We start from the raw sequence: 56,760 nt of genomic DNA, 5'->3' as shown, positions 1-56,760 counted from the left end.
GCCGCGTGAAATGCCGCTGAGCACCATTCATCTGGAGAACATGCTGGCGCTGTCGCGCATGGGCGTGGCGATGGTGCCGCCGATGCCTGCCTACTACAACCACCCGGAAACGGTGGAGGATATTACCAACCATATCGTGACCCGGGTGTTGGATCAGTTCGGTCTCGAATACCGCAAAGCGCGCCGCTGGAACGGCTTACGCGCGGTCGAGAATTTATCACAGGAGAATTAGTCATGGCTTTTGATGATTTACGCAGCTTTTTGCAGGCGCTGGATGAGCAGGGGCAACTGCTAAAAATTAGCGAAGAGGTGAATGCCGAGCCGGATCTCGCCGCTGCCGCTAACGCCACAGGGCGCATCGGCGACGGCGCGCCAGCGCTGTGGTTCGATAACATTCGCGGCTTTACCGATGCCCGTGTCGCCATGAACACCATCGGTTCCTGGCAAAACCACGCGATTTCGCTGGGGCTGCCGCCAAACACGCCGGTGAAAAAACAGATTGATGAATTTATTCGCCGCTGGGATAAATTCCCGGTAACGCCGGAGCGTCGCGCTAATCCAGCGTGGGCGGAAAACACCGTTGATGGCGACGATATCAACCTGTTCGATATTCTGCCGTTGTTCCGCCTGAACGATGGCGACGGTGGTTTCTATCTCGACAAAGCCTGCGTGGTTTCTCGCGATCCGCTTGACCCGGACAACTTCGGTAAACAGAACGTCGGCATTTACCGGATGGAAGTGAAAGGCAAGCGCAAGCTGGGCCTGCAGCCGGTACCGATGCACGATATCGCGCTGCATCTGCATAAAGCGGAAGAGCGCGGTGAGGATCTGCCCATTGCCATCACTCTGGGTAACGATCCGATTATTACCCTGATGGGCGCCACGCCGCTGAAATATGACCAGTCAGAATATGAGATGGCGGGCGCGCTGCGCGAAAGCCCGTATCCCATCGCCACCGCACCGCTGACCGGCTTTGACGTACCCTGGGGCTCGGAAGTGATCCTTGAAGGGGTGATTGAAGGGCGCAAGCGTGAAATTGAAGGGCCGTTCGGCGAGTTCACCGGCCACTACTCAGGCGGCCGCAATATGACGGTGGTGCGTATCGATAAAGTCTCTTATCGCACAAAACCGATTTTTGAATCGTTGTATCTCGGAATGCCGTGGACCGAAATCGACTATCTGATGGGCCCGGCGACCTGCGTGCCGCTGTACCAGCAGCTGAAAGCCGAGTTCCCGGAAGTGCAGGCGGTCAACGCCATGTACACCCATGGCCTGCTGGCGATTATCTCCACCAAAAAACGCTACGGCGGTTTTGCCCGCGCGGTGGGATTACGGGCGATGACTACCCCGCATGGCCTCGGTTACGTGAAAATGGTCATTATGGTTGATGAAGATGTCGACCCGTTCAACCTGCCGCAGGTGATGTGGGCACTCTCCTCGAAGGTCAACCCGGCGGGCGACCTGGTGCAGTTGCCGAACATGTCGGTACTGGAGCTCGACCCTGGTTCCAGCCCGGCGGGGATCACCGACAAACTGATTATCGACGCCACCACCCCGGTTGCGCCGGACCTTCGCGGTCACTACAGCCAGCCGGTGCAGGATTTACCGGAAACCAAAGCCTGGGCTGAAAAACTGACCGCCATGTTGGCCAACCGTAAATAAGGAGAAGAAGATGATTTGTCCACGTTGCGCTGATGAACAGATTGAAGTGATGGCGACGTCGCCGGTAAAAGGGGTATGGATCGTTTATCAGTGCCAGCACTGCCTCTATACCTGGCGTAATACCGAACCGCTGCGTCGTACCAGCCGCCAACATTATCCGCAAGCGTTTCGCATGACGCAGAAAGATATTGATGAGGCGCCGCAGGTGCCGCATATTCCACCGCTGTTGGCGGAAGATAAGCGTTAAATGACTGGCCCGGATATTCCGGGCCTTTTTATGTAGAATTAAAGGGCGTGACAAGTATTTTTAATTAGATTATAACTAATGACGTAATCATTAATGGTTATAATTCACATCTTGTCAGCTATCATTACTCATTTTTTCTTCTCCCTGGTCGTTTTTTCAAACAGTCAACCCTCCGTAAGTTTTTAATTAAATACATCCAGTTTGAATCAATCTGTAAATATCTTGTAGTCTAAATATGGACTCGAACGAGTATTTAGAAATACATATTAACGCCCATTTTTTTCGAAGCGAGTTAATAAGCATTATCACTGAACGTGCATTATTTAATGGGCGTTTGGTGATAATGCTTTTCGATTGTCATGATGACAGCGTTAATAATTGCGATGTTTATTATTTTTATTGGGATATTAAAGAATGAAACTTACTAAAATCGGCGCAGCTCTGGTTCTGACTTTTGGCATGAGCGCGGCAGCGATGGCATCTAACACCATTACCTTTAACGGTGAAGTGCTGGAGACGGGTTGCAATATCACTGTTGATGGCGGTACTCCGGATGCAACCGTTGAACTGGGCAGCGTGGCAGCAACTGATTTGGTAGCAAAAGGTGACCTCGGCGCGCCGAAACAGTTCGTTTTTAATCTGGACCAGTGCCCGACTGCGTCCAATGTCAATATTGTCTTCTCTGCGCCGGTTGACCCGGTGGCTGGTGATGACTCGTACTTCGCGAATACTGCCAGTGGGGTTGGCGTCACTGCTGCACAAAACGTTGCCGTTCAACTGAAGCAAGGCGGTTCTAATGGCACCATCGTGAAGAACAATGCAGACAACGATCCTATTACCCTGGACTCTGGTTCTGCTACCGAGACCTACACCGCATCGATGATTGCTGTTGATCAGGCTGTTGCTGGTACGGTTCAGTCCGTCGTGACCTATAACGTCCGTTATAACTAATCCTGAAGGAGGGGAAACCCTCCTTATATTTTTGTGAGTGCATAATGAAACCCATCGCAGCTTTTGTTTTTTGTGTGGCCGCCGTTGCCAGCCTGAATGCGTCTGCCAGTATCGTTACCGGCGGAACGCGGGTGATTTTTGACGGCTCCCATCAGGCCGCCTCGTTATCCGTGGAAAACTCGGACAAAGTTACCAATCTTGTGCAATCCTGGGTCAGTCCCGCCGAAGGTAGCGCGCTGAAAAAAGAAACTATGATTATTACGCCGCCGCTGTTTCGCCTCGAAGCCGGGAAAAAAGCGTCGATCCGTATTGTTCGTTCAGGGATGCCGGTTCCGGAAGATCGCGAATCATTATTGTGGCTAAACGTAAAAGGTATTCCCGCTACGGATGATAGTTCTGCTGGCAAAAATACCATGCAGATTGCCATCAATTCGAAAATTAAGCTGATCTATCGCCCGGTTGCGCTCAAAGGCCAGTCGCCGGAAAGCAGTGCAAATAAAGTGGTATGGAAGCCGGCTGCCGGCGGTGTGCAGGTCAATAACCCGACGCCGTTTTATATGAACTTCTCCCGCATAGAAATTAATAATCATGCGCTCAGCGGCCAATATTTTGTCGCACCGTTCTCCACGCTGAATATTTCCGAAGGGAAGATCCCCTCCCACGGCAAAGTGACCTGGTCGCTGATTAATGATTACGGCGTGAAAGGTCAGGACAAAGTCTCTTCATATTAATCGGCACGGTACGTATCCCGTACGGATACAGGGTAATAATGGAAAAAGTTAAGCATACCTATGTCCTTTCTTTAGGGCTGGGGCTCAGTATTGCCTTCAGTTCTTTCAGCGCCATTGCTCAGGAACATTTTAACCCTCGTCTTTTGGAAACGGATAGTACAGAGAGGCCAATGATGGATCTCAGTCTGTTTGCCAAAGATGAGGTACCGCCTGGTGACTATAACGTCGATATTTATATCAACGGTAGCCTGGTGGATACTAAAACCATTTCCTTTCGCAAGCTGTCGGACGACAAAAACACCACCGCCGGGCAGGTTGTTGGAGCGTGCCTGAGCGTGTCTGAGCTGAAAGCCTGGAATGTGCGGGTCGATAACTACTTTAGCGAACAGGACAAAGCCAGAGAGTGCGCCAGCCTGCAGGCTATTCCGGGTCTGGAACAGAAAATGGATCTGGCGAATCAGCGCTTTGATCTCACTATCCCGCAGGTTGCCCTGCTCAACACCGCCCGTGGCTACGTTTCGCCAGAACGATGGGATGAAGGTATTGCCGCCGGTTTGCTTAACTACAGCGTCTCTGGTCAGCAGGATTTGCACCACCGTAATGGCGTGGACAGTAGCAACCAGTTCGTCAGCCTACAGCCGGGGCTGAACCTGGGGGCGTGGCGTTTGCGTAACTATTCCACCTACAGCCACTCTGAATCCGAAAGTGAGTGGGATTCGGTGTACACCTACGCTTCCCGCGATATTAAATCTCTGAAAAGCCAACTGGTTCTCGGGCAGGGCACCACCCGCGGCGGCGTGTTCGATAGCGTGGGTTTTACCGGGGTACAGATGTATTCCGATAATGATATGAAGCCGGACAGCATGCAGGGCTTCGCGCCGGTGATCCGCGGTATCGCCCGCAGCAACGCCGAGGTCACGGTGTACCAGAACGGACACAGCATCTATAAGGCTACGGTGCCGCCGGGGCCATTCGAATTCAGCGATATGTACCCGACCGGTAGCTCCGGCGACCTGAAAGTGGTGATCAAGGAGTCTGATGGTTCGCAAAGTAGCTTCATCGTCCCTTACGCCACATTGCCGGTGCTACAGCGCGAAGGACAGGTGCAGTATGGCCTGGTGGCGGGTAAAACCCGCCAGGACGGCTCGGATTCGCGGGCGGAAGACTTTAACTTTGTCCAGGGATCGGCGGCCTGGGGCGTCGGCAAAGGCGTGACGCTGTATGGCGGCTATATTCAGGCGGAAGACAAATACTCTAACCTGATTGCCGGTACCGGTTTTAACCTCGGCAGCGCCGGGGCGCTCTCTTTTGATATTTCACAGTCGTGGGCGGATGTCCCGCAGCCGGACAATATACGGCAGATGGAACACCATAGCGGCCAGTCGTACCGCGTGCGCTACAGCAAGACGCTGCAGCAGACCAACACCGATATTGCGGTGGCTGGCTACAAATTCTCAACCCGCGGTTATCTGTCGTTCCAGGATTTCCTCAATGATTGGGACCCGGGCAACAGCGCCATCGATAACGGTCGCGAACGTAACCGTTTCGACGTGACTATCTCGCAGACGCTGCCTTTCGGTACGTTATCCCTGACCATGTATGACGCCTCCTACTGGAACAGCCAGCACGCCGACTCGCTGAACCTCGGCTTCAGCAGCACGCTGGGGCCGGTATCGTACTCGCTGAACTATGCGCACACGAAAAACGTTGATGGCGGTTATGGCAACGATTCTGATGAATACGATGACGATAACGTCTTCTCGCTTAACTTTAGCGTACCGTTCAGCGCCTTCAGCAATAGTGAAGCGGCGCAGTCGATTTCGGCTAACTACTCGATGAACAGCAGCAAACACGGCGATACCACGCATAACATCGGTATTTCCGGCACCGCAATGCAGCAAAACCAGCTCAACTGGCAGGTATCGGAAGGCTATAACGCCGATTCAGAAGCGACCAACGGCAACGTTACCGTCGGCTACCAGAGCTCGTATGCCGATGTGTCCGCCGGCTACAGCTACGACGACTACAGCCGTCGTCTGAACTATAGCCTGCGCGGCGGAATGGTGGTTCACAGCGGCGGTATTACCCTGGCCCGTCAGTTGAATGACAGCGTAGCGCTGGTGGAAACGCCGGGCGTCTCCGGGGTGCCGATCAATGGCCAGACTAACGTCCATACCGACTACTTTGGTAATGCGATTGTGCCGTACGTGCGTCCGTACCACAGTAACCAGATTTCCCTCAATACCGTGGAGGCCAGCGATGCCACTGCGGCCATTGATAACGTCGCCAAAACCGTGGTGCCGACCAAAGGCGCGGTGGTCCGCGTGAAGTACAACACCTGGATTGGCCGGAAGGCGATGATGACGTTGATCTTCAACGGTAAGCCGGTGCCGTTCGGCGCGGTAGTCACGCAAACCAGTGATGATTCGGACGACACCCGCAGCAGCATCGTCGGCGACAGTGGCGAAGTGTACCTGGTTGGTCTCGCCGATAAAGGGCAACTGATGGTCAAGTGGGGCGACGGGGCGAACAAACAGTGTGCCGTTGACTACTCACTGGCGGGTGCGAAGTCGCAGGCCGATATTCTGTTTATCAACGGGATATGTCATCCCGTCCCGGGGGCTCACTGATGTCACGCTTTCATTTTGCTACCGTCCGACGCATGGCGGCGACGGGCCTGCTCTTCGTTGCCGGGCTGCCGTCTGCGCTGGCGTACAACACACAGGATGTCATTAACTTCAGCGTCACGGGGAATATTGTGGCAGGCAGCTGTAATGTTAGCTATCCCGCGACCGTTGAACTGGGAACCTATCTGCCAACGGATTTTATTAATGAGGGCGATAGCACGGACAATGTCCCGTTCACCGTCTCTTTCACTAACTGTTCTCCCTCGCTGACTAAAGCGACGGTAGCGTTTACCGGTGCCGTAGATGGAACCCAGCCATTCTATTTTGCCAACGGGATTACGGCAGAGGGGGGCGGGGCAACCGATGTTGCACTGGAATTATTAACCGATGCGGATCACTGGCAAATGTCTAACGGGCAGAGTCATGACGTCACTCTCGAGTCAGACAGTCATGCCGGTGAGATAATTTTTGTCGCAAGAATGGCAACCCCAGGCCACAACCCCGGTACCGGGGAGTTCCAGAGCGTCGTCACCCTGAACGTTGTTTATAACTAGTTACCTGATAAAAGGCAGGAGAGATGTCAAAATTTTTATATGCTGTTCTGTTTTTAACGGGGATGCTGGTTAGCGCAATGCCAGCTCTGGCTCGGGATAATAATCTCCAGCAGACACGTGATATTACCTTTCACGGCAGGATTGCCGCAGGGACCTGTAATGTCACCACTCCTGAAACCGTAGATCTGGGGAAATACTATAAAGGAGACTTTTCTGTTGCCGGCGGTAACACCGGCAACGTTCCAGTCACCATCAGTTTTGACAGCTGTACTGCTGAAATCAGCCAGGCCACCGTCACTTTCACCGGCACACCCTATTCCGAAGACCCGACCTATGGCTCGGTCATTTATGCCAATCAGGTGACGCCTGATGCCGATGGCGCTACCGATGTTGGATTGCAGTTGTTCGATTATCCAGCTATCCACGTGGCGCTGGCCAATGGGGTGAGTTATCCGGTACCCATTGAAAATGGCGCGGGCGCATTGAAATTTATTGCCCGCATGTACACCCCTCATGGCGCCCCAACGGCGGGTAAATTCAGCTCCGCGGTCACGTTGAACGTGACCTATAACTAACCCCGATTTAAGGCAAACAACGTGTTAAAATTTTTATATTCCACCCTGTTATTGCTGGGGCTGTTTCCGCTGGCGGCCCAGGCGGTTTGTCATCGTACCGACGACACACCGTCGCAATCTTATGTTGCGATGCCGCAGCAGCTACTGGTCTCCAGTAAAAATTATGCGCCGGGCGAGATCCTTTATGACTCCGGATATATGTCCGGCGGCACGACAACCATCAAGAACTGTGCGGGGACCTATTACGTCGGCTTTCACTACGCCGGCGCGTTAACCACCGCCAGCCCGCTGCAGGATAATGTTTATCCGCTGAGTAATGGCTCAACCGCTACCGGGCTCGGTATTCGCGTCTATACCATTAATCAGGCGGGTCCGTTTGATGACGAACGGGCGATCGATAACAGCTGGCAGGAACACGATGCCGGGGCGGGCTCCGACCACACCCTCAACAATTCCGCTTATCGGGTGCAAATTATCGCCACCGGCGGGCCGATAACCAGCGGCACGTTTAACGTTCCGAGCCCGCTGGCGCGGGTCGACTATCGCGAAACGCAGAGTATTGATAGCAGTGATGGCGACATCGCCTCCACGCTGACGCTGTCGACCACCACGGTTGAAGTACATGCGATGGGCTGTACGGCGGATGTGGCGAGTCTCAACTTCCCAATGGGGGATGTCGAAGTGTCGGCATTTGATAGTACCGGCTACGTCTATTCCGGTCCGGAAAAAAACGTCAATCTGACCTGCGAGCCGGGAACCAATGTCTCGATGACCATGAATGCGGCGACGGTGTCCGGCGATAACTCAACTATTGCGCTATCCGATAATGGCGACGGGAGTACGGCGACGGGGGTGGGGGTACAGCTGGAAAGAAAACTTCCCAATGGCGGATTCTATGTGTTGATGAGCTCAGGCCAGACGGTACCGATCTTTTACTCAAAGCGCAGCGACACTTCAACCTGGTCTGCGGGGACCGACGCTGATGGCGCTACTCCCTTTTCCGGAGATACCGGCACGGCTAGTACCTATGCTGACGCGACCAACCCTGGCGGCGCTTCCGCCAATGAAACTCTGACCTTCCGGGCTAACTACCATAAAATAGGGGAAACCATTACCCCCGGTACCGCCAATGCCACCGGGACGATCACCCTGCAATATAACTGATGCTAAAAACAAAAAGCCTGACGATGACGCCAGGCTTTTTGCTATTTAGCGGCTAATTACACCAGGCTTTTCAGGCGGTAAATCCACTCCAGCGCCTGACGCGGGCTCAGTGAATCCGGGTCAAGATTCTCCAGCGCTTCCAGCGCCGGTGAGGTCTCTTCCGGCGCGGAGAGCAGCGACATCTGCGTACCATCAACCTGCGTGGCGGCGGCATTTGGCGAAATGCTCTCCAGCTCGCGCAGTTTCTGTCGCGCGCGTTTGATCACTTCTTTCGGCACCCCTGCCAGCGCGGCGACCGCCAGGCCATAGCTCTTGCTGGCCGCGCCGTCCTGCACGCTGTGCATAAAGGCGATGGTATCGCCGTGCTCCAGCGCATCGAGGTGCACGTTGGCCACGCCTTCCATTTTTTCCGGCAACTGGGTGAGCTCGAAGTAGTGGGTAGCGAACAGGGTCAACGCTTTGATTTTATTTGCCAGATTCTCCGCGCAGGCCCACGCCAGCGACAGACCGTCGTAGGTAGACGTACCGCGGCCGATCTCGTCCATCAGCACCAGGCTGTGTTCGGTGGCGTTGTGCAGAATATTGGCGGTTTCGGTCATCTCCACCATGAAGGTGGAACGGCCGCTCGCCAGGTCATCCGCCGCGCCGACGCGGGTAAAGATGCGGTCGATCGGGCCAATTTCTACCTTCTGCGCCGGCACGTAGCTGCCGATATAGGCCAGCAGCGCAATCAGCGCGGTCTGGCGCATATAGGTACTTTTACCGCCCATGTTGGGCCCGGTGATGATCAGCATGCGGCGCTGCGGCGCCAGCTGCAGCGGGTTGGCGATAAACGGCTCTTTCAGTACCTGTTCCACTACCGGGTGACGGCCTTCGGTAATGCGAATGCCGGGTTTATCGATAAAGGTCGGGCAGCAGTAGTTGAGGGTTTCCGCGCGTTCCGCGAGGTTCACCAGTACGTCCAGCTCGGCCAGCGCGCTGGCGCTGATTTGTAAGTCGGCCAGATGCGGCAGCAGCTTTTCGAACAGGTCGTCATAGAGCTGTTTTTCCAGCGCCAGCGCCTTGCCTTTTGAAGTCAGGACCTTATCTTCGTATTCCTTCAGTTCCGGAATAATGTAGCGCTCGGCGTTTTTCAGCGTCTGGCGGCGCACGTAGTGAATCGGCGCATGCTGGCTCTGGCCGCGGCTGATCTGGATGTAGTAACCGTGAACGGCATTGTAGCCGACCTTCAGGGTATCAAGGCCCAGGCGCTCACGTTCGCGGATTTCCAGTTTGTCGAGATAATCGGTCGCGCCATCGGCCAGCGCTCGCCACTCATCCAGCTCTTCATTATAACCCGGAGCGATAACGCCGCCGTCACGCACCAGTACCGGCGGCGCGTCGATGATCGCGCGTTCCAGCAATTCGCGTAGCTCGGCGAATTCGCCCATTTTCTCGCGCAGCTGTTGCACCGGCTGACAGTCAACGTCGGCCAGCAGCTCGCGCAGCAGCGGCAGCTGCTGGAAGGCATGACGCATACGGGCTAAATCGCGCGGGCGGGCGGTACGCAGCGCCAGACGCGCCAGAATACGTTCGAGATCGCCGACCTGACGCAGCACCGGCTGCAGCTCGGTATAGCGTTCCTGTAAGGCGCCAATCGTTTGTTGGCGTTCAACCAGCACCGCGGTATCGCGTACCGGCATATGCAGCCAGCGTTTGAGCATGCGGCTGCCCATCGGCGTGACCGTGCAGTCGAGTACCGAGGCAAGGGTGTTATCAACGCCGCCGGCGAGATTCTGGGTGATCTCCAGATTGCGACGGGTGGCGGCATCCATAATGATGCTGTCCTGCTGGCGTTCCATGGTGATGGAACGAATGTGCGGCAGCGAGGTGCGCTGGGTATCTTTGACGTACTGCAACAGGCAGCCGGCGGCGCACAGCCCGCGCGGGGCGTTTTCAACGCCGAAGCCCACCAGATCGCGGGTGCCGAACTGCAGGTTGAGCTGCTGGCGCGCGGTGTCGATTTCGAACTCCCATAGCGGGCGACGGCGCAGGCCGCGGCGGCCTTCAATCAGTGAAGATTCGGCAAAATCTTCCGCATACAGCAGTTCCGCCGGATTGGTACGTTGTAGTTCCGCCGCCATGGTCTCGCGGTCGGCCGGTTCGCTCAGGCGAAAGCGCCCGGAGCTGATATCCAGCGTCGCGTAGCCGAAGCCCTTGCTGTCCTGCCAGATGGCGGCCAGCAGGTTGTCCTGACGCTCCTGCAGCAGCGCTTCATCGCTGATGGTGCCCGGCGTGACGATGCGTACCACTTTGCGTTCTACCGGCCCTTTGGTGGTAGCCGGATCGCCAATCTGTTCGCAAATCGCGACCGACTCGCCCTGATTCACCAGTTTAGCCAGATAGTTTTCCACCGCGTGGTGGGGGATGCCGGCCATGGGAATCGGTTCGCCCGCGGAAGCGCCGCGTTTGGTCAGCGAGATATCGAGCAGCTGCGAGGCGCGTTTGGCGTCGTCATAAAACAGCTCGTAAAAGTCGCCCATCCGGTAAAACAGCAGGATCTCCGGATGCTGAGCCTTCAGCTTCAGGTACTGCTGCATCATTGGGGTATGGGCGTCTAAATTGTCGATTGTGCTCATAGGGTGTTATCCAGGTCCCTGATTTTTAATGGATTGCGATTTTATTATTGTCGTCGTTATCGCATGAGGAAGACATGATAACGGAGATAGGCATTTGAGGGAAAGTGACGAAGTGGACGCAGCGATCCTGATTCCACTTCTAGAACGCGCGGCCATCGCTAAGCTGGCCGCGCGTGACGTTCAGGGCGCCAGATAAACCTGTGGAATCGCTTTTTCCGGATGCTGGCCGAGGCGCACATCCGCGCCGTACCAGCGGCTAATGATTTCCTGCTGGATAACCTGACGCGGCGTGCCCTGCGCGACCACCTGTCCCTGGTGTAGCAGCAGAATCTGGTCGGCCCACAGGGCGGCGAGGTTGAGATCGTGCAGCACCACGCAGACATGCAGCTGGCCGCTCGCGGTCAGACGCTTGAGCAGGCGCAGCAGATGCTGTTGATAGTAGAGATCCAGCGCCGAGGTGGGTTCGTCCAAAAACAGCCAGCCCTGCGGCGCGCCGTTTTGCCACAGCTGCGCGAGGCAGCGGGCCAGCTGTACCCGCTGCTGCTCGCCGCCGGAAAGCGACGGATAGCGCCTGCCGCGCAAATGATCGCAGCCGGTTTCCGCCATAATATCGCGCAGAGTCTGAGGACTGGCGGTCGCTTCCCATGGCGAGCGCCCCATGGCGATAACCGTTTCCACCGTCCAGTCGGCCTGGAGTGGAGTGCGCTGCAACATCACCGCCCGGCGGCGCGATAGCGCCTGCGGCGACCAACGCTCCAGCGCTTTGCCGTCCATCATGCGTTCGCCGCTGTCCGGGGTAAGGAAGCCGGTTAGCAGCCGCAGCAGGGTGGATTTGCCCGCGCCGTTCGGGCCGATCAGCGCGGTCATCTCGCCGCCGCGAAGCGTCAGCGAAACCTGGTCAATCACCTGTCGTTGGCCGAGCCGCAGCGACAGCCCTTGCGCCCGATAGTCTTTATCCATGGATTGGTTTCTCCCGACGAAATATCAACCACAGGAACCACGGCGCGCCCAACAGGCTGGTCAGCAGCCCCACCGGCATCTCCGCCGGCGCGGCGACGGTGCGCGCCAGGGTATCGGCAATCAGCAGCAGAATCGCGCCCGCCAGCAGCGAGCCGGGGATGAGACCGCGGTGGTCCGCCCCCAGCCACAGTCGCATCAGATGCGGCACCACCAGGCCGATAAAACCGATGACGCCGCTTATCGCCACCGCCGCGGCAACCAGCACCGCGCTACATAACAACAGCAGCCGCTGCAGCGCCCGCACGTTAACGCCGAGGTAGTGCGCCTCTTCATCACCGAGTTGCAGCAGGTTAAGGCGTGACGCCATCAACCACACCGCTATTGACGCCGGAATAATCAAGCTAGCCGCCACCAGCAGCGTCGGCCATTCGGCCTGGCCGAGGCTTCCCATCCCCCACAGCGACAGCTGACGTAGCTGAGCATCGTTGCTTAGCCAGGCCAGCACGCCGACCAGCGCGCCGCATAAGGCGTTGATGGCGATCCCCACCAGCAGCAGCCGCGACAGCGAACCGTCACCTGCGCGGCTGAGGATAAAAATCACTGCCATCACCGCCAGGCTGCCGATAAACGCCGCCAGCATCGGCATATACAGGGCTAACAGCGCCGGCACGCTGAGCGGCAGCACCAGCCAGCAGGCCACCGCCAGCGCCGCGCCGCTGCTGATGCCCAGAAGCCCCGGGTCGGCGAGCGGGTTGCGAAACAGCCCCTGCATCACGCAGCCGGACAGGGCCAGCGCGGCGCCGACCAGCAGCGCCAGCAGCACCCGCGGCAGACGGATCGTCAGCCAGATATGGCGCAGGATTTCATCGCCGGAGGGCAGCAGGTTGACCAATGGCAATCGCATTGCGCCGAGGGTGGTGGCGTAGAGCGTCAAGACGACCAGCAGCAGCGCCATTAACAGCAAATGGCGAACGAGGGCAGGGCGCATCAGGGCAGCTGCTCCGCTTTTTTCCGCAGTTCGAGGATCGCCTGCGGCGTACGCGGGCCGAAGCCGAGCAGGGCCATATCGTCGATCGCCAGTAGCTGTTTATGGCGGCCAGCGGGCGTTTGCGCCAGACCGGGCAATTTCCATAACCCGCTTTCGCCGCCCATCCCTTTGAGGCCATCGGCGGAAATTACCACCAGATCCGCCTGGCTTGCGGCCACGCCTTCCTGCGACATCGCGCGATAATGGTCAAAGCCCTGCATCGCGTTTTGCAGCCCGGCGGCGCGGATCGCGCCATCGGCGGCGGTGTGCTGCCCGGCCACCATGGTATTCATCCCGCCGTGGCTGAGGATAAACAGTACCCGTTTGGCGATAGGCTGTGTGGGAAGGGCGGCTATCTGCTGCCGGATCTGCTGGCGCAGTATGTCGCCCGCCGGTTTTTTGCCTAATGCTTTGGCGATAACGGCGATTTTGTTATCGATGGCGGCAAGGTTATCGCCGCCCGGCACGTTGACGACCGTCACCTTACTGTCCTGCACTTTCTGCAGCACCAGCGACGGCTGCGCCTGCGCGCTGGCCAGTACCAGCTGCGGGCGTAAGGAGAGGATCCCCTCGGCGTTTAACTGCCGTAGATAGCCGACGTCCGGCAGCTTCTGCGCGGCGGCAGGCCAGGTGCTGGTGCTGTCCTTCGCCACCAGTTGCTGCCCAGAGTTCAGCGCATAGACAATTTCGGTGACGTCGCCGCCGAGGGAGATTACCCTGTCGGCGGCCGCGCTGGCGAACAGCGGCAGTGCGGCAAGCAGTATTCCCCAACGTTTCATGCCGGCTGCCCTTCCGCGCACAGACGCGCCACCTGCGCGCGCCACTGTTCTTGCTCCGGGTGGCCTTCGCTGCGCTGGCCGTACAGCTGGACGATTTGCGTACCGTCTTTGGCAAACAGTTCGACGCTGGTGACGTGGCCATCGGAGGTCGGTTTACGGGTGACCCAGATTTCATCCACGCTGTCTTCGCGCAGATGTAGGGTGAAGGCGCTGTTGAAGATGTTGATCCAGCCGCGCATCGGCGCCAGTTTTTCCAGCGCGCCGGTGAAGATCTGAACGCAGCCGCGGTTGCCGACGAAGATCATGATTTCATTGCCGTCCTGGCGCACCGTTTCCAGCAGTCCCGGCAGCGCATTATTGTCGATGCGGCAGGCCAGATCGTCGCTCACCAGGCGGAAGGCCTGCTGACGGGAAAGGTTGTGTTTACGCAACAGGCCGAAGAACTGATGCACATCGGTCATCGCGCGCCACTCCTTTTCCAGCGCCGCGGCGTCGGCGGAGTCGGCGTACTTTACGCGGTCGGCCGGGCGAATCGTCAGCGCGCCGGGCGCCGTCTCGCTGAATTTGGCTACCAGCGTTTGCCATGCCGCCATATCGGTTTGCCCGGTGGCGTAAACCTTTAGCAGCGCGTCGCCGTGCGGGTCAAAGAACTGGATGCTCTGGCGGCCGTTATCGTTGAGGTGGAACACGCTCGACCACTGGCTGAGGAACAGGCGCAGGTCGAGCGCCCGCGGGTTGAGCACCAGCCCGGCGTGGCCGCTCAGGTGCTGATGGGTAAATTCGCCGACCTGCTCATGCACCGCGTATTCGTTGCGGCAGATGCATTTGGTTTCGCCGACGCTCTCCAGGGCGGCGATAATCGCCCGTACGTCGTCGTGCAGACGCACGGCATCGTGACCGACGCGCGCGGCGGTTAATTCGGCTTCGCTAATTCCCATCTCTGCGGCGATGTCGCGGGCATATTTGGCGGTGGAGCGGGCTTTGGTGGCCTGGTAGCGCTGCCACAGATCGTCGTGTGCGTTTTGCATAATTCACATCCTTCTCTACGATGAATTTCCCCGGCCCGCGGGCCGGGGGGCAGGTTTGTTATTATTCGGGCGATCAGAAATCGATATTCACGCCCAGTTGCCAGGTCCTTCCGGGCATCACAGCCAGCGCTTTATCGTTGGCATCCTGATTGGTACTGGTCTCGATGTTGCGGCTGCTCAGGTAGTCCCAGTATTTACGGTCGGTAATGTTGTAAACCCCGCCGTTGAGGCGAACGTTCTTCGCCACCTGCCAGTAAGCGGTCCAGTCCAGCATGCCGTAGCCCGGCACGCGCATATATTCGGTGCTGGAATCGGCAATGGCGGAGCCGGTATTGTTATAGCTCTCGCGGCTGGTGGCGGTGGCCTGTTTGCCCTTAACAAAGGTGGCGGTCAGCGCCGTACCGTAGCGCTTAGCCGGATCGTCCCACGCCACGCCGACGATCGTTTTCATCGGCGCGACGCTGTCGAGGTCGACGTATTTATCGCCGTAGTAGCTGGATTTCGATTTCCCTTCGCTATAGCCCCAGGCGAGGGTGGCGCTCAGGCCATCTACCTGCTCAAACCAGGTGCCGAAGTTAAATTTAGTGCTGATCTCGCCGCCGTAGATATAGGCCTTATCGCGGTTTTCCGCTTGATAAATGGTGTAAATATTCGACGGGACGTTAGTGAATTTGCCCGGATTGTTGGCGCGCGAATAGCGCGTATAGGCGATAAAGTTCTTATAGCTGTTGTAGAACAGCGCGGTACGTACGGTGATGCCTTCGGTGACTTCACCCTTGATACCCCATTCGATATTGTCGCTGGTCTCGGTTTTCAGATCGTTGTTGCCGATAAGCGCGTACTGCTGGCTGCCGGCATAGCTGGAACCCAGGTTCCACGAACCATACAGCTGGCTGGCATTCGGGAACTGCGCGCCGCGCTGGTACTGCAGATAGGTCATCAGCCGCGGCGTAATGTCGTACTGGAACGTCAATGACGGCAGCACCTGGGTGTCGCTGTTTTTACCATACAGATTCGCCACCGACGATTCGGTGAGCACGCTGCTGTTGGCGCTAAGATCGGACAGATCTTCCGGTTTAGTGGACTGATGCGTCACGCGTACGCCGGGAATAATCGCGAAGTTGTGGCTATCGAGATCGAAGTTGATCTTATCCTGCACGTAGCCGCCGAGGGTGTAGCTGCGGCTGTCCGCTTCCGGCTGCATAATTTCGCTGTAAACGCTGGGGATCGGCGACTGGCTAAACGGCCGCTGGGTTTTGGTCGTGCTGGCGTTAAAACCGGCGCTCAGATCGTGGCGGCCGATGCTTTTCGCGAGCATAGTCTGCAGGCCCCAGGTATCGGTATCGTAGTCGGAATTGACCGTCTGCATTTTGCGGGTGACGCTATCCGGCATCCAGGTCCAGTCGTGAGCCTCGGTATGCTGGTAATACACCTTGGTCGAGACGCTGTCGATGTAATCGTTCAGCGGCGTCCAGTCATCTTTCAGACTCAGCCCCCAGCGCCGCGTCTGGTTGGTTTGGTTGGCGGTACCGATCACGCTGTTACCGCTGGAGTCCCATGAGTCGAAGTGGCTGTGATTGGTCTTGTGATAGTAGTCGAAGGTGCTGGTGAACTTATGTTCATCGTTCGGCTGCCAGATGCCGGAGGCCATAAACGCGTCAGAGTGCCAGTTTGCCGGGTAAGCGTCGACGCTGCCGCTGTTGTTCTCGGTTTCCTGGCCATCGCGGCGGCTGTAGACGAAAATGCCGCGCAGCGTTTCATCGCCGCCGGCGACGGTGACGCCGTTATGCCAACTGCGGTCGGAAGAGTCGTAGCCGCTCTGGTAGCCAAAGGCGCTGGTTTTGCCCGGGCGCAGATAGTCATCCGCCGATTTCGGGCGGAAGGAGACGTTGCCGCCGATTGAGCTGTTAGCGGTCTCCGTTGAGGTGGCGCCGGACTGAATATCCACGCTGCCGTACATATAGGGATCGATATAATCGCGGCCAATGCCAAAGGTGTTGAGGCCGGAACGGCCGACGTAGCCGCGGCCGGTGGCGTTCGGCTGGGCAATGCCGTCAACATCGATGCCGACGCGGTTGCTTTCGAGGCCGCGGATGTTGTAGCCGGTATAGCCGCCGCGATCGAAACCGCTTTTACCGTTGCCGGAACCGCCGCTGGCGCCGGTGGCGCTGATGAGGGGTTCATAACGCATGATTGAGCCGAAGTCGTTGGCGCCTTTGTCCTGCAGTTCCTGCGCGCTCACGGAGTGCTCGCTGCCGGCTTTCAGCTGTGGGGCCGGGGCGGTCACCACCATCTGTTCCGCGCTATCCGTCGTGTTATCCTGGGTCACGGCCGCGATAGCGGCATTCTGCGCGATTGCTGCGAGCAGAGAAGTCGCCAGCAGGCTTTTCTTACACCATGCTGCTGATTGAGTCGATTTGTACATTTGTAGCCACGCCTTGATAATTATTAGTATCGGCTCACGCGTTACTTCCAGAGTGCAGGTTGGTCCGTGTTTTCCCTGGCGGACAGTGGTATTCCTGATTTAGTAATTGCGAATGGTAATGATAGGTATTATCGTTTGCAACAAAATATTTACCTATACCCTAAATAATTCGAGTTGCAGGCAGGCGGCGACGCAGAGAATCCCCAGGAGTTTACTCAAGTAAGTGACTGGGGTGAGCGAGGAAGCCAACGCACATGCAACTTGAAGTATGACGGGTATATTCTGCATTTTGTTTACATTCCTTCGGACGAGAGCAACACAACATGAGTCATAAAGCGGCGATTACCATTCACTATTGTTCCCAATGCAACTGGATGCTGCGCGCCAGCTGGATGGCCCAGGAGCTGCTGCATACCTTTAGTACCGATATCGCTTCGGTCACGCTGGTGCCCGGTACCGGCGGCATTTTTACGGTGAGCGTCGATGAGGCGCTCATTTGGGAGCGCAAACGGGACGGCGGTTTCCCGGACGCGGCCGAACTGAAACGGCGGGTGAGGGACGTCTGCTTCCCGGAAAAAGCGTTGGGACACGTGGATAATGCCGGGAAGCAGATCTAAAACGGCTGGTTGCGATTAACGTCCTAGTTCAACGTTGACCAGTACGCTTTGTCGGCGAGTGCGAATAATAGCGACTGCCTCTTCCAGTACCCCGGGGAGATCTTCCGCCAGCGAAACCGTCAGCGCAGCCGCGCGGCTGGAGGCGGCGAGCGCGGCGAAATCTGGCGACGACGAAAACGCGGTGGCCGGAATAGCTTCCATTTTGGCGGCATAGCCGTCGGGATAGAGCGCTTTGGTGCCGCCCGCTACCGCTCCCCAGCCGCCATTGTTGCCAACCACCACCAGTACGGGAAGCTTCATCACTTCCGCGATGTGATGACATACCGCCGGATTGGCAAAGAGATAGGAGCCGTCGCCCACGGCGGCGATGATTAGCTCGCCTCGCCGGGCGAGCTGCAGCCCTAAGGCGATGGGCAACGCTTCACCCAGACCACCCGCCAGCGCTTCCTGGTAATAACTGTCCGCCTGAGTCAGGCCGGCGAACTGCGGCATTGTTGTCAGTTCGGAGACGATCTTCCCCTGATGTTGATTGGCAAGCTGACCCAGACAGTAGCTCAGCCAGGGTTTGCCAATCGCCCCTTTTTGACCGGCGTGGAGGAGGGCTTCCCGTTGGCTCTTCGCGTGTTGTATCAGGCTAAGCACATGCTTTTCACGTTCAGCCACCTGCTGTTGCTTCGCTGCCACAAGCGGCTGGAGCGCCTCTTGTAAAAGTTCGAATACCTCGTCGGTTTCTCCGGCCAGATTGATATCGGCGCGATAACCGCGGACGGGGTAGCGGGAAAAAAGCGGATCGGGGCCGATCTGGATAAGCTTACAGCCGTCGTTGCAGCGGCTTTCTTCGATGATCCACGGGGCCTGTGAGTCGATAACGATGATGACGTCGGCGGCGGAAAGCCAGCCTTCGGGATCGCTGCCGGCCAGCATAGGATTGTCGCTGCTAAGGGTGACTTCAGTACCCCAGTATTCCACCACCGGAATAGCCCACTCCTTAACCAGGGTATTGAGCCGCGCAAAACCCCCGGACGTTCTTGCGCCGCGCTGGGCGAAGATGACCGGCTGTCTGGCATTGGCTATCGCATCGGCGGCGCTGGCAATATCCGCCCGCGTTGGCGCATAGCGGACCGGCTGTTGAGTTGGTGCGGCATGCAGGACTTGTTCATCGATCGTGAATGTTTCGCATAGCGGCTCGCGGGGCAGGCTTAAATACACCGGCCCCTTTGGCAATGAACGGGCTATCGCCCATGCTCTATCAACATGCTCGCCGACCTGATCGGCAATGCGTAATTCGAAGTCCCATTTCACCGACTCGCGAATGAGCGCCGCCTGATCGCGCATCTCCTGGCCGTAGCCAATCGGTGTGTTGCGACAACCAAAGTGTGAATGCTCACTAATCGGCGTACGTCCGCCAAAAATCAGCACCGGAATATTGCTGTTGGCCAGATTGATGACGCCGCAGGCGGCATTGGCCAAGCCTACGTTAGTGTGAACCATGACGGCCTGCACTTTCCCGCTCCCGAGATAATAGCCGTGGGCCATGCCGATGGCGGCGTTTTCGTGGGGACATATCACCAGCTTCGGTACCTTTTGTCCCGTGGCGCGCATTTTGGCCCACGCTTCAATAACCGGGGGATAATCGGTACCCGAATTAATAAAAATATAGGCCACGTCGAGGGCCTGAAGCCGGTGCAGTAATAATTCAGCGGCCGATACAGTGATAGAAGTCATATTCTCTCCGGATTAACGCGATGTTATCGCCGTGATTAAAAGGTCAGGAAAATAAATGCGCCCATCGTAATGATGGAAGTAATAATACTTAGCGCCATGGTCGAGGCCATTTCTTGCTCGCCGGACTTATATTGCATGGCAATAATAATGGCGATCGAGCCCACAGGAATCGCCATCGTTAATACCACTTGTTTTATTTGCTCCATGCTGAAACCCATTTTTAACAAAATGAGGTAGCAGGCGCCGGGCACCAGAATATTACGAGCGATGACGGTAATAATGGTGGCTGAGGTGATGACAATGCTGCGAGTATAGAGCACGATGCCTGCGGCAAACAGCGCCAGTCCACCGGAGGCCTTACCCAGCAGGCCTAGCGACATTGATACGGTTTCAGGAATATGAATATCCATTAATACTAATATCAGCGCGACAACCGGCGACCATACCACCGGCTGCTTGATGGCGTTGATCACCCGCGTGGTAAAAGAGATATTCTGGCTTTTATCCCCCGTTGCAACGGACATCAGAATCATCACCAGCGGGAGCTGGAAGACATTTTGCGTAATACTGGAAACAGTTATTAATGAGGCGCTGACGGTGCCGAATAAAAAAGCCAGTACCGAGGTGCCAATGAAGGGAACGGCCGGCGAGCCGATGGCCAGAGCCTGTAAAGTACTGAGCGCCAGGGAACGTTTGCAGATATAACGGGCAATAACTAAAGGAATAACAAAACTCAGAATTAGCGCCAGGATAATGGCGATGGCGACAGGGCCCATGCTCATCACGATATGCCGCGGCGTCATGACCATATTACTGAAAATACTCAGTGGTAAAGCATACAGCATTACAATTTTATTAATATCACCAGCCTGTTGCCAATTGAAGTCTTTACGTTTACCGCTGATATAGCCAATGAGAACGGTAATGATAACAGGTAATATAGCGCCAAGAATTAATAGAATGTTGTTCTGTGTCATAGTGATTTATTCTCATTATAAATTATCGTTAGGGGCAGGGTGTTGAACTATAAATATTGAGAGTGTTCACCCCGGAAATGCGCCGCTGTTGCACTATTCTTTTTTTTCGTTGCTTACTGCATTCTTGACCCAAAAAGAAGCGTGAGGGAAATGTAAAAATAATTCGTTCAATGAGTAATTGTCATGGCTATGAAAATTAAACAAATACAAGCCTTTCTTACCGTCGCCAGCGAAGGGAATTTAACTCTGGCAGCGGAGAAAATGGGGATTACGCAATCCGGGCTAAGCCGATTGTTGCTGACCCTGGAGGAGGATCTGAATGCTACCTTATTTGAACGGCATAAGCATGGAATGGCGTTAAGCGAGTACGGCAGCGCGTTTTTACCCTATGCCATGACAATGTTGAACACGGAGAACAAAGCCAGAGAGGAAATGGCGCTGATCCGCGGGGCGGGCAAGGGGATTTTGAGAATCGGCTGCGTATCCAGTCTGTTAACCAGCCATTTTATTGATAAATTAGCCGCCTTTCATAAACGCCATCCCCAGATACACATCAAAATATTCGACCGCATTGACTCAGAGTTGTTTAAGTTGCTGCTGATGCATGAAATAGACATCGCCCTCTGCGGGCCTTTACCTCATGACGATAAAATCGTGGTGCGTGGAAAGATTAACTGGCAGGACCGTATTTGCATCATCTCGAGGCCAGATCATCCATTGCAAAAGGCCAGGCATTTGTCGCTGGCGGCGATGCTGGATTATCCGTGGATCATGCCGCCGCCGTTAAGCACGCCGATGCTTATCCTTGAAGATATTTTTCGCTCGCATCAGTTACCCTGTCCGGTTCCCATTATCGAGTGCGCTTCATCCGCGGCGATAAAATCCTTTATTGCTGAGAGCGATCTTTTAACGTCAATGCCTGCCCCCGTCTATCGACTGGAAGAGAAGCTTGGATTGTTGCGACCGCTGGAAGCGGAGGGCAGCGTGTTTGTCAGAGATTTCTATGCCTGGAGCCATTTTGGCGTGTTATCCGGAGCCGCGCTGCAGTTAATCCAGCATCTGAAGCAGTGAGATGCCCTGACAGATACAAAGGTGTATAATCAATGCATCTTATTGGCTTGAGGCTGTGATATGGGCAAACGCATCGAACGTGAAAAAAAGACTATCAGCTGTATGATTCGGCTGTATCAACGCCGCTGCCCGGACGCCCGTGACGAAGGTGAGCATTACCGGGCGCTCAATACCTACGCCGACAAGCGGCTGGATAAGTGCGTATTTGGCGAAGAGAAGCCGGCCTGTAAACAGTGTCCGGTACACTGCTATCAGCCGGCGAAGCGGGAAGAGATGAAGCGGATCATGCGCTGGGCCGGGCCGCGGATGCTCTGGCGGCATCCGATTCTGACCATTCGTCACCTGATTGACGACAGGCGGCCGGTGCCGGAGCTGCCGGAAAAATACCGGCCGAAAAAATAGCGGCCTTTCCACGGTTTGCGCTGCGCTTCGCCGCCACCGGGATCGCGGTTGAAGGATCGTAGGTCGGATAAGCGTAGCGCCATCCGACAATTCTCCCTGCTCGCGCTGCGCTTAGCAGGGCTACAGCTCCTGGCATTCGCGTTTTTTGTCGCCCCGCTAAGGCGTTAACCGCCATCGGAGATCGTTGCTGACGCCCTCTGTTTTTGGGCGTCACGAATAGTACTGGCGACAAAGGCCAGCACGAACAGCGCGGTAAATAGAACCACGATGGTTGGCGCCGGGGCGCTATCGAGATAAAACGACAGCCAGACGCCCGCCAGCGAACAGCCCACGGCGATTACCGTTGCCAGCAATAATGCGCTGACAAAGCGCCGCGTCAGCAGCAGAGCGATAGCGCCGGGCGCTATCAGCAGCGAAATCGACAGAATAATCCCCACCGACTTTAACGTCGCGACGATAGTCAGCGCGATCATGCACAGCAGACCATAATGCAGCAGCCCGCAGCGCAGGCCGCTGGCTTTGGCCTGATTGGGATCAAAGGCGTGCAGTAAAAAATCGCGCCACTTTAGCCCGATAATCAGCGCAATCGCCAGCGCAATCACCGCCGTTTGCCCGATATCGCTAACGGATATTCCCAGCATATCGCCAAACAGAATGTGGTCGAGATGAACGTCGGATTGAATCGCCACGTACAGCACCAGCCCGGCGCCGAACATCCCCGAAAAGACGATCCCCATAATGGTATCGCGCTTGATGCGGCTGTTATCGTCGAGAAAACCGGTGGCGACGGCGCAAAATAAGCCGGCAATAAACGCGCCGATGGCGAAGGGGATGCCAATAATGTAGGCCACCACCACGCCGGGAAACACCGCGTGGCTCATGGCATCGCCCATCAGCGCCCAGCCTTTTAACACCAGAAATACCGACAGCAGCGCACAGGGGACGGCGACGATCGTCGCCACCAGCATCGCGTTGACCATAAACGGAAACTGTAATGGTTCAAGGAGCATCGTTAGCATGAGGCCTCCCTGGCGCGACGGCGGTTGGCCAGCAGGCCGTGCTTCGGCGCAAAGACAAAGGTAGCTAAGAACAGCAGCGTCTGCGCCACCACGATGATGCCGCCGGTGGCGCCATCAAGATAGTAGCTCAGCCACGCGCCGAAGAAGCTGGTCAGGCTGCCGATAGCGACGGCAATGGCCAGCAGACGCGGGAAGCGGTCGGTTAACAGCCAGGCGGTGGCACCGGGCGTCACGACCAGACAGATGACCAGAAACGCGCCGACGGTTTGCAGCGCCGCCACGGTGCAGGCGGCCAACAGAGTGAAGAACAGCAGCTTCAGGCCGCTGGTGTTAAGGCCAATCGAGCGGGCGTGGTTTTCGTCGAAGAAGGTGACCATCAGGTCTTTCCACTTCAGCAACAGGATCGCCATCGAAATAAAGCCAATCGCCGCCAGTTGGATAATATCCTCCGGAGCGATGGCGAGGATATTGCCGAGAATAATGGTCTGAATGTTCACCGAGGTCGGATTCAGCGACACCATAAACAGGCCGATGCCGAAAAACGAGGAGAAAATCAGCCCGATGATGGCGTCCTCTTTTAGTCGCGAACGCTGGTTAAGAAACAGCATGCTGCCTGCCGCCAGGCCGCCGGAGAGAAACGCGCCGAGCGCAAAGGGCAGGCCGAGCATATAAGCGCCGGCGACGCCGGGAACGATCGAGTGGGAGAGGGCGTCGCCAATCAGCGACCAGCCTTTGAGCATCAGGTAGCAGGAGAGAAAGGCGCAGACGCCGCCGACTAATGCCGAGACCCACATCGCGTTGAGCATGTATTGATAGCCAAACGGCTCCAGCAGCCAGCTCATCGTTGCCCCCCCGCCGCGCGATGGCTGATAAACGGTCGCTCATCGTCGGTGATAATGCGCTCTTCCGCGCCGGTGAGCGTGACGTGACGCAATACGCCGCTGAAGGCCAGCTCCAGATTCTCGGCGGTGAAGGTGGTTTCCGTCGGGCCGCTGGCCAGCACGGTGCCTTTCACCATCACCGTATAATCGCAAAATTCGCTGACTGAACCGAGGTTATGGGTAGAGACCAGCATGGTACAGCCTTCGTCGCGCAGTTCTCGCAGCAGGGTGATGATCCGCGCCTCGGTCTGCACATCGACGCCGGTAAAAGGCTCATCGAGCAGGATGACTTTGCCTTCCTGAGCAATGGCGCGGGCGAGGAACACGCGCTTTTTCTGCCCGCCGGAGAGCTCGCCAATCTGTCTTTTGCGGTATTCGCTCATCCCTACGCGGGCCAGCGCGGCATCGACAATCTGCCGGTCGCGGGGCTTCGCCCGCCGCAGCCAGCCCATATGACCATAGCGGCCCATCATCACTACATCTTCCACCAGCACCGGAAAAGACCAGTCCACCTCTTCCGATTGCGGTACGTAGGCAACAAGATTTTGCCGTAGCGCGCGGTTGACCGGCTGGCCGAGAATGGCGATATCGCCGTGGCCGACGCGCACGAAACCCATCAGCGCTTTGAACAACGTGGATTTACCGGAGCCGTTGACCCCCACCAGCGCGGCAATCGATCCGCGCGGTACGCTGAACGAGGCATCGCGCAGGGCGGTGTGGCCGTTGCGATAGGTCACCGTGACCTGGTCGACGATAAGTCCCGCTTGCGGCGCAATCATGACTGTTTCCTCAGGCCATCGTTGATCCCTTTGACGATGGTTTCGGTGGTGACGCGCAGCAGGTCAAGATAAGTCGGCACCGGGCCGTCGGCGGCGCTTAGCGAGTCAACATACAGTACGCCGCCATAGTGGGCGCCGGCTTCACGGGCGACCTGTCGCGCCGGTTTGTCGGAGATGGTGCTTTCACTGAAGATGGTCGGGATATGCTCCTTCTTCATGGTGTCGATGGTTTTACGCACCTGCTGCGGCGTGCCCTGCTGGTCGGCGTTAATCGGCCACAGATAACGCTCCTGCAGGCCGTTATCGCGCGCCAGATAGGAGAATGCGCCTTCGCTGGTAACCAGCCAGCGTTTGTCCGCCGGCAGTTTCGCCAGTTCGGCCTTCAGCGGCGCCATGGTCTGGCGGATTTTATCTTTGTAGGCGTCGGCGTTGCGGCGATAGGTGTCGGCATTGACGGGATCGTATTTCACCAGCGCATCGCGAATGTTATCGACGTAGATCAGCGCATTATCCGCCGACATCCACGCGTGCGGGTTAGGTTTGCCGTTGTAGGGGCCATCGCTGATGCCCATCGGCTGAATACCGTTACTGACCACGACTTCCGGTACGCCGTTCAGGTGCTGATAAAAACGGGCGAACCACAGTTCGAGGTTGAGGCCGTTGGCGAGAATAAGCTTCGCCCCCTGCGCGCGTTTGATATCGCCCGGCGTCGGTTGATATTCGTGAATTTCCGCGCCCGGCTTGGTGATTGAGCTGACGTCGGCGGCGTCGCCGGCGACGTTCTGCGCCATATCGGCGATCACGGTGAAGGTGGTAATGACTTTGAATTTTTCTTGCGCCTGAGCGGGGGCGATGGCAAGCAGCGCTAATGCGGCGGAGAACAACAGGTGCTTGAACGGCGGCAGATGCGTCATAGGATCCCTCACGGTATTGCGATTATTTAATCATCGTTTATAGCCTTTGCTATGTTATATAGCACAAGCTATTTATAAATGAAAATAATTCTTATTTAGATGTTGAGGTAATGATTAGGTTGAGAAGGATTGTGAAGGGGATTAAATCAGGGGCGGCACGGTATTCGATGGGTCGCCGCGTTATTTTGTCGGATGGCCCTACGCTTATCCGACCTACGGTCCTGTGCGATTTGGTAGCCCGGAGAAGGCGCAATGCGCCGCCTCCGGGAAAATCCCTACGCCATGAGAGACATATCGTCGGGCTAGACTAACCGATCCTTATTAATGCCTAAACGTTTCATGCGCGACAGCAGCGTCGTGCGCTTGAGCCCCAAGCGCTGGGCGGCGCCTTTTGGCCCGGCCACCACGCCGTTGCTCTCTTTCAATACCCGGACGATGAGCTGATATTCATCTTCGCCTTCCTCCGGCAGCACTTCCGGCGCCAGCGTCTCCTGTTCAATATGCATTTCCGGCAGCGACAGTTGCAGTACGTTGCCGCGGGTCAACAACACCGCGCGCTCGACGACGTTTTCCAGCTCGCGCACGTTGCCCGGCCACTCCATGCGCGAAAGGGTGCGCAGGGTCTCCGCGGGAATACTGTCGATGTTGCGCCCCAGACGGCGGGCGATTTTGAAGGTGAACGCTTTCACCAGCAGCGGAATATCGTCCGGCCGTTCGCGCAGCGGCGGCAGGTGGATCGGGAACACATTGAGCCGATAGTAAAGATCGCTGCGGAATTCACGATCGATAACCATCTGTTTGAGATCGCGGTTGGTGGCGGCGATCAACCGTACATCGGTCTGAATCAGTTTATTACTGCCCAGGCGTTCGAATTCCTGCTCCTGGAGAACGCGCAGCAGCTTCGGCTGCAGCTCCAGCGGCATATCGCCGACTTCATCGAGGAACAGCGAGCTTTTGTCCGCCAGTTCGAAACGGCCGATACGCTGGGCGCTGGCGCCGGTAAAAGCGCCGCGCTCGTGGCCGAACAGATCGCTTTCCAGCAGGCCAGCGGGCATCGCCGCGCAGTTCATTTTCACCATCCGTCGGCCGTTGCGCCCGCTCAGGTTATGAATAGCGCGAGCGATCAGTTCCTTACCGGTGCCGGTTTCACCGAGGATCAGCACCGTACTGTCGCTCTGCGCTACCATTTCCACCTGCTTGAGCACGCTGTGCATCGCTTCGCTGCGACCAATGATTTCGCCGAACTCGCTTTCGACGTTGTTGAGCTGTTCAGTGAGCGCCAGGTTTTCATCCACCAGCCGTTCTTTCAGCCGCTGGATCTCGCGATAGGCGAGGGCGTTATCGATAGCTATCGATACGCGTTCGGCGATTTGCCGCAGCAGTTTAAGGTTGGTAGTGGTAAATACTTGCTCATCGCACTGTGCCAGCTTCAGCACCCCGAGCAGCGTATTGCCGGACATGAGCGGTAACAGGCACAGGGTCTGGATCTGGTTATCCCACATCTCGAAGAGCATTTTCTCATACGGCGCCAACGAGTCGTGCTCATGCAGATTGAGCAACAGCATCTCTTTGCTCTTAAACACCCGCTCGGTTAGCGTGCCGGCTTCATCGACTTCGCTTTGGTCGTGGACCGGATGGCTGGCGTCGAGATAGTGGGTGGAGTAAATGTTGAGCTTGCCTTTGCGGTTGCTGCGCAGCACCACGCTTATCGCGTCGATGCGGAAATAGCGGTGGATCTCTTTTGCCACCTCGCTGACCAGTTCGTCAATATCGAGGCGCGACAGGACGGCGTTGGTAATGGCCACCAGGATGCGGAAATTATCGCGCTCGTGGCACAGCAGATCGTAATCGACGTTGTTGCTGACCCGGTTTTGGATCTGCTCGGTCACGACGGCGACAATCTGCGCGAAAGTATGCAGGCGCTGGTACTCTTTTTCGCTCCATGGCCGGTTGTCGTCGCGGATGAACTCACAACCGCCGAAGATGCGGCCTTCCGCCGCCAGCGGCAGCAGGCAGTAGTAGCCGAATTCCGGGTAAATGCCGCTGGCGGCCAGCTGCGGCCAGGTTTCGGCGAAGGTCGCGTTGTCGCAATGTAGCGCGTCGGGGCGCGACAGCAGGCGGCGTACCGGGCCATGTGCCAGTACGGTTTCATCTTCGTAGCTTGCCGGCTGTCCGGCGTCGTCGCAGGCGTACCTGGCGGCGCGATGGTTGCCGTGGTTCCACAAGATAATCGCCGCCCGGTCGGCAAGCGAGGATTGCTGCACCAGACGGGTTAGCGTTTCGCTCAGCGCGGCCAGATCGGGCTGCTGTAATAAAATACGGGTGATATCAAACAGACCCTGCTGCCCGAGATCGCCCATTGGTGTATACGACATTGCTTAAGTCCAAAAAGCGCCGCAGCGCGGCGCAGAATAAAGAGATGAATCAAATAATAGTCTGTTAATAAAACAATTGTTGCCGTCGTTGAGGTCGACCTGATAAGGCGACCTCCGCCCTCCGGGCCGGTTCAGTGGTTAGCAAATTCTCGGTAGCGGCTCGGCGTGGGGAAGATCGAGCGTCCGTTTAACGCCATATAACCCTACGGAGCGCACGCCGGCGCGCTCGACAACGTCGCCAATTATCGCGGCATTCTGTCCGAGCGGGTGAGACCGTAAATGCTCAAGTACGCGCGGCGCGGCTTCTCTGGCGACGGCAATTACCAGTTTACCTTCGTTGGCGAAATTCAGCGCGTCCAGGCCCAGCAGTTCGCAGACGCCTCGTACCGTATCGTTGACCGGCAGCTTCGCTTCATGCAGTTCGATACCGCAGCCGCTGGTAGCGGCGAACTCGTGCGCCACCGCGTTGACGCCGCCGCGAGTGGCGTCGCGTAGCGCTTTGATGCCCGGAATCTCGCGCAGGGTTTGGATAAGCGGCGTCAGCACCGCGCAGTCGCTGGATAACGCGCCGTCCAGCCCCAACTGTTCGCGCAGGTTAAGAATGGTGGCGCCGTGATCGCCTAATGTGCCGCTGACCAGCAGCACATCGCCGGCGCTAATCTGCTGCGCTCCCCAGTGAATATCGCCGGGGATGGCGCCAATACCGGCGGTATTGATGAATAATTTATCCGCGGCGCCGCGCGGCACCACTTTGGTATCGCCGGTCACAATGGCAATCCCGGCTTGCTGCGCGGTAGTTGCCATGCTGCGCACCACCGCTTCCAGCGTCGCCATCTCCAGCCCCTCTTCGAGGATAAACCCACAGGAGAGATAGCGCGGCAGGGCGCCGCTGACCGCCACGTCGTTGGCGGTGCCGCAGACCGCCAGCTTGCCGATATCGCCGCCGGGGAAAAATAACGGATCAATGACGTAGCTGTCCGTTGAGAAGGCCAGCCGATCGCCCTGGGCGGCAAGCCCGGCGAGATCTAAACGCGCCTGATCTTCCTGTTCGGCCAGCCAGGGATTGGCGAAGGCCTGCATAAACAGCTCGCCAATGAGTTGCTGCATCGCCTGACCGCCGCTACCGTGAGCTAACTGAATGCTTTTCATGCTTTATTTTCCTGACTGCGATATTGATACCAGGCGGCGCAGGCGCCCTCTGAGGAGACCATCAGCGCGCCAAAGGCGCTCTGTGGATTGCAGACGCGGCCAAACAGCGGGCACTGGTGTGGTTTACAACGCCCGGTCAGCACTTCACCGCAGCGGGCGCGCGGGTCGTCGCAAACGCGCTGCGGCGCCGGGCGGAAATGGGCCTCGGCGTCAAAGCGTTGATAATCTGGCGTCAGGCAAACGCCGGAATCGTTGATCGTCCCCAGGCCGCGCCATTCGCTATCGCCGCTCAGGCAAAAGACCTCGGCGATTGCCGCCTGCGCCAGCGCGTTACCGGCATCCGGCACCACGCGACGGTACTGATTCTCTACCTGACTGCGCTGCGCTATTTTCTGCTCAACCAGCATGATCACGCCTTGCAGTAGATCAACTGGTTCAAATCCAGCAACGACTAATGGCCGATGATAGTCGCTGGCGATGAAACCGTAGGCGTCGGTGCCAATCACCATACTGACGTGGCCGGGGGCGAGAAACGCATCGATACCGTTTTCCGGCTGGTCCAGCAGGCTGCGTAGCGTCGGCAGCAAGGTGATGTGCTGACAGAAAAAGTAGAAGTTGTCGACGTTGCGCTCGCGAGCCTGACGCAGCGTCAGCGCGGTAGCGGGCATGGTGGTTTCGAAACCGAGACCAAAAAAAACTACCTCGCGCTGCGGATTCTGCTGCGCCAGCCGCAGGGCGTCCATCGGCGAGTAAACGATTCGCACATCGGCGCCGCGACTCTTCGCCTGCAGCAGCGACCCGTTTTTTCCCGGCACGCGCATCGCATCGCCAAAGGTGCAGAAAATCACTCCCGGACGGCTGGCTATCTCGATACACGCATCAATGCGGCCCATCGGCAGAACGCACACCGGGCAGCCGGGGCCGTGAATAAATTCAATATTGTTCGGTAATAGCTGGTCGAGGCCGAATTTGAAGATGGCGTGGGTATGGCCGCCGCAGACCTCCATCATCCGCAGCGGGCGGGCTTCACTGTAGTCCAGCAGCCGGGCGCGCTGCTGCAGATGTTCGACCAGCTGCAGCACCTGCTCCGGCGCGCGGTATTCATCAACAAAACGCATTATCGCTCCTCGCCGTATAGCAACGCGCCGACGTCCGGTTCAACCTCGAACATGTTTTGCAGCGCGTCGAGGGTATCGCGCGCTTCGGCTTCGTTAATCACGCTCATGGCGAACCCGACGTGGACCAGCACCCACTGGCCGATGCGCGGCTGGCCCTGTTCATCGACGGCGCCGACCAGGGTCAGATCGACTTCGCGCTGAATGCCGCACACTTCCACCTTCGCCATCACGCCGTCAATCGTGCGAATTTGCCCCGGAATGCCTATGCACATCGCTGCGCCTCCAGCCAGTTAAGCCACTGATCCATGCCTTCGCCGCTGGTGGCGGAGAGCAAAATAATCTCGATATGTGGATTCACTTCCCGCGCGCAGGCGAGGCATTTCTCAACGTCAAAGTTGAGGTACGGCAGCAGGTCGACTTTGTTGAGCAGCATCAGGCTGGCGGCGGCAAACATATGCGGATACTTCAGCGGTTTATCTTCTCCTTCGGTGACCGACAGCACCGCCACTTTATGACGTTCGCCAAGATCGAAGCTGGCCGGGCAGACCAGGTTACCGACGTTTTCGATAAACAGAATGCCGTTATCGCCAGCCGGCAGGCGCGCAGAGGCGTCGGCAATCATTTGCGCATCGAGATGGCAGCCCTTGCCGGTATTGACCTGAATCGCCGGCGTGCCGGTGGCGCGGATGCGCGCGGCATCGTTGACCGTCTGCTGATCGCCTTCAATGACCGCGCAGTCGACGATGCCTTTCAGGCGGGTCAGGGTTTCGGTGAGCAGGGTGGTTTTACCGGAGCCGGGACTGGAGACCAGATTTAGCACCAGTTGGTTATTCGCCGCGAAGCGCGCGCGGTTGCGCGCCGCCAGGCGGTTGTTTTTATCCAGCACGTCGATTTCGACTTCCAGCATCCGCCGCTGGCTCTGGCCCGGCGCGTGGGTACCGGCTTCGCCGTGGCCGTAATGCAGATCGCCTTGCGCGCTGCGGGTCGGGGAGAAGTTATCGGTTTTCACGCCGGTGATGGTCATGGTCTGGCGCGGGGCGGGGGCGAAGGGGGCGCTGCGAAACGCCGAGTGCGGGTTATGTTCATCGCCTTCGATATAAAGGTTGCCTTCTCCGCACCCGCATGTCGTACACATAATCTTTTACTCCAATTCTAAACGCTGAATCTGTAAGCCATCATCCGCCACGATCTGCAACTGGTCGTTATCGCAGTGCGGGCAGCGGCGGACGTGCTGAGAGACAAGATGCACATACTGCTGACAGCGTTCACACCAGCATTCGGCCTGTTGCTCGGCAATGTGCAGCGCGCAGCCTTCCGCCAGCGTGCCGCGGCACACCAGTTCAAAACAGAAGGTGAGGGCGCTGGCCTCCACGCAGGAAAACGCGCCGACCTTCAGCCACACGCCGGTGACCCGGCGCGCGCCGTTTTGCCGCGCCTGTTGCTCAATAATTTCCAGCGCCCGCTGGCTTAGCGTGATTTCGTGCATGTTGGCCTCCGTTAATACTATGGCGGCTATATGCAATAACGATGCCAGGAGACCATAAACGGCGGGGGAACTGTCGATGACGACGACGGATGGCTGTCATCGACATGTCGCGATGGCGCCAGTATTTTTAATAATTCCTTTAAATTCATATAAATAAATTTTGGCATGGAAAATGCTTAACCGGTGCATCTCATGTAACGGGAGGATCCGGGATGACAATTTGGGAATTAAGTGAAAAGGCGGACTACATCGCCGATCGTCACCGCCAGCATCAGGAGCAGTGGCACACCTACTGCAACTCGCTGGTTCAGGGCATCACCCTGTCGAAAGCGCGTCTGCATCACGCGATGAGCTGCGCGCCGGACAAAGAGCTGTGCTTCGTGCTGTTCGGCCACTTTCAGGTATATGTCGCGCTGGCGGAAGGCTTTAACAGCCACACCATCGAATACTACGTAGAAAGCAAAAATGGCGATGACAAACGGCTGATCGCCCAGGCGACGCTGGATGCGGAAGGCGTAATTGACGGTCGCATCAGTAACCGTTCCCGCGAAGCGGTGCTGGAACACTACCTGGCGATTATCGCCACCGTCTATGACCGTCTGTATGAGGCCATGGAGCGCGACCAGCCGGTGGATTTAAGCCATCTGGCGCAGGTCCATTAATTGTGAAGTGTCGACAAGTGTCGAAACCGACACCTGCGCGGCCTGATTTCGTCAAAAGTGACTTTCACCCGAGGATGACCCGGTGAACCGTTTTGTAATTGCTGATTCCAGCGTCTGTATTGGCTGCCGCACCTGCGAAGCCGCCTGTTCCGAGACGCACCGCCAGTATGGCCTGCAAAGTATGCCGCGCCTGCAGGTCATGCGTAATGAAAAAGAGTCTGCGCCGCAGATGTGCCACCACTGCGAAGACGCGCCTTGCGCCGCGGTGTGCCCGGTCAACGCCATTACTCGCGTTGACGGCGCGGTACAGCTGAATGAAAGCCTGTGCGTTAGCTGCAAACTGTGCGGCATCGCCTGCCCGTTCGGCGCGATTGAATTCTCCGGCAGCCGTCCGTTGGATATTCCCGCCAACGCTAACACGCCGATGGCGCCCGCCGCGCCGCCGGCTCCGGCTCGCGTCAGCTCGCTGCTCGACTGGGTGCCGGGCGTTCGCGCTATCGCCGTGAAATGCGACCTCTGCCACTTTGATGAGCAGGGCCCGGCCTGCGTGCGCACCTGCCCGACCAAAGCCTTAGTGCTGGTGGATATTCGCGATATTGCTAAGTCCAGCAAGCGTAAGCGCGAACTGACCTTTAATACCGACCTCGGCGATTTGTCGCTGTTTCAGGCGCAACAAGGGGGCGTGAAATGAGCGTGGTTGCATTAGTGAATCAGGCGGTTGCCTGGTATGCCGCCAGCGCGGTGCTGGCGTTTTTATTTAGTTTGCGTAAACCGCTGAGCGGCGCGATTGCCGGGATCGGCGGCGCGGTCGCCAGCGCGATGTTAATCGTCGCCGGCTTCTCGGCGCTGATCGCGCCGGAGCGGATCAACGGCGGCATGCTGCAGTATCTGCATCTGGCGATGCGGGTGGGCGGGATTAACGCTCTGTGGCTGTTGGCTATCGGCCTGTCGGCGCTGCCGATTTCGCTGTTTAACATTTCCTGGCATCGTCATCCGCAGGTCAAATCCAACGGCCTGCTGGTTAACCTGCTGCTGGCTGCCGCCACCTGCGCGGTGGTGGTGACTAACTTCGGCAGCCTGGTGGTGATGGCGGAAATCATGGCGCTGTGCGCCGCGTTCCTTACCGGCTGCGCGCAGTCCGGCAAACTGTGGTTTGCGCTGGGGCGTCTCGGTACCCTGCTGCTGGCGTGGACCTGCTGGCTGGTGTGGTCGTTCTACGGCACTCTCGATCTGGCGGCGATTAGCCAGTTGGCCGCCGGCGCGCCGCAGAACATGGCGCTGTGGCTGCCGGGTCTGCTCGGTTTTGCCCTGCTCGCCGGGGTGATCCCGCTGCACGGCTGGGCGCCGCAGGCGCATGCGGGCGCCAGTGCCCCAGCCGCCGCGCTGTTTTCTACGGTGGTGATGAAGGTCGGTCTGTACGGCATCCTGACCGTGTCGCTGGCCGGTAGCGTGCCACCGCTGTGGTGGGGCGTGCTGCTGCTGGTGTTGGGGATGATTACCGCCTTTATCGGCGGGCTGTACGCGCTGATGGAACATAATATCCAGCGCCTGCTGGCTTACCACACCCTGGAAAACATCGGCATTATTCTGCTTGGCCTCGGCGCGTTCGTCACCGGTATTGCTACCGGCAATAATGCGCTGATGGTGCTGGGCTTTATCGGCGGCATGTACCATCTGATCAACCACAGCCTGTTCAAAACCACGCTGTTCCTTGGCGCGGGGGCGGTGTGGTTCCGTACCGGCCATCGCGATATCGAGAAGCTGGGCGGCATCGGTAAAAAAATGCCGCTGATTTCACTCGCCATGCTGGTGGGGCTGATGGCGATGGCCGCGCTGCCGCCGCTGAACGGCTTTGCCGGCGAATGGGTTATCTATCAATCCTTCTTCAAGCTGAGCACCGGCGAGGTGTTTATCGGCCGTCTGCTGGGGCCGCTGCTGGCGGTTGGCCTGGCGATTACCGGGGCGCTGGCGGTGATGTGTATGGCCAAAGTCTACGGCGTCACCTTCCTCGGCGCGCCGCGCAGTAAAGAGGCGGAAAACGCCACCTGCGCGCCCTGGCTGATGACCTTAAGCGTGGTGCTGGCCGCCGCGTCCTGCGTCATCGGCGGCGTGGCGTCGCCGTGGCTGTTGCCGCTGGTCGGCCACGTCATTCCGGTTCCAGCGCAGGCCACTAGCGTCGTATCGCAGCCGCTGATCGCCATTCTGCTGATTGCCTGTCCGCTGCTGCCGTTCCTGCTGATGATCTTCTTCAAAGGCGACCGCCTGCCGGCGCGCTCGCGCGGCGCGGCGTGGGTCTGCGGCTACGACCATGAACAAGCAATGGTGGTCACCGCCCACGGCTTCGCCATGCCGGTGAAAGAAGCCTTTGCGCCGCTGCTGAAGCTGCGTCACTGGTTGAATCCGGTACGGCTGGTGCCCGGCTGGCAGAACGCCTCCGCGCCCGCCTTGCTGCGTGGCGTGGCGCTGATCGAACTGGCGGTACTGGTGGTGATTGTGATTTCGCGAGGAGCCTGAGAGTGAACCTATTCGTTGCATTAATACAGGCGCTGGTACTTTTTGCCGTCGCGCCGCTGCTGTCCGGCCTGACCCGCGTTGCCCGCGCGCGCCTGCATAACCGCCGCGGGCCGGGGGTACTGCAGGAGTATCGGGATATCCTGAAACTGCTGGGTCGCCAGAGCGTGGGCCCGGACGCTTCCGGCTGGGTATTCCGCCTGACGCCGTTTGTGATGGTTGGCGTGATGCTGACCATCGCCGCCGCGCTGCCGGTGGTGACCATAGATTCACCGCTGCCGGGGCTGGGCGACCTGATTACGCTTATCTACCTGTTCGCCATCGCCCGCTTCTTCTTCGCCATTTCCGGCCTGGATACCGGCAGTCCGTTCACCGCCATCGGCAGCAGTCGTGAAGCGATGCTCGGCGTGCTGGTCGAACCGATCCTGCTGCTTGGGCTGTGGGTCGCGGCGCAGGTTGCCGGCTCCACCCATATTAGCGCGATTACCGATACCGTTTACCACTGGCCCGCCGCGCGCAGCATCCCGCTGATCCTGGCGCTGTGCGCCTGCGCTTTCGCCACCTTTATCGAAATGGGCAAGCTGCCGTTCGATTTAGCCGAGGCCGAACAGGAACTGCAGGAAGGGCCGCTTTCCGAGTACAGCGGCAGCGGTTTCGCGGTGCTGAAGTGGGGCATCAGCCTGAAACAGTTGGTGGTGCTGCAGATGTTCGTCGGCGTATTTATCCCGTGGGGACAGATGACCAGTTTTAGCGCGCCAGGCCTGCTGCTGGCGCTGGTGGTCGCCGTCGTCAAGCTGGTGGCGGGGGTGCTGATTATCGCGCTATTCGAAAACAGCATGGCGCGTCTGCGCTTTTGTGCCACCTCCCGCGTTACCTGGGCCGGGTTTGGTTTCGCCTTTTTAGCTTTCGTCTCCTTGCTGGTGGCGTGATTAAGAGAATTTGAGCATGTCTGAAGAAAAAATCGGTCAACACTATCTTGCGGCGCTGCACCAGGCCTTCCCTGGCGTGGTGCTGGACGAAGCCTGGCAGACCAAAGATCAGCTAACCGTCACCGTGAAGGTTAACTACCTGCCGGAAGTGGTCGAGTTCCTGTACTACAAGCAGGGCGGCTGGCTGTCGGTACTGTTCGGCAACGACGAACGTAAGCTGAACGGCCACTATGCGGTTTACTATGTGCTGTCGATGGAGCAGGGCACTAAGTACTGGATCACCGTGCGCGTGGAAGTCGACGCTAATAAACCGGAATATCCGTCGGTGACCCCGCGCGTGCCGGCGGCGGTATGGGGCGAGCGCGAAGTACGCGATATGTACGGTCTGGTGCCGGTGGGCCTGCCGGACGAGCGCCGCCTGGTGCTGCCGGACGACTGGCCGGATGAACTCTATCCGCTGCGTAAGGACAGCATGGACTACCGCCAACGCCCGGCGCCGACCACCGACGCGGAGACCTACGAGTTCATTAACGAGCTCGGCAGTAAGAAAAACAACGTGGTGCCGATTGGCCCACTGCACGTCACCTCCGATGAGCCAGGCCATTTCCGTCTGTTTGTCGACGGCGAGAACATTATCGACGCCGATTACCGCCTGTTCTATGTCCATCGCGGCATGGAAAAGCTGGCGGAAACCCGCATGGGCTACAACGAAGTAACGTTCCTGTCGGACCGGGTATGCGGCATCTGCGGCTTCGCCCACAGTACCGCCTATACCACCTCGGTGGAAAACGCGATGGGCATCGTGGTGCCGGAGCGCGCGCAGATGATCCGCGCCATTCTGCTGGAAGTGGAACGCCTGCACTCGCACCTGCTGAACCTTGGTCTGGCATGCCACTTCACCGGCTTTGACTCCGGCTTTATGCAGTTCTTCCGCGTGCGCGAAACCTCAATGAAGATGGCGGAGATCCTCACCGGCGCGCGTAAAACCTACGGTATGAACCTGATCGGCGGGATTCGCCGCGATCTGCTGAAAGAGGACATGATCCAGACCCGCCAGCTGGCGCAGCAGATGCGCCGCGATGTGCAGGAGCTGGTGGATATGTTGCTCAGCACGCCGAACATGGAACAGCGCACCGTCGGTATTGGCCGTCTGGATCCAGAAATCGCCCGCGACTTCAGTAACGTCGGCCCGATGGTCCGCGCCAGCGGCCACGCCCGCGATACTCGCGCCGATCACCCGTTCGTTGGTTACGGTCTGCTGCCGATGGAAGTTCACAGCGAGCAGGGCTGCGACGTGATTTCCCGCCTCAAGGTGCGTATCAACGAAGTTTATACCGCGCTGAATATGATTGATTTCGGTCTCGACAATCTGCCCGGCGGCCCGCTGATGGTGGATGGCTTCACCTATATTCCGCACCGCTTCGCGCTGGGCTTCTCGGAAGCGCCGCGCGGCGACGATATCCACTGGAGCATGACCGGCGACAACCAAAAACTGTACCGCTGGCGCTGCCGTGCGGCGACCTACGCCAACTGGCCGACCCTGCGCTATATGCTGCGCGGCAACACCGTCTCCGACGCGCCACTGATTATTGGCAGCCTCGACCCTTGCTACTCCTGTACCGACCGTATGACGGTGGTCGATGTGCGTAAGAAAAAGAGCAAAGTGGTGCCGTACAAAGAGCTGGAGCGCTACAGCATCGAGCGTAAAAACTCGCCGCTGAAATAATTGAGCCATTGCGTGGGGCCCCTCACCCCGACCCTCTCCCCGCAGGGGAGAGGGGGAAGGGCAGATCGAGCGCGAATTCACTGACCGTGCACAACTGTCCCCTCTCCCTTTTAGGGAGAGGGCTAGGGTGAGGGTAAAAGGCCACACACAACCTGGGAGCAACAATGTTTACCTTTATCAAAAAAGTCATCAAGACCGGCACCGCGACCCACTCCTATCCGCTGGAGCCGATGCCGGTGGATAAAAACTTCCGCGGCAAACCGGAACACAATCCGCAGCAGTGCATCGGCTGCGCGGCCTGCGTGAATGCGTGTCCGTCTAACGCCCTGACGGTAGAGACCGACCTGGCGACTAACCAGCTGGCGTGGCAGTTCAACCTCGGGCGCTGCATTTTCTGCGGCCGCTGTGAAGAAGTTTGCCCGACGGCGGCGATTAAGCTGTCGCAGGAGTATGAACTGGCGGTGTGGAAAAAAGAGGATTTCCTCCAGCAATCGCGCTTTGCCATCTGCCACTGTCGGGTCTGCGAACGGCCTTTCGCGGTACAAAAAGAGATCGACTACGCTATCGCGCTGCTTAAGCACAACGGCGATACCCGCGCCGAATTGCACCGCGAAAGCTTTGAGACCTGCCCGGAATGCAAGCGTCAGAAATGCCTGGTGCCATCCGATCGTATTGAACTGACTCGCCACATGAGGGAGGCCAGCTGATGAGCAATTTATTAGGCCCGCGCGATGAAAACGGCATTCCGCTGCCGATGACGGTGGATGAATCCATCGCCAGCATGAAGGCCTCGCTGCTGAAAAAAATCAAACGTTCCGCCTACGTTTATCGCGTCGACTGCGGCGGCTGTAACGGCTGTGAAATCGAGATTTTCGCCACCCTTTCGCCGCTTTTCGATGCCGAACGCTTCGGAATTAAAGTAGTGCCGTCGCCGCGCCATGCCGATATTCTGCTGTTCACCGGCGCGGTGACCCGCGCGATGCGTTCGCCGGCGCTGCGCGCCTGGCAATCGGCGCCGGATCCGAAAATCTGCATCTCTTACGGCGCCTGCGGCAACAGCGGCGGTATCTTCCACGATCTGTACTGCGTATGGGGCGGCACCGACAAAATCGTGCCGGTCGACGTCTATATTCCGGGTTGTCCGCCGACGCCTGCCGCCACGCTGTACGGTTTTGCGATGGCGCTTGGTCTGCTGGAGCAAAAAATCCATGCCCGCCAGCCGGGCGAGCTTGACGAACAGCCAACCGAATTGCTGCATCCCAACATGGTGCAGCCGCTGCGGGTGCGTATCGATCGCGAAGCGCGCCGTCTGGCCGGCTATCGCTATGGTCGCCAGATTGCCGACGACTATATGCGTCTACTGGGGCAGGGCGATAACCAGGTACTACGCTGGCTGGAGGCGGAGAAAGATCCGCGTCTGACCGAGATCGTCACGCACCTGAATCAGGTGGTCGAGGGGGCGCGTATCCGATGAGCGAGACGGTGGTGTTCAGTCAGCTGAGCCGTAAATTTATTGATGAGAACGACGCGACGCCGGATCAGGCGCAGCAGGTGGTCTATTACAGCCTGGCGATTGGCCACCACCTCGGCGTCATTGACTGCCTGGAAGCGGCGTTAAGCTGCCCGTGGGAGGACTATCTGGCGTGGATTGGTACGCTGGAGGCGGGCAGCGCCGCGCGGCGTAAAATGGAAGGCGTGCCGAAGTATGGCGAGATTGTTATCGACAGCAATCACGTGGCGATGCTGGCTAACGCCTTTGATAAAGCGCAGTCCGCGCAGACCCCGCAGCAGCAGGCGTGGAGTAAAACCCTGCTCAGCATGCTGCACGATATTCACCAGGAAAGCGCCATCTATCTGATGGTGAGGAGACTACGTGACTGACGTTTTACTGTGTGTCGGCAACAGCATGATGGGCGATGACGGCGCAGGCCCGCTGCTGGCGGAAATGTGCGCGGCCAATCCGGTCGGCGGCTGGGTGGTGATTGACGGCGGCAGCGCGCCGGAAAACGATATCGTCGCCATCCGCGAACTGCGCCCGACGCGGCTGCTGATCGTCGATGCAACCGATATGGGGCTCAACCCTGGCGAAATTCGCATTGTCGACCCGGACGATATCGCCGACATGTTTATGATGACCACCCACAATATGCCGCTTAACTATCTTATCGATCAGTTAAAAGAGGATATTGGCGAGGTGATTTTTGTGGGCATTCAGCCCGATATAGTCGGTTTCTATTACCCGATGACTCAGCCTGTTAAGGATGCCGTCGCGACGGTATACGCGCGGCTTGATGGCTGGCAGGGGCAGGGCGGTTTTGCCGCGCTGGAAGCGGCCGAGGAACAGGCGTTCCCCGGCTTGCGCTAATGCTTCGCCGGGGGACCGTATGCCGGGTAAGGCGTAAGCCGCCACCCGGCAATACCGACTACTCCAGATCCGCCCCGTTGCTGGCGATGACCTTCTTATACCACCAGAACGATTTCTTGCGCTTGCGCGCAAGCGTGCCGTTACCGGCATCGTCGCGATCGACATACACGAAACCGTAGCGCTTGCTCATCTCGCCGGTGGAGGCGGATACCAAATCGATACAGCCCCAGCTGGTATAGCCGATGACCGGAATGCCATCATCGATGGCGTCGCGCATCGCCTTGATGTGCTCGCGCAGATAACTAATGCGGTAGTCGTCGTTGATTTCGCCGTTGGCGTCAATTTCATCGCGCGCGCCGAGCCCGTTTTCCACGAGGAATAGCGGTTTCTGATAGCGGTCATACATCATGTTCATGGTGATGCGCAGGCCGAGCGGATCGATGCCCCATCCCCATTCGCTGGCCGCAATGTACGGATTCTTCAGCGACTTGACGATATTGGCGGCGTTGGTATTGCTGGCGTTCATCTCCGCTGACGCGCAGCGCGAGGCGTAATAGCTAAAGGAGACAAAATCAACGGTGTTTTTGAGGATTTCGTCGTCGCCCGGCTGTTTGGCAATAGTGACGCCTTTCTCGCGGAATACCCGCGCGGCCCACACCGGATACGCGCCGCGTGCCTGCACATCGATAAAGAACAGGTTTTCACGATCTTTTTCCAGCGCCATCCAGACATCTTCCGGCTTACAGGAATACGGGTAGAAATTACCGCCCGCCAGCATGCAGCCGACCTGGTTTTGCGGGTTAACCTGATGGGCGATTTTTGTCGCCAGCGCGCTGGCCACCAGCTCGTGATGCGCGGCCTGGTATTTCACCTGTTCCTGATTTTCTCCTTCCTCAAACACCAGACCGGCGCCGGAGTAGGGACTATGCAGCATAATGTTGATTTCATTGAAGGTGAGCCAGTATTTCACCAGTCCGTCAAACGCTTCAAAACAGGTGCGCGCATAGTGGCTGAAAAAATCGACCATCTTCCGGTTACGCCAGGAGCCATATTCCGTCACCAGATGCATCGGGACATCAAAGTGGCACAGGGTGACCAGCGGTTCGATCCCGTACTTTCTGCACTCTTCAAACATCGCACGATAGAAGGCGATACCTTCCGGGTTTGGCTGTTGTTCATCGCCGCGCGGGAACAGTCGGCTCCAGGCGATAGAGGTGCGGAAGACGCTAAACCCCATCTCCGCCATCAGGGCGATATCCTCTTTATAGCGATGGTAAAAATCAATCGCCACGTGGCTTGGGTAGAATTCATCTTCGCGAAGCGTAAAGCGCTTCTCCTGGCCCAGCTTCACCGCCAGGCGATGGGCGCCGTGCGGAATAGTATCAACGGTTGTCAGCCCTTTGCCGCCCTCAAGATAAGCGCCTTCAGACTGGTTAGCGGCCAGAGCGCCGCCCCATAAAAATCCGTGTGGAAAACTCGACATGCGTTACCTCGCGTTCAAAAAAGTGTTCAGGCGTGAGTGGCCGCGCCCTGGCGCTGTCTGGCGTCGGCGGCGGCATTTTCTACCGGGATATCTTCAAAACCGAGCAGCAGCGTCAGCGCAAAGGAGAGCACCACCGACAGCGCCATCACGCCAAAGACCCAAACGATAGTCATCGGATTGGCCGGATCGAAAAACTGGACGCTGGTGAACAGCCCCGGCGCCGCCATCGAATGGCTGGCCAGCCCGGCGATCCCCGCCACCGCCCCGCAAATAAAGCCGCTGATTAAGCTGGCGACCAGCGGGCGTTTCAGACGTACCGCCACGCCGTACAGCGCCGGTTCGGAAATCCCGGCCAGAATCGCCGATGCCGCCGCCGCTAATGCGGTCTGGCGCAGCTCCGGGTTTTTGGTTTTCCACGCCACCGCCAGCGACGAGCCGCCCAGCGACAGGTTGGCGCCGATTTCCGATGGCATCACCATGCCCTCTTTGCCGGTTTCGGCGATGGTCTGAATGATGGTTGGCGTAAAGACGCGGTGCATCCCGGTCATCACCAGCAGCGGCCAGAGTCCGCCCATGATCGCCACCGACAGCCAGCCGAGATAGCTATGGATCGTGTACACCAGCGCGGAGATCGCGCTGCCGATCCAGATGCCGAGCGGGCCAATCAGCAGGATCGCCAGCGGCGCGGCAATCAGCACGATCAGCATCGGTTTAAGGAAGTTTTTTGTCACCGCCGGGGTGATGCGATCGACCCAGCGCTCGATATAAGAGAGACACCAGGTCATCACCAGCGCCGGGATCACCGTGTAGGTGTATTTCACGGCGGTAACCGGAATGAAGGCGAACTCAACGTGCTCACCCTGCGCGGCTTTGGCCATTAATTCGATGAACCCCGGATGCACCAGCACCCCGGCGATGGCGATAGCCAGCGACATATTGGTTTTGAATTTTACCGCCGCGGAAGCGGCAACCATCAGCGGCAGGAAGAAGAACGCGCCGTCGCCGATAAGCGTCAGAATGGTCAGCGTCGGCGAGCCTTTTGGCAACGCGCCGCTCATTTCCAGGATCATCGCCAGCAGTTTGACCATCGATCCGCCAATAATCGCCGGGATCAGCGGCGACATGGTGCCGATCAGCGCATCAAGGATCCCGGCGCCGATGCGTTTTAAGGTCAGCGGCGGTTTCCCCTGCGGCTCAGCCGGGCGCAACTCGCCGGGCAGCAGATTCAGCACTTCGCGATACGCCTGCGATACGGTATTGCCGATGATCACCTGGCACTGGTTATCGCTACGCACGACGCCAAGTACCCCTTGCAGCGCTTTCAGCGCCGGGGCGTCCACGCGTTGGTTATCTTTCACCACAAAGCGCAGGCGGGTCATGCAGTGGGTTACGGCAACGACGTTGTCTGCGCCGCCGATCGCCGTCAGGATCTGGTTCGCCAGGGCTGCATAATTTTTAGACATCGGATTTTATCCTGTTTTATCAATAGGGTACTGATTACACGCCAGCGCCTGACGGCGGCTATGCGCGGTATATGCATAGGAAACCGGTTCCACAAAATCATGATTAGTTTCATTGAGCCATACAAGAATTAAAAAAATCACTTTTCAAATTTGTGATTTTGATCGCTTTGTAGGCAGGGGCAGAGCAACATCAGGGCGATGCCGACTGCTGAAAAACGGCGAGACGTGCAGTACACTGCAGGCAACTTAAGTTACAGGAAGAACCCCATGGCAACGATGCTGGAGGTTGCGAAGCGCGCGGGAGTATCAAAGGCGACCGTTTCGCGGGTGCTGTCGGGCAATGGCTATGTTAGCCAGGAGACCAAAGACCGGGTGTTTCAGGCAATTGCCGAAAGCGGCTATCGGCCGAATCTGCTGGCGCGCAATCTGGCGACCAAAAAAAGCCAGACCATCGGGCTGGTGGTAACCAACACCCTTTATCACGGCGTCTATTTCAGCGAGCTGCTGTTTCACGTGGCGCGGCTGACGGAAGATCAGGGGCGGCAGCTGATCCTTGCCGACGGCAAACACAGCGCGCAAGAGGAGCGCGAGGCGATTCAGTATCTGCTCGATATGCGCTGTGATGCGATCATCATCTATCCGCGCTTTCTTAGCGTCGATGAAATGGATGAGATCATCGACAATCATGAGCAGCCGATTGTGGTGCTGAACCGTCGCCTGCGCCGCCATGCCAGCCACTGCGTATGGTCCGATCACAAAGCCTCGGCGCGGATGGCGGTTGAAAAGTTAATTGCCAGCGGACATCGCGACATTGCTTTTATCACCGGTTCGCTGGATTCGCCTACCGGGGTTGAGCGTCTCTCTGGTTATAAAGACGCGCTGGCAGGCCTGGGGCTTCCCGTGCGGCAAGAACTGATCGTCGAAGGGCGCTGGACGCCACAAACCGGAGCCGCCGCTGTCGAAGCGCTCTGCCAACGCGGCGTCAGTTTCAGCGCGCTGGTCGCCAGTAATGACGACATGGCGATCGGCGCGATTAAGCAACTGCACCAGCAGGGGATCGCGGTGCCGCAGCAGGTATCGGTGATCGGTTTCGATGACATCGCGCTGGCGCCGTATGTGATCCCTTCGCTCTCCAGCGTTAAAATTCCGGTCACCGAAATGATGAAAGAGAGCATCAACAGGCTGATATTTATGCTCGATGGCGGGGAATTTAAATATCAGCAAACTTTCCCCGGCGAGCTGATTGAACGCGAGTCGTTGGCGCGCGGCCCGCATGTCTGATGTCGTCAGCTGTCATCGTCAGTTGTGACGATGACAGCGACTGTTAATTTAATTCCCTTAAATTTCAATGAAATAAAAGTTGGAACGTATTATGCATAATCCGGCGCGTTAACTTCTTTCCGCTGGAGAAATGGATGAACCGTTTCATTATCGCCGATGCGAGCAAATGCATCGGCTGCCGCACCTGTGAAGTGGCCTGCGTGGTCTCTCATCAGGAAAATCAGGATTGCGCCGCGCTGACGCCGCAGTCGTTCCTGCCGCGTATTCACGTGATCAAAGGCGTCAATGTGTCGACGGCGACGGCCTGTCGTCAATGTGAAGACGCGCCATGCGCCAACGTCTGCCCGAACGGCGCCATCAGCCGCGATAAAGGCTTTGTCCACGTGATGCAGGAGCGCTGCATCGGCTGTAAAACCTGCGTTGTCGCCTGCCCGTATGGGGCGATGGAAGTGGTGGTGCGCCCGGTCGTTCGCCACAGCGGCGCCGGGTTGAACGTCATGGCGGAAAAAGCCGAAGCCAACAAGTGCGACCTGTGCCACCAGCGCGATAGCGGTCCGGCCTGCATTGAAGCCTGCCCGACGCACGCGCTGGTTTGCGTCGACCGCAACAAGCTTGAGCAGATGAACCTCGAAAAACGTCGCCGTACGGCGCTGGCCTGGTAATACGCCGCATGAACGGGGTGCAAATCCGCATTCGCGGTAAAGTGCAGGGGGTGGGTTTCCGCCCCTTCGTCTGGCAATTGGCGCGACAAATGGCGCGCGGCGGCGATGTCTGTAACGACGGCGACGGCGTGCTGGTCAGGCTGATCGGCGACGACGGTGGTTTTACCGCCGCGTTGGCCCGTCACTGTCCGCCGCTGGCGCGTATTGACAGCACCGACTGCACCCCGTTTCACTGGCATAAGCTTCCTCAGGATTTCACCATTCGCCACAGCGGCGGCGGCAGTATGCGCACGCAGATTGTTCCCGATGCCGCAACCTGCCCGGCGTGCCTGGCGGAGATGAACGATCCGCAAGAACGCCGTTACCGTTACCCCTTTATCAACTGTACCCACTGCGGGCCGCGCTTCACCATTATTCGCGCCATGCCATACGATCGTCCCTTTACGGCGATGGCGCCGTTCCCGCTGTGTCCGCGCTGCGCTGCCGAGTACCGGGAGCCTGCCGATCGCCGTTTTCACGCCCAGCCGGTGGCCTGTGCCGATTGCGGCCCACAGCTGGAGTGGCGGGCGGGAACCCTAACGCTATTCGCTGAAGCGGCGCTGCAGGCGGCCATCGCGCGGCTGGCTGCGGGCGATATTGTGGCGATAAAAGGGATTGGCGGTTTTCATCTGGCCTGCGATGCCGGCAATAGCGTGGCGGTGGCAGCGCTGCGCGCGCGAAAACGGCGCCCGGCAAAACCGCTGGCGGTAATGCTGCCGACGGCCACGGGATTACCCGCCGCGGCGGCAACGCTGCTGCGCTCGCCCGCCGCGCCGATTGTATTGCTGGCTAAAGCGCAGGTTCCCGGCCTGTGTGACGAGATTGCGCCAGGGCTTGCGGAAGTTGGGGTGATGCTGCCGTCTAATCCGCTGCAGCATTTACTTCTGCAGGCGCTGGCGCGCCCGATAGTGATGACCTCCGGCAACCTCAGCGGCCGCCCTCCGGCATTGAGTAATCGCGAAGCGCTCACCGACTTAGCCGATATCGCCGACGGTTTTCTGCTACATAATCGCGATATCGTGCAGCGTATGGACGATTCGCTGGTGCGCTCAAGCGGTGAGATGCTGCGCCGCGCCCGTGGCTATGTGCCGGATGCGCTGCCGCTGCCGCCGGGCCTGGATAATATTCCGCCGTTGCTGGCGCTGGGGGCGGATATGAAAAATACCTTCTGTCTGGCGCGCGGCGACGAGGCGGTGCTGAGCCAGCATTTTGGCGATCTCGGCGAGGAGGGCGTCGAGCAACAGTGGCGCAGTGCGCTGCAGTTAATGCAGAGCATTTATGCATTTGCGCCGCAGCGGGTGGCGGTTGACGCCCATCCCGGCTATCGCTCGACACAGTGGGCGGCGTCAATGTCGTTACCGGTCGAGCCGGTACTGCATCACCATGCCCACGCGGCGGCTTGCCTGGCAGAACACCGCTGGCCGCTCGACGGCGGCGATGTGATTGCCCTGACCCTTGATGGCATTGGCATGGGGGAAAACGGCGCGCTGTGGGGCGGCGAATGCCTGCGGGTGAACTACCGCGAATGCGAACATCTTGGCGGCCTCCCGGCCGTGGCTCTGCCGGGCGGCGATCTGGCGGCGCGCCAGCCGTGGCGAAATTTGTTGGCCCAGTGCCTGGCATTTATTCCCGACTGGCAGTCATACCCGCAAACCGCCGCGCTGGGGCAGCGAAACTGGCCGCTGTTGGCGCAGGCCATCGAACGCGGTATTAATTCGCCGCGCGCCTCTTCCTGCGGACGGCTGTTTGATGCCGTCGCCTACGCGCTGGATTGCGCGCCGGAGAGCCTGAGCTACGAAGGCGAGGCGGCCTGTCGGCTGGAGGCGCTGGCCGCCAGCTGTCCGGGCGTCAGCCATCCGGTCACGCTGCCCTGGCGCGGCGGCGAGCTGGATTTAGCCACCTTCTGGCGACAGTGGTTGCGCTGGCAGGCGACGCCCGCGCAGAAAGCCTGGGCCTTTCATGATGCGCTGGCCTGCGGGCTGGCGGCGCTGGCGCGCGACCGCGCCGCTTCCCGCGGGATAGCGACGATCGTTTGTAGCGGCGGCGTACTGCATAATCAGCTGCTCGCCGCCCGCCTCAGCGATTACCTCTCTGATTTTACTTTGCTTTTTCCGCAGCAGCTTCCTGCTGGCGATGGCGCGATCGCCTACGGTCAGGCGGTGGTGGCCGCCGCCCGCTGGCAGTCTCAAAGGATTTAAGATGATAACGATGATTTTACGCCAACAGCCGCGTGCGGCGGCGCTGGTATTGGGACTTATCGCCGCGAACGCCCTGGCCTGGCTATGGGCGTTTCAGGCGTTTGGCGACAGCGGGGCATTGATGGCCGCCAGTCTGCTGGCCTGGGGTTACGGCCTGCGCCATGCGGTCGACGCCGACCATATTGCGGCGATTGATAGCGTCACCCGCAAGATGATGCAGCAGGGGCGGCGGCCGTTTGGCGTCGGGGCCTGGTTCTCGCTAGGGCATTCGTCGATCGTGGTGCTAGCGTCGGCGGCGATTGCCGCGACGGCCACTGCCTTCAGCCAGCAGATGAGTTGGCTACACGATACCGGCAGCGTGATTGGCACCGCGGTATCGGCGCTGTTCCTGCTGGCGATGGCGCTGGTCAATCTGGTGATTTTGCGCAGCGTGTGGTGCAGCTTCCAGGCGTGGAAGCGCGGTGAAAAGGTCAGCGATGAGATAGTTAGCGGCGGCGGTATGATGAGCTGGCTGTTTGGCAAGACCTTCCGGCTGATAAGCCGCAGCTGGCAGATGTATCTGGTGGGCTTTTTGTTCGGTCTTGGCTTTGATACCGCCACCGAAATCGGCGTGCTGGGTATTTCCGCCGCCGGCGCGTCGAGCGGCATTTCGATTTGGTCGATTATGGTCTTCCCGGCGCTGTTCGCCAGCGGTATGGCGCTGGTGGATACGCTTGATAATGTGCTGATGGTCGGCGCCTACGGCTGGGCGTTCAGCAAGCCGCAGCGCAAGCTCTATTACAATATGACCATCACCGGTACCTCGGTGGTGGTGGCGCTGTTTATCGGCGGCCTGGAGGCGCTGGGGCTGTTAATGGATAAGTTCGCCCTAAGCGGCGGGGTGTGGCGCTGGGTAGGGGCGTTAAACGATAACCTCGGCGATGCCGGGTTTGTGGTGGTGGGGCTGTTCGTCGTTTGTTGGGCGCTGTCGGTGTTAAATTATCGCTGGCGCGGTTACGATAATCTGGCGCGCTAGGCTGGTTATTTTCCCGGCTTGCGCTGCGCTTAGCCGGGCTACCAGGACAATACCGTAGCCCGGCTAAGGCGTTTACGCCGCAAGCCGGGAAAACCATCACCTTACCAGTTGCTTGAGCAGCGCAAAGGCTTCCTTCATTTTGTCTTCACTCACCACAAAGGCCCGCAGCTGGTTTTCGGCATCCACGCCTTTCGCCACCAGCCCCTCTTTGGTGGCCACGATATTCCACGTCAGATCGTCGCGGCGGGTGTCGCCGGCCAGATGCAGCGGCAGATCCGGTGTTTTCACTTTCACCAGCATTGGCGGCAATGTGAGCTCGCCCGCTTGCGCCAGCAGGTTTTTACTCAGGCACATGGCGCTGAGTAAAATCGGCTGCAGGAACGGCAGTACCGTACCGTTGATTTCCGCACAGTCGCCGAGCGCATAAATCGCCGGGTCGCTGGTTTGCAGTTGGTTATTGACCACCACGCCGCGGTTAATCTGCAATCCGGCATGGTGCGCCAGCGACGTTTCCGGGCGCAGGCCGGCAGCGGCCACCACCGCATCGACGGTTATCGCGCGCTGGCGATCGAGGCTGACGCGAATGCCGTCGGCGGTTTGCTCTAACCTCTCAAGCTGCGTTTTGAGCATCAGATGTACGCCCATCTCGGTGAGCCGATGCTGTAGGCGGCTGCTGGCTTCCGGCGGCATCAGCGCCGCCAGCACGCTGGCTGAGTTATCGACTACCGTTACCGCTTTACCGGCGCGACAGAAATCCATCGCCAGTTCGCAGCCAATCAGGCCGCCGCCGACGATCAGCACGTGCTTCGCGTCGTGCAGCTGGCTCTGCGCCGCGCCATATTCGCGCTGGCTGTTCAGCGTCAGCATCAGCTCGCGTCCCGGCACCGGCGGGATAAACGGCGTCGCGCCGGTGGCCAGCACCAGTTTGTCGTAGCGCCACTGGTTATCCTGGCTCTTCACTAACCGGTTTTCGGCGTCGATATCGCTTACCCAGGTATGGGGAAACAGACGCAGATTGTACTGCTCGGCGAACTCGCCGGCGCTTTGCAGGGTCAGATCGTCGGCCTTCTGCCCGCGGCTGATGACATGGCTGAGGTCCGGTTTGTTGTACTCATCCATGCTATCGGCGGCGATTAACGTCAGCGGGATTTGCGTATCCTGCTTACGGATATTTTTCACCAGCTGGCGGGCCGCGAAGCCCGAGCCGATGATGACGATGCCATCACTCATTTTGCCTCCGTCGCCAGTACGTCAAAGACATCTTTGCCAAGAGAACACTCAGGGCAGAGGAAATTGTCCGGCACTTCACTCCACGGCGTACCCGGCTGTACATCCTGGTTAGGTTCGCCTTTCGCCGGGTCATAGACCCACTGGCACACGCTGCACTGCATCATGGGACCGAGATCGGCGGCCGCGGCGGCGGCGCAGACGCAATCCTGTGGTTCCGGCGTTGTCGCTGCTTCAGCAACCGGCAGCGGCGAGAGGGCCCACTGGCGGGCGATGTCGCGTCCGTGTTGGCGGCACAATTCCAGCGCGTCGATATCCGGGCGCCATTTGGCTTTCAGGCTCAGCGACATCTCAAAGCCGGCATCCTGCAGGCGGGTGGACAGGCGGTCTACCGCGCCGCCGCTCCAGCCGTGCGAGCCAAAGGCGCTGGCGCGTTTATTGCGAAAACGCAGCCCGGTCATCTCTTCCACCAGCCCGGCGATTTTCGGCATCATCACGTTGTTCATGGTGGAGGTGCCCACCAGCACGCCTTTCGAGCGGAAAACATTGGTGAGAATGTCGTTTTTGTCGCTGCGGGCGACGTTGAAGATTTTTACCGCTACCCGCGGGTCGACTTCAGTGATCCCCTGAGCGATGGCGTCCGCCATCATGCGGGTGTTATTGGACATGGTGTCGTAGAAGAGGGTGATGCGATCTTCCTGGTAATCCGCCGCCCACTCGAGGTATTTCTCGACGATTTGCGTCGGGTTATCGCGCCAGACCACGCCGTGGGAGGTGGCAATCATATCCACCGGCAGGTTGAAGCCGAGGATTTCGGTAATTTTCGGCGTCACCAGGCGGCTGAAGGGCGTCAGGATGTTGGCGTAGTAGCGCTGGCACTGTTCGTACAGTTCAATCTGGTCCACTTCATCGTTGAACAGGTGTTCGTCGCAGTAGTGCTGGCCGAAAGCGTCGTTGCTGAACAGCACCGCGTCGCCGGTCAGGTAGGTCATCATGCTGTCAGGCCAATGCAGCATCGGCGTTTCCACGAAGATCAGCTGTTTACCATTACCGATATCGAGAGTATCGCCGGTTTTCACCACGTGGAAGTTCCACTCCGGATGATGATGGTGGCCGTTGATCGAGTCGATGGCGTTGGCGGTGCAGTAAATCGGCGTATCCGGGATCTGCATCATCAGTTCGGTCAGCGCGCCGGCATGGTCCTCTTCGGCGTGGTTAATGACGACGTAGTCGAGGTCAGCCAGATCGATTTCGCTGCGCAGGTTCTGCACGAACTCGCGGCTGAATTTATGATCGACGGTATCGATCAGCACGTTTTTCTCTTCGCGGATGAGATAGCTGTTGTAGCTGCTGCCGCGCAGCGTTTTATATTCGGTGCCGTGGAAATCACGCACTTCCCAATCGCGTTGGCCAACCCAAAGAATGTTATTTTTAACCGCAATAGACATAGCAACCTCAATCAATACAGTGTGTTTAAACTCAGTTGATTGGCTTATATCAAGTTGCGTGCCAACTTTTTAATTCATTGATAATTATCTATTTTTAATTTTTTATGATTTTTGTTGCTGTCAAAATGACAATGACTAAAATAGTCGATATGACAATGCGTATTGTCAAAATGACAATGGAGCAGCAATGAGTTTTTCCGTCGACGAGCTGGCGAGAATCGCCATTGATTTACAAAGCGATATTGGTCACACCGACCGTTTTTCGCGTCTGATTACTACCCTGCGGCAGATTCTCGGCTGCGATGCCTCGGCGCTGCTGCGCTACGAGGCGCATCAGTTTGTGCCGCTGGCGATCGATGGCCTGGCGCAGGATGTGCTCGGTCGGCGCTTTGCCCTGGAAGGACACCCGCGGCTTGAGGCGATTGCGCGCGCCGGTGATGTGGTGCGCTTCCCGGCGGATAGCGATCTGCCTGACCCCTACGACGGGCTGATCCCCGGTCATGAGAGTCTGAAGGTTCACGCCTGCGTTGGCCTGCCGCTGTTCGCCGGGCAGACGCTGATTGGCGCGCTGACCCTTGACGGCATGGATGCCGACCGTTTCGATAGCTTTAGCGATGAAGAGCTGCGGCTAATTGCCGCGCTGGTGGCTGGCGCCTTGAATAACGCGCTGCTCATCGCCCGTCTTGAAGCGCAAAACGTGCTGCCGGCGCAGCCGGTGCATTACGCGCAGCCTGAGCGTCAGGAGATTATCGGCCTGTCGGCGCCCATGCTGCAGCTGAAAAAAGAGATCGATATCGTCGCTGCATCAGATTTAAACGTGCTGATAAGCGGCGAAACCGGCACCGGTAAAGAGCTGGTGGCGAAGGCGGTGCATCAGGGGTCGCCGCGAGCCGCCAATCCGCTGGTCTATCTCAACTGCGCGGCGCTACCGGAAAGCGTGGCGGAGAGCGAGCTGTTCGGCCATGTGAAAGGGGCATTTACCGGCGCTATCAGCAACCGCAGCGGTAAATTTGAGATGGCTGATAACGGCACCCTGTTCCTTGATGAAATTGGCGAACTGTCGCTGGCGTTGCAGGCGAAGCTGCTGCGCGTGCTGCAGTATGGCGATATTCAGCGCGTCGGCGATGACCGCAGCCTGCGGGTCGATGTGCGGGTGCTGGCGGCGACGAACCGCGATCTGCGCCAGGAGGTGGTGGAAGGGCGCTTTCGCGCCGATCTGTACCATCGGCTGAGCGTCTTCCCGCTGTCGGTTCCGGCGCTACGCGAACGGGAAAACGATGTGGTGCTGCTGGCGGGCTATTTCTGTGAGCAGTGCCGCCTGCGGATGGGGCTGGCGCGGGTCATTTTGGCTGAGGCGGCGCGAAACAGGCTGCAGCAGTGGTCCTGGCCGGGCAACGTGCGCGAACTGGAGCATGCTATTCACCGGGCGGTGGTGCTGGCGCGGGCCACCCAGGCCGGCGATGAAGTGGTACTGGAGCCGCAGCATTTCCAGTTTGCGGTGGCGGCGCCGATGTTGCCGACTGAGACGGTCGCAGCGGCGCCCGCGACGGGAAACGTCAATCTGCGCGAGGCGACCGACTCTTTTCAGCGAGAAGCGATTAGCCACGCGCTGGAGGCGAACCAGCGCAACTGGGCGGCGACCGCCCGTGCGCTGGAACTGGACGTCGCCAACCTGCATCGGCTGGCGAAACGTCTGGGGCTTAAAGGATCCCTGCCTGGTAAAAGTTCTGCAGGTTGATGGCGCCGACCAGCAGGCCGTTTTCATCCACTACCGGCGCGGCGCTGATTTTGTGTTTCATCAACCGCTCTTTGGCTTCCACCGCGCGGCTTTCCGCCTGCAGCGTCACGCCGTTGCGGGTCATCGCCTGAGTGACGCCATCGTTGAGCGTACCGCCAGCAACCAGCCAGCGGCGCAGGTCGCCGTCGGTGAAAACGCCCTGCACGCGGTTGGCTTCATCGCAGACCGCCACCAGGCCGAGCCCGGTTCGGCTTAGTTCAAGCATGGCGTCCATGACGTTGGCGTCAGCATTGACCCGCGGCACTTCTTCATCGCGGCGCATCAGATGATGCACTTTGTTCAGCAGCCGCGCGCCGAGGGCGCCCGCCGGGTGGGAACGGGCGAAATCTTCTTCATTGAAACCGCGCGCCTGCATCACCGCCATCGCCAACGCGTCGCCCAGCATCAGCGTGTTGACGGTGCTGGAGGTCGGCGCCAGATGCATCGGACAGGCTTCGCGCTCTACGGCGATATCCAGCACCGCTTTCGCCGCCAGCGCCAGCGGCGAGGTGGATTTGCCGGTCATCGCCAGCAGCGGAATGGATTTCTCTTCCAGCCGCGGTACGATGAGATCCAGCTCTTTCGCGCTGCCGGAGTAGGAGATAAACAGCATCACGTCGCGGCTATCGAGCATGCCGAGATCGCCGTGCAGGGCTTCCGCCGGATGGACGAAAAAGGCCGGGGTGCCGGTGCTGGCGAAGGTTGCCGCTAGCTTTTTGCCGATGTGGCCGGATTTACCGATACCGGAGACAATCAGTTTGCCCTCGCAGTGGATGATGGTTTCCGCCGCGCGGATGAAGTCGTCGCCCAGGCGTTCCGGCAGGCGGCTCGCCTCCTGCAGCTCAAGCATCAAGGTCTGGCGTCCGGCCTCTAACAAAAAGTTACTCATGATGTTCTCCAGTAATAATGACTTCAATACCTTTGGCTTCCAGCGCCCGCTGGAATTCAGGGTCAATATCGGCATCGGTAATCAATTTATCCACGCGTTCAAGGCCGCAGACAATGTTGGGACTTTTACGGCCAAACTTGGATGAGTCGGCCATCAGGATCACTTCGCGGGCGGCGTTACACATCGCCTTACTTACGGTATAGACCTCGTTAAAGGTGGTGACGCCCGCGACCAGATCAATGCCGTCGGTGCCCATAAACAGCTTGTCGAAGCTGAATTGTTCGAAGGCATTTTCCGCCAGTTGGCCGTGAAAGGAGGCTGATTTTTTACGGAAGGTGCCGCCCGGCATCAGGATGGTCTGCTCGTTATCGAGCTCGGAAAGCGCGTTGACGATATGCAGGCTGTTTGTCATCACCGTGATGTTATTGAAGCGGCTCAGCAACGGCACCATCTGCAGCACGGTGCTGCCGGCGTCGAGGATAATTGAATCGCCATCGTGGATGTATCGCACGGCGGCCTCGGCAATCTGCGCTTTCTTGTGGGTGTTGATCAGCGTCTTGTGGTCGATAGGCGGGTCGGCCTCGTCTTTATTTAACACTACGCCGCCGTAGGTGCGGATGACGGTCCCGGCATTCTCCAGTATCACCAGATCCTTACGGATAGTGGTGCCGGTGGTGTCGAAGTGTTGCGCCAGCTCTTCGACCGAGCATTTGCCCTGCGATTGCAGGTACTCGAGAATGGCTGCCTGGCGCTGACGTGGTTTCATAGGCGTTGTATCCTGCGTTTAAGTTTCGAAGTGATAATTTCGCAAGACATTAACTTTCACAACGAAATTATGCATGTTTCGGATTAAGCGCTAATGATAGTGCATTCTGACAGAGCGGATCATTGGGAAAGATCACATCAGGCTGCAATTCCTCGAGATGTTTACCGCTAAGCGTGGGGATTTTTTGCGGACTGGCGAAGACGGTGAGTCCCTTCATCAACAGCGTATCGCAAATACGATCGTTTTCATCGACGGCGATAGCGACAATCGCGCGCGGTTTAAAGCGCCCGGAGGAACGGCCTACGCCAACGCGGCCCTGCTGGCAAAGGCTATCAAAGGCGCGATTGAAGCGGCGGATCTGCCAGCCGCCGAACGCCAGTTGGCAAAGCCAGGCAATAGCGGCGACGGTAATGAGTGCGGTAACCATAATGTCTCCTGAAGGTGTGATGCCGGGTACAACCCGGGTACCGTTTTTTGTCGGGTGGCGGCTAACGCCTTGCCCGACCTACAGTTTTGTTGCCCGGATAAGCGCAGCGCCATCCGGGAACCTTTTAAAACATCACCTGGCCGCCGGTGACGTTAATCGACTGCCCGGTGCAGTACGACGCCTGTGGGCTGGCGTAGAACATCAACACGTTCAGCACATCCTGGTAATCGCAGCCGCGTTTCAACGGCACCTTATCGATGTAGTACTGCTCGACTTCGCTCTCATCGATGCCGAGCTTGGTGGCGTACTGCGGCAGCAGCGACTGGAACATCGGTGATTTCAACAGATTGCCGAGCATCAGCGAATGCACGGTAATGCCGTATTCCGCCAGATCCAGCGCCAGCGACTGGGTAAGCCCGACGCCGCCGAACTTCGCCGCGCTATAGCCTGAGTTATGCTTACTGCCGACTTTGCCGGATTTCGAGTTGATCTGAATGATGCGACCTTTAATGCCGTCGCGGATCATCAGCCGTGAGAACTCGCGGGCGCAGAGGAAATAGCCCACCAGGTTGACCTGCAGCGAGCGGTCAAAATCGCCCAGCGCGAAGTCGCTAATAAACGCGGCCTTAGCGATACCGGCACTGTAGACCAGGAGATCGACGCGCGTGAAAATCTCATCTACGCCGTGGGCCAGGGCCGTGACGCTGGCTTCGCTGGTGGCGTCGGCGCCGAAGCCGTATGCTGTACCTTCGCCATATTCAGTGTTGATCTCCTGGGCGACGCGGCTGGCTTTTTCACTTTGGATATCAACCACCGCCACGCGGTAGCCCTCGGCGGCCAGACCGCGGCACAGAAACTCTCCTAAGGTTTGTCCGCCACCAATGACAACAGCAACCTGATTCATCTTTCTCTCCTTCTAAGCAACAAATTTCAGTACACAGCCGGTCGCGATGGCGTCCGGCACCGGGCCCGCGACGTGAACGGTTCCGGGAAACTCCGCCTGACGATGACCGTCAAAGCGCAGGGTGATGTGGCCCAGCTCGCGCAGGTTTTGCTCGGCGACCTCGCCGACGGCGGTCACCGGATAATGCCGATCGCCGAGCTGTAGCTCTGCGCCCGGGCGCAGCGCACCGCATAGCTCACCGTGGTTGTGAATAAAGCAATACTCTTCGATATCCGCCGGTGCGCCTTCGCGGAAGGTAATGAGCATCTGTTCTTCCAGCGCCGTTGCCGCGCTGGCGCCGATACGGGTAATAGTGGTGTGGTAAATGACGGTCATCTTCAGGAACCTCTTATTGGTAAATAAATCCGGAAACGAACCACGCGATCAGCACGGTTGGCGCGCCGGTGAGGAAGCGGCTGACCAGCACCGACGGCACGCCGACGCGTACCGTCTCCTGACGGGCTTCGGCCAGCGACAGGCCTACCGGGATAAAATCGCAGGCGGCCTGGGCATTAATGGCAAACAGCGCGGGTAGGGCGAGATGCGGTGGAATGTTGCCCAGACCGATCTGGACGCCAATCAGTACGCCGATCACCTGGGCTATCACCGCGCCGGGGCCGAGAAACGGCGATAACAACGGGAAGGAGCAGATCAGCGCCAGCGTCACCAGCCCCAGCGGATGGCTGGCGAGCGGCGCCAGGCCGTGGGCAATCCAGTCGCCGATACCGGAGGCCATGATGATGCCGATCAGCGCCGAGACGAAGGCCATAAACGGCAGAATGGTTTTCAGCACCGTATCAATGGTGTCGCGTCCGGCCTGGAACAGTACCGCCACTACCGAACCCATCCCCATCCCGACCTTAGCCAGCAGGCCGTCGCTCTGTTCGGTAATCTTCTTGCTGGCATCGTAATCGCGGCCCGCGGCGGGGAGTGGTTGCACTGCCGTCTCGCCGCTATCTTCCAGCAGTTTGATGTTCTCTTCTTTTACTCCGGAGACGTAAATATCTTCGACGATGTACTGCGCCAGCTGCCCGGATTTACCGGTGGCGTGGATGTTGATGGTCGGAATACGGCGCTTCGGGTAGAGG

Annotated in this window: 54 protein-coding genes (2 of these 54 only partly in view); 26 read left to right on the top strand and 28 right to left on the bottom strand. The window is 58.3% G+C overall.

From position 1 onward, the window contains the following. From PGR79_RS05450 to PGR79_RS05410, 9 genes are all read left to right on the top strand, one after another. A protein-coding gene (locus PGR79_RS05450) for a non-oxidative hydroxyarylic acid decarboxylases subunit B (protein ID WP_113372925.1) crosses the window boundary here: on the top strand, window positions 1–232 show its 3' portion. Its footprint begins 359 nt before the window's first position; the window shows 232 of its 591 coding nt (coding positions 360–591); its start codon lies beyond the left edge, outside the window; the stop codon is at window positions 230–232. Window positions 233–234: 2 nt separating this feature from the next. Further along, the gene (locus PGR79_RS05445) at window positions 235–1,662 is read left to right on the top strand and encodes a non-oxidative hydroxyarylic acid decarboxylases subunit C (protein ID WP_045361374.1); all 1,428 of its coding nucleotides are present in this window, start codon (window positions 235–237) and stop codon (window positions 1,660–1,662) included. Between the two features lie 10 nt (window positions 1,663–1,672). Next, window positions 1,673–1,909 carry a non-oxidative hydroxyarylic acid decarboxylases subunit D gene (locus PGR79_RS05440; RefSeq protein ID WP_430921222.1) on the top strand — a complete coding sequence of 79 codons (237 nt, stop codon included), beginning with the start codon at window positions 1,673–1,675 and terminating at the stop codon, window positions 1,907–1,909. Between the two features lie 414 nt (window positions 1,910–2,323). Then, window positions 2,324–2,860, top strand: coding sequence for a fimbrial protein (locus PGR79_RS05435; RefSeq protein WP_015703287.1), 537 nt, complete (start codon window positions 2,324–2,326; stop codon window positions 2,858–2,860). A gap of 44 nt (window positions 2,861–2,904) precedes the next feature. Then, window positions 2,905–3,591 carry a fimbria/pilus periplasmic chaperone gene (locus PGR79_RS05430; protein ID WP_015703286.1) on the top strand — a complete coding sequence of 229 codons (687 nt, stop codon included), beginning with the start codon at window positions 2,905–2,907 and terminating at the stop codon, window positions 3,589–3,591. 38 nt (window positions 3,592–3,629) lie between these two features. Further along, window positions 3,630–6,221, top strand: a complete 2,592-nt coding sequence (locus PGR79_RS05425; protein WP_430921220.1) for a fimbria/pilus outer membrane usher protein — start codon at window positions 3,630–3,632, stop codon at window positions 6,219–6,221. Beyond that, window positions 6,221–6,772 carry a fimbrial protein gene (locus PGR79_RS05420; protein WP_087858568.1) on the top strand — a complete coding sequence of 184 codons (552 nt, stop codon included), beginning with the start codon at window positions 6,221–6,223 and terminating at the stop codon, window positions 6,770–6,772. Before PGR79_RS05425 ends, PGR79_RS05420 begins: the two co-directional genes overlap by 1 nt. A gap of 23 nt (window positions 6,773–6,795) precedes the next feature. Further along, window positions 6,796–7,347, top strand: coding sequence for a fimbrial protein (locus PGR79_RS05415; RefSeq protein ID WP_113372924.1), 552 nt, complete (start codon window positions 6,796–6,798; stop codon window positions 7,345–7,347). Window positions 7,348–7,368: 21 nt separating this feature from the next. Next, window positions 7,369–8,511 (top strand): type 1 fimbrial protein, encoded by a 1,143-nt coding sequence (locus PGR79_RS05410; RefSeq protein ID WP_113372923.1) that lies wholly within the window; start codon window positions 7,369–7,371, stop codon window positions 8,509–8,511. A gap of 56 nt (window positions 8,512–8,567) precedes the next feature. Here the strand turns inward: PGR79_RS05410 and mutS are convergent, their stop codons facing one another. The 6 genes from mutS to PGR79_RS05380 form a co-directional block, all read right to left on the bottom strand. Continuing rightward, window positions 8,568–11,129, bottom strand: coding sequence for a DNA mismatch repair protein MutS (gene mutS, locus PGR79_RS05405; protein WP_113372922.1), 2,562 nt, complete (start codon window positions 11,127–11,129; stop codon window positions 8,568–8,570). A 180-nt stretch (window positions 11,130–11,309) separates the two neighbouring features. Then, window positions 11,310–12,089, bottom strand: coding sequence for a heme ABC transporter ATP-binding protein (locus PGR79_RS05400; RefSeq protein WP_430921217.1), 780 nt, complete (start codon window positions 12,087–12,089; stop codon window positions 11,310–11,312). Next, complete coding sequence (locus PGR79_RS05395; protein ID WP_430921215.1) at window positions 12,082–13,077, bottom strand: FecCD family ABC transporter permease; 996 nt, start codon at window positions 13,075–13,077, stop codon at window positions 12,082–12,084. The genes PGR79_RS05400 and PGR79_RS05395 overlap by 8 nt, the downstream gene beginning before the upstream one ends. Next, window positions 13,077–13,895, bottom strand: coding sequence for a hemin ABC transporter substrate-binding protein (locus PGR79_RS05390; RefSeq protein WP_113374651.1), 819 nt, complete (start codon window positions 13,893–13,895; stop codon window positions 13,077–13,079). Before PGR79_RS05390 ends, PGR79_RS05395 begins: the two co-directional genes overlap by 1 nt. Then, window positions 13,892–14,923: a ChuX/HutX family heme-like substrate-binding protein gene (locus PGR79_RS05385; RefSeq protein ID WP_113374650.1), complete on the bottom strand. Its 1,032-nt coding sequence runs from the start codon at window positions 14,921–14,923 to the stop codon at window positions 13,892–13,894. The genes PGR79_RS05390 and PGR79_RS05385 overlap by 4 nt, the downstream gene beginning before the upstream one ends. A gap of 73 nt (window positions 14,924–14,996) precedes the next feature. Continuing rightward, on the bottom strand, window positions 14,997–17,348 hold the full coding sequence (locus PGR79_RS05380) for a TonB-dependent receptor domain-containing protein (protein WP_113374649.1): 2,352 nt from the start codon (window positions 17,346–17,348) through the stop codon (window positions 14,997–14,999). A 323-nt stretch (window positions 17,349–17,671) separates the two neighbouring features. Here PGR79_RS05380 and PGR79_RS05375 point away from each other — a divergent pair, with 323 nt between their 5' ends. Beyond that, window positions 17,672–17,965 (top strand): SelT/SelW/SelH family protein, encoded by a 294-nt coding sequence (locus PGR79_RS05375; RefSeq protein WP_308958034.1) that lies wholly within the window; start codon window positions 17,672–17,674, stop codon window positions 17,963–17,965. Between the two features lie 15 nt (window positions 17,966–17,980). Here PGR79_RS05375 and PGR79_RS05370 read toward each other — a convergent pair whose 3' ends face one another. Further along, complete coding sequence (locus PGR79_RS05370; RefSeq protein ID WP_430921211.1) at window positions 17,981–19,690, bottom strand: thiamine pyrophosphate-requiring protein; 1,710 nt, start codon at window positions 19,688–19,690, stop codon at window positions 17,981–17,983. A gap of 35 nt (window positions 19,691–19,725) precedes the next feature. Beyond that, window positions 19,726–20,667 carry an AEC family transporter gene (locus tag PGR79_RS05365; RefSeq protein WP_045395364.1) on the bottom strand — a complete coding sequence of 314 codons (942 nt, stop codon included), beginning with the start codon at window positions 20,665–20,667 and terminating at the stop codon, window positions 19,726–19,728. Between the two features lie 183 nt (window positions 20,668–20,850). Between PGR79_RS05365 and PGR79_RS05360 the strand changes: the two genes are divergently transcribed. Further along, complete coding sequence (locus tag PGR79_RS05360; protein WP_101705353.1) at window positions 20,851–21,738, top strand: LysR family transcriptional regulator; 888 nt, start codon at window positions 20,851–20,853, stop codon at window positions 21,736–21,738. Between the two features lie 60 nt (window positions 21,739–21,798). After that, the gene (locus PGR79_RS05355) at window positions 21,799–22,140 is read left to right on the top strand and encodes a nitrous oxide-stimulated promoter family protein (RefSeq protein WP_157195201.1); all 342 of its coding nucleotides are present in this window, start codon (window positions 21,799–21,801) and stop codon (window positions 22,138–22,140) included. 164 nt (window positions 22,141–22,304) lie between these two features. Here the strand turns inward: PGR79_RS05355 and PGR79_RS05350 are convergent, their stop codons facing one another. From PGR79_RS05350 to hypA, 10 genes are all read right to left on the bottom strand, one after another. Further along, on the bottom strand, window positions 22,305–23,159 hold the full coding sequence (locus tag PGR79_RS05350) for a metal ABC transporter permease (protein WP_113374645.1): 855 nt from the start codon (window positions 23,157–23,159) through the stop codon (window positions 22,305–22,307). Further along, entirely contained in the window at window positions 23,153–24,001 is an 849-nt protein-coding gene (gene sitC, locus PGR79_RS05345; RefSeq protein WP_015370015.1) for an iron/manganese ABC transporter permease subunit SitC, read from the bottom strand. Before sitC ends, PGR79_RS05350 begins: the two co-directional genes overlap by 7 nt. Further along, complete coding sequence (locus PGR79_RS05340) at window positions 23,998–24,819, bottom strand: manganese/iron ABC transporter ATP-binding protein (protein ID WP_047740375.1); 822 nt, start codon at window positions 24,817–24,819, stop codon at window positions 23,998–24,000. Before PGR79_RS05340 ends, sitC begins: the two co-directional genes overlap by 4 nt. Further along, on the bottom strand, window positions 24,816–25,733 hold the full coding sequence (locus tag PGR79_RS05335; RefSeq protein ID WP_087858556.1) for a metal ABC transporter substrate-binding protein: 918 nt from the start codon (window positions 25,731–25,733) through the stop codon (window positions 24,816–24,818). The genes PGR79_RS05340 and PGR79_RS05335 overlap by 4 nt, the downstream gene beginning before the upstream one ends. Window positions 25,734–26,035: 302 nt before the next feature. Beyond that, window positions 26,036–28,108 (bottom strand): formate hydrogenlyase transcriptional activator FlhA, encoded by a 2,073-nt coding sequence (flhA, locus tag PGR79_RS05330; RefSeq protein ID WP_113374644.1) that lies wholly within the window; start codon window positions 28,106–28,108, stop codon window positions 26,036–26,038. Between the two features lie 138 nt (window positions 28,109–28,246). Next, on the bottom strand, window positions 28,247–29,257 hold the full coding sequence (gene hypE / locus PGR79_RS05325; protein WP_087858554.1) for a hydrogenase expression/formation protein HypE: 1,011 nt from the start codon (window positions 29,255–29,257) through the stop codon (window positions 28,247–28,249). Next, window positions 29,254–30,375 (bottom strand): hydrogenase formation protein HypD, encoded by a 1,122-nt coding sequence (hypD, locus tag PGR79_RS05320; protein ID WP_045367275.1) that lies wholly within the window; start codon window positions 30,373–30,375, stop codon window positions 29,254–29,256. The genes hypE and hypD overlap by 4 nt, the downstream gene beginning before the upstream one ends. Further along, a complete protein-coding gene (locus tag PGR79_RS05315; RefSeq protein WP_015370021.1) occupies window positions 30,375–30,647 on the bottom strand; it encodes a HypC/HybG/HupF family hydrogenase formation chaperone in 273 nt (90 codons plus the stop codon). Before PGR79_RS05315 ends, hypD begins: the two co-directional genes overlap by 1 nt. After that, the gene (gene hypB / locus PGR79_RS05310; protein ID WP_430921207.1) at window positions 30,638–31,510 is read right to left on the bottom strand and encodes a hydrogenase nickel incorporation protein HypB; all 873 of its coding nucleotides are present in this window, start codon (window positions 31,508–31,510) and stop codon (window positions 30,638–30,640) included. Before hypB ends, PGR79_RS05315 begins: the two co-directional genes overlap by 10 nt. A 6-nt stretch (window positions 31,511–31,516) precedes the next feature. Further along, a complete protein-coding gene (hypA, locus tag PGR79_RS05305) occupies window positions 31,517–31,861 on the bottom strand; it encodes a hydrogenase maturation nickel metallochaperone HypA (protein ID WP_015370023.1) in 345 nt (114 codons plus the stop codon). Window positions 31,862–32,073: 212 nt separating this feature from the next. Here hypA and hycA point away from each other — a divergent pair, with 212 nt between their 5' ends. The 9 genes from hycA (at window position 32,074) to hycI (ending at window position 40,054) form a co-directional block, all read left to right on the top strand. Beyond that, on the top strand, window positions 32,074–32,523 hold the full coding sequence (hycA, locus tag PGR79_RS05300) for a formate hydrogenlyase regulator HycA (protein WP_015370024.1): 450 nt from the start codon (window positions 32,074–32,076) through the stop codon (window positions 32,521–32,523). Between the two features lie 82 nt (window positions 32,524–32,605). Beyond that, the gene (locus PGR79_RS05295; protein WP_015370025.1) at window positions 32,606–33,214 is read left to right on the top strand and encodes a 4Fe-4S dicluster domain-containing protein; all 609 of its coding nucleotides are present in this window, start codon (window positions 32,606–32,608) and stop codon (window positions 33,212–33,214) included. Next, window positions 33,211–35,037 (top strand): formate hydrogenlyase subunit 3, encoded by a 1,827-nt coding sequence (gene hycC / locus PGR79_RS05290; RefSeq protein WP_430921205.1) that lies wholly within the window; start codon window positions 33,211–33,213, stop codon window positions 35,035–35,037. Before PGR79_RS05295 ends, hycC begins: the two co-directional genes overlap by 4 nt. Window positions 35,038–35,039: 2 nt before the next feature. After that, window positions 35,040–35,963, top strand: coding sequence for a respiratory chain complex I subunit 1 family protein (locus PGR79_RS05285; protein ID WP_430921203.1), 924 nt, complete (start codon window positions 35,040–35,042; stop codon window positions 35,961–35,963). A gap of 16 nt (window positions 35,964–35,979) precedes the next feature. Then, entirely contained in the window at window positions 35,980–37,689 is a 1,710-nt protein-coding gene (hycE, locus tag PGR79_RS05280) for a formate hydrogenlyase subunit HycE (protein ID WP_113374639.1), read from the top strand. Window positions 37,690–37,853: 164 nt separating this feature from the next. Beyond that, window positions 37,854–38,396, top strand: coding sequence for a formate hydrogenlyase complex iron-sulfur subunit (locus PGR79_RS05275; protein WP_015370029.1), 543 nt, complete (start codon window positions 37,854–37,856; stop codon window positions 38,394–38,396). Continuing rightward, complete coding sequence (locus tag PGR79_RS05270; protein ID WP_045395384.1) at window positions 38,396–39,163, top strand: NADH-quinone oxidoreductase subunit B family protein; 768 nt, start codon at window positions 38,396–38,398, stop codon at window positions 39,161–39,163. The genes PGR79_RS05275 and PGR79_RS05270 overlap by 1 nt, the downstream gene beginning before the upstream one ends. After that, window positions 39,160–39,570: a formate hydrogenlyase maturation HycH family protein gene (locus PGR79_RS05265; RefSeq protein WP_015370031.1), complete on the top strand. Its 411-nt coding sequence runs from the start codon at window positions 39,160–39,162 to the stop codon at window positions 39,568–39,570. The genes PGR79_RS05270 and PGR79_RS05265 overlap by 4 nt, the downstream gene beginning before the upstream one ends. Continuing rightward, a complete protein-coding gene (gene hycI / locus PGR79_RS05260; protein WP_411325251.1) occupies window positions 39,563–40,054 on the top strand; it encodes a hydrogenase maturation peptidase HycI in 492 nt (163 codons plus the stop codon). The genes PGR79_RS05265 and hycI overlap by 8 nt, the downstream gene beginning before the upstream one ends. Window positions 40,055–40,112: 58 nt before the next feature. Here hycI and PGR79_RS05255 read toward each other — a convergent pair whose 3' ends face one another. Next, window positions 40,113–41,537: a 6-phospho-beta-glucosidase gene (locus PGR79_RS05255; protein ID WP_015703258.1), complete on the bottom strand. Its 1,425-nt coding sequence runs from the start codon at window positions 41,535–41,537 to the stop codon at window positions 40,113–40,115. A gap of 26 nt (window positions 41,538–41,563) precedes the next feature. Continuing rightward, on the bottom strand, window positions 41,564–43,000 hold the full coding sequence (gene ascF / locus PGR79_RS05250; protein WP_087859304.1) for a PTS cellobiose/arbutin/salicin transporter subunit IIBC: 1,437 nt from the start codon (window positions 42,998–43,000) through the stop codon (window positions 41,564–41,566). Between the two features lie 267 nt (window positions 43,001–43,267). On the opposite strand from ascF, the gene PGR79_RS05245 reads away from it, so the two are divergent. From PGR79_RS05245 to PGR79_RS05230, 4 genes are all read left to right on the top strand, one after another. Continuing rightward, on the top strand, window positions 43,268–44,281 hold the full coding sequence (locus PGR79_RS05245) for a LacI family DNA-binding transcriptional regulator (RefSeq protein ID WP_411325254.1): 1,014 nt from the start codon (window positions 43,268–43,270) through the stop codon (window positions 44,279–44,281). A gap of 134 nt (window positions 44,282–44,415) precedes the next feature. Continuing rightward, window positions 44,416–44,943, top strand: a complete 528-nt coding sequence (gene hydN, locus PGR79_RS05240) for an electron transport protein HydN (RefSeq protein ID WP_015370036.1) — start codon at window positions 44,416–44,418, stop codon at window positions 44,941–44,943. Window positions 44,944–44,951: 8 nt separating this feature from the next. Beyond that, window positions 44,952–47,180 (top strand): carbamoyltransferase HypF, encoded by a 2,229-nt coding sequence (hypF, locus tag PGR79_RS05235; protein ID WP_430921200.1) that lies wholly within the window; start codon window positions 44,952–44,954, stop codon window positions 47,178–47,180. 1 nt (window position 47,181) lies between these two features. Next, the gene (locus PGR79_RS05230) at window positions 47,182–48,195 is read left to right on the top strand and encodes a HoxN/HupN/NixA family nickel/cobalt transporter (protein ID WP_113374634.1); all 1,014 of its coding nucleotides are present in this window, start codon (window positions 47,182–47,184) and stop codon (window positions 48,193–48,195) included. Window positions 48,196–48,291: 96 nt separating this feature from the next. Here the strand turns inward: PGR79_RS05230 and norW are convergent, their stop codons facing one another. Both norW and norV read right to left on the bottom strand, forming a co-directional pair. Further along, the gene (gene norW, locus PGR79_RS05225; protein WP_430921198.1) at window positions 48,292–49,425 is read right to left on the bottom strand and encodes an NADH:flavorubredoxin reductase NorW; all 1,134 of its coding nucleotides are present in this window, start codon (window positions 49,423–49,425) and stop codon (window positions 48,292–48,294) included. Next, on the bottom strand, window positions 49,422–50,870 hold the full coding sequence (gene norV, locus PGR79_RS05220; protein WP_430921196.1) for an anaerobic nitric oxide reductase flavorubredoxin: 1,449 nt from the start codon (window positions 50,868–50,870) through the stop codon (window positions 49,422–49,424). The genes norW and norV overlap by 4 nt, the downstream gene beginning before the upstream one ends. A 187-nt stretch (window positions 50,871–51,057) precedes the next feature. Between norV and norR the strand changes: the two genes are divergently transcribed. Further along, window positions 51,058–52,608 carry a nitric oxide reductase transcriptional regulator NorR gene (gene norR / locus PGR79_RS05215; protein ID WP_411325257.1) on the top strand — a complete coding sequence of 517 codons (1,551 nt, stop codon included), beginning with the start codon at window positions 51,058–51,060 and terminating at the stop codon, window positions 52,606–52,608. Here the strand turns inward: norR and gutQ are convergent. From gutQ to srlE, 6 genes are all read right to left on the bottom strand, one after another. Then, window positions 52,571–53,536, bottom strand: coding sequence for an arabinose-5-phosphate isomerase GutQ (gutQ, locus tag PGR79_RS05210; protein ID WP_087859297.1), 966 nt, complete (start codon window positions 53,534–53,536; stop codon window positions 52,571–52,573). The genes norR and gutQ overlap by 38 nt on opposite strands. Further along, entirely contained in the window at window positions 53,529–54,302 is a 774-nt protein-coding gene (gene srlR / locus PGR79_RS05205; RefSeq protein ID WP_032708956.1) for a glucitol operon DNA-binding transcriptional repressor SrlR, read from the bottom strand. Before srlR ends, gutQ begins: the two co-directional genes overlap by 8 nt. Window positions 54,303–54,369: 67 nt before the next feature. Then, window positions 54,370–54,729: a transcriptional regulator GutM gene (gutM, locus tag PGR79_RS05200; protein ID WP_015703248.1), complete on the bottom strand. Its 360-nt coding sequence runs from the start codon at window positions 54,727–54,729 to the stop codon at window positions 54,370–54,372. Between the two features lie 124 nt (window positions 54,730–54,853). Then, window positions 54,854–55,633, bottom strand: coding sequence for a sorbitol-6-phosphate dehydrogenase (gene srlD, locus PGR79_RS05195; protein WP_213317203.1), 780 nt, complete (start codon window positions 55,631–55,633; stop codon window positions 54,854–54,856). Window positions 55,634–55,645: 12 nt separating this feature from the next. Then, complete coding sequence (gene srlB / locus PGR79_RS05190) at window positions 55,646–56,008, bottom strand: PTS glucitol/sorbitol transporter subunit IIA (protein WP_113374629.1); 363 nt, start codon at window positions 56,006–56,008, stop codon at window positions 55,646–55,648. Window positions 56,009–56,021: 13 nt separating this feature from the next. Then, window positions 56,022–56,760, bottom strand: partial view of a PTS glucitol/sorbitol transporter subunit IIB gene (gene srlE / locus PGR79_RS05185; RefSeq protein WP_430921194.1) — the 3' portion only. The gene runs 233 nt beyond the window's last position; 739 of the gene's 972 nt are visible here — the last part of the coding sequence; its start codon lies beyond the right edge, outside the window; the stop codon is at window positions 56,022–56,024.

Source organism: Klebsiella sp. 141161 (assembly GCF_050600815.1).
Classification (GTDB): Bacteria; Pseudomonadota; Gammaproteobacteria; order Enterobacterales; family Enterobacteriaceae; genus Klebsiella; species Klebsiella aerogenes.
This window is presented reverse-complemented; position numbering and strand designations above follow the sequence as displayed.

What these genes read in the sequence shown, in the direction of transcription:
- PGR79_RS05445 (WP_045361374.1), top strand. Translation starts at nt 235, where the DNA reads ATGGCTTTTGATGATTTACGCAGCTTTTTGCAGGCGCTGGATGAGCAG.
- PGR79_RS05440 (WP_430921222.1), top strand. Translation starts at nt 1,673, where the DNA reads ATGATTTGTCCACGTTGCGCTGATGAACAGATTGAAGTGATGGCGACG.
- PGR79_RS05435 (WP_015703287.1), top strand. Translation starts at nt 2,324, where the DNA reads ATGAAACTTACTAAAATCGGCGCAGCTCTGGTTCTGACTTTTGGCATG.
- PGR79_RS05430 (WP_015703286.1), top strand. Translation starts at nt 2,905, where the DNA reads ATGAAACCCATCGCAGCTTTTGTTTTTTGTGTGGCCGCCGTTGCCAGC.
- PGR79_RS05425 (WP_430921220.1), top strand. Translation starts at nt 3,630, where the DNA reads ATGGAAAAAGTTAAGCATACCTATGTCCTTTCTTTAGGGCTGGGGCTC.
- PGR79_RS05420 (WP_087858568.1), top strand. Translation starts at nt 6,221, where the DNA reads ATGTCACGCTTTCATTTTGCTACCGTCCGACGCATGGCGGCGACGGGC.
- PGR79_RS05415 (WP_113372924.1), top strand. Translation starts at nt 6,796, where the DNA reads ATGTCAAAATTTTTATATGCTGTTCTGTTTTTAACGGGGATGCTGGTT.
- mutS (WP_113372922.1), bottom strand. Translation starts at nt 11,129, where the DNA reads ATGAGCACAATCGACAATTTAGACGCCCATACCCCAATGATGCAGCAG.
- PGR79_RS05400 (WP_430921217.1), bottom strand. Translation starts at nt 12,089, where the DNA reads ATGGATAAAGACTATCGGGCGCAAGGGCTGTCGCTGCGGCTCGGCCAA.
- PGR79_RS05395 (WP_430921215.1), bottom strand. Translation starts at nt 13,077, where the DNA reads ATGCGCCCTGCCCTCGTTCGCCATTTGCTGTTAATGGCGCTGCTGCTG.
- PGR79_RS05390 (WP_113374651.1), bottom strand. Translation starts at nt 13,895, where the DNA reads ATGAAACGTTGGGGAATACTGCTTGCCGCACTGCCGCTGTTCGCCAGC.
- PGR79_RS05385 (WP_113374650.1), bottom strand. Translation starts at nt 14,923, where the DNA reads ATGCAAAACGCACACGACGATCTGTGGCAGCGCTACCAGGCCACCAAA.
- PGR79_RS05380 (WP_113374649.1), bottom strand. Translation starts at nt 17,348, where the DNA reads ATGTACAAATCGACTCAATCAGCAGCATGGTGTAAGAAAAGCCTGCTG.
- PGR79_RS05375 (WP_308958034.1), top strand. Translation starts at nt 17,672, where the DNA reads ATGAGTCATAAAGCGGCGATTACCATTCACTATTGTTCCCAATGCAAC.
- PGR79_RS05370 (WP_430921211.1), bottom strand. Translation starts at nt 19,690, where the DNA reads ATGACTTCTATCACTGTATCGGCCGCTGAATTATTACTGCACCGGCTT.
- PGR79_RS05365 (WP_045395364.1), bottom strand. Translation starts at nt 20,667, where the DNA reads ATGACACAGAACAACATTCTATTAATTCTTGGCGCTATATTACCTGTT.
- PGR79_RS05360 (WP_101705353.1), top strand. Translation starts at nt 20,851, where the DNA reads ATGGCTATGAAAATTAAACAAATACAAGCCTTTCTTACCGTCGCCAGC.
- PGR79_RS05355 (WP_157195201.1), top strand. Translation starts at nt 21,799, where the DNA reads ATGGGCAAACGCATCGAACGTGAAAAAAAGACTATCAGCTGTATGATT.
- PGR79_RS05350 (WP_113374645.1), bottom strand. Translation starts at nt 23,159, where the DNA reads ATGCTAACGATGCTCCTTGAACCATTACAGTTTCCGTTTATGGTCAAC.
- sitC (WP_015370015.1), bottom strand. Translation starts at nt 24,001, where the DNA reads ATGAGCTGGCTGCTGGAGCCGTTTGGCTATCAATACATGCTCAACGCG.
- PGR79_RS05340 (WP_047740375.1), bottom strand. Translation starts at nt 24,819, where the DNA reads ATGATTGCGCCGCAAGCGGGACTTATCGTCGACCAGGTCACGGTGACC.
- PGR79_RS05335 (WP_087858556.1), bottom strand. Translation starts at nt 25,733, where the DNA reads ATGACGCATCTGCCGCCGTTCAAGCACCTGTTGTTCTCCGCCGCATTA.
- flhA (WP_113374644.1), bottom strand. Translation starts at nt 28,108, where the DNA reads ATGTCGTATACACCAATGGGCGATCTCGGGCAGCAGGGTCTGTTTGAT.
- hypE (WP_087858554.1), bottom strand. Translation starts at nt 29,257, where the DNA reads ATGAAAAGCATTCAGTTAGCTCACGGTAGCGGCGGTCAGGCGATGCAG.
- hypD (WP_045367275.1), bottom strand. Translation starts at nt 30,375, where the DNA reads ATGCGTTTTGTTGATGAATACCGCGCGCCGGAGCAGGTGCTGCAGCTG.
- PGR79_RS05315 (WP_015370021.1), bottom strand. Translation starts at nt 30,647, where the DNA reads ATGTGCATAGGCATTCCGGGGCAAATTCGCACGATTGACGGCGTGATG.
- hypB (WP_430921207.1), bottom strand. Translation starts at nt 31,510, where the DNA reads ATGTGTACGACATGCGGGTGCGGAGAAGGCAACCTTTATATCGAAGGC.
- hypA (WP_015370023.1), bottom strand. Translation starts at nt 31,861, where the DNA reads ATGCACGAAATCACGCTAAGCCAGCGGGCGCTGGAAATTATTGAGCAA.
- hycA (WP_015370024.1), top strand. Translation starts at nt 32,074, where the DNA reads ATGACAATTTGGGAATTAAGTGAAAAGGCGGACTACATCGCCGATCGT.
- hycC (WP_430921205.1), top strand. Translation starts at nt 33,211, where the DNA reads ATGAGCGTGGTTGCATTAGTGAATCAGGCGGTTGCCTGGTATGCCGCC.
- hycE (WP_113374639.1), top strand. Translation starts at nt 35,980, where the DNA reads ATGTCTGAAGAAAAAATCGGTCAACACTATCTTGCGGCGCTGCACCAG.
- PGR79_RS05275 (WP_015370029.1), top strand. Translation starts at nt 37,854, where the DNA reads ATGTTTACCTTTATCAAAAAAGTCATCAAGACCGGCACCGCGACCCAC.
- PGR79_RS05270 (WP_045395384.1), top strand. Translation starts at nt 38,396, where the DNA reads ATGAGCAATTTATTAGGCCCGCGCGATGAAAACGGCATTCCGCTGCCG.
- PGR79_RS05265 (WP_015370031.1), top strand. Translation starts at nt 39,160, where the DNA reads ATGAGCGAGACGGTGGTGTTCAGTCAGCTGAGCCGTAAATTTATTGAT.
- PGR79_RS05255 (WP_015703258.1), bottom strand. Translation starts at nt 41,537, where the DNA reads ATGTCGAGTTTTCCACACGGATTTTTATGGGGCGGCGCTCTGGCCGCT.
- ascF (WP_087859304.1), bottom strand. Translation starts at nt 43,000, where the DNA reads ATGTCTAAAAATTATGCAGCCCTGGCGAACCAGATCCTGACGGCGATC.
- PGR79_RS05245 (WP_411325254.1), top strand. Translation starts at nt 43,268, where the DNA reads ATGGCAACGATGCTGGAGGTTGCGAAGCGCGCGGGAGTATCAAAGGCG.
- hydN (WP_015370036.1), top strand. Translation starts at nt 44,416, where the DNA reads ATGAACCGTTTCATTATCGCCGATGCGAGCAAATGCATCGGCTGCCGC.
- hypF (WP_430921200.1), top strand. Translation starts at nt 44,952, where the DNA reads ATGAACGGGGTGCAAATCCGCATTCGCGGTAAAGTGCAGGGGGTGGGT.
- PGR79_RS05230 (WP_113374634.1), top strand. Translation starts at nt 47,182, where the DNA reads ATGATAACGATGATTTTACGCCAACAGCCGCGTGCGGCGGCGCTGGTA.
- norW (WP_430921198.1), bottom strand. Translation starts at nt 49,425, where the DNA reads ATGAGTGATGGCATCGTCATCATCGGCTCGGGCTTCGCGGCCCGCCAG.
- norV (WP_430921196.1), bottom strand. Translation starts at nt 50,870, where the DNA reads ATGTCTATTGCGGTTAAAAATAACATTCTTTGGGTTGGCCAACGCGAT.
- norR (WP_411325257.1), top strand. Translation starts at nt 51,058, where the DNA reads ATGAGTTTTTCCGTCGACGAGCTGGCGAGAATCGCCATTGATTTACAA.
- gutQ (WP_087859297.1), bottom strand. Translation starts at nt 53,536, where the DNA reads ATGAGTAACTTTTTGTTAGAGGCCGGACGCCAGACCTTGATGCTTGAG.
- srlR (WP_032708956.1), bottom strand. Translation starts at nt 54,302, where the DNA reads ATGAAACCACGTCAGCGCCAGGCAGCCATTCTCGAGTACCTGCAATCG.
- gutM (WP_015703248.1), bottom strand. Translation starts at nt 54,729, where the DNA reads ATGGTTACCGCACTCATTACCGTCGCCGCTATTGCCTGGCTTTGCCAA.
- srlD (WP_213317203.1), bottom strand. Translation starts at nt 55,633, where the DNA reads ATGAATCAGGTTGCTGTTGTCATTGGTGGCGGACAAACCTTAGGAGAG.
- srlB (WP_113374629.1), bottom strand. Translation starts at nt 56,008, where the DNA reads ATGACCGTCATTTACCACACCACTATTACCCGTATCGGCGCCAGCGCG.